Annotated in this window: 53 protein-coding genes and 1 pseudogene (1 of these 54 only partly in view); 12 read left to right on the forward strand and 42 right to left on the reverse strand. The window is 68.2% G+C overall.

The features are described from left to right. Nucleotides 1-121 precede the first annotated feature (121 nt). The 7 genes from thyX to OQ789_RS23975 form a co-directional block, all read right to left on the reverse strand. The gene (gene thyX, locus OQ789_RS23945; RefSeq protein ID WP_324688670.1) at nt 122-874 is read right to left on the reverse strand and encodes an FAD-dependent thymidylate synthase; all 753 of its coding nucleotides are present in this window, start codon (nt 872-874) and stop codon (nt 122-124) included. 10 nt (nt 875-884) lie between these two features. Then, nucleotides 885-2,132, reverse strand: coding sequence for a glycosyltransferase (locus OQ789_RS23950; RefSeq protein WP_324688671.1), 1,248 nt, complete (start codon nt 2,130-2,132; stop codon nt 885-887). A gap of 23 nt (nt 2,133-2,155) precedes the next feature. Further along, nucleotides 2,156-5,377: an ATP-binding protein gene (locus OQ789_RS23955; protein ID WP_324688672.1), complete on the reverse strand. Its 3,222-nt coding sequence runs from the start codon at nt 5,375-5,377 to the stop codon at nt 2,156-2,158. A gap of 122 nt (nt 5,378-5,499) precedes the next feature. After that, the gene (locus OQ789_RS23960; protein WP_420716193.1) at nt 5,500-6,750 is read right to left on the reverse strand and encodes a winged helix-turn-helix domain-containing protein; all 1,251 of its coding nucleotides are present in this window, start codon (nt 6,748-6,750) and stop codon (nt 5,500-5,502) included. A gap of 17 nt (nt 6,751-6,767) precedes the next feature. Further along, nucleotides 6,768-7,481, reverse strand: a complete 714-nt coding sequence (locus tag OQ789_RS23965) for a DivIVA domain-containing protein (protein ID WP_324688674.1) — start codon at nt 7,479-7,481, stop codon at nt 6,768-6,770. Nucleotides 7,482-7,549: 68 nt separating this feature from the next. Beyond that, nucleotides 7,550-8,083 (reverse strand): dihydrofolate reductase, encoded by a 534-nt coding sequence (locus OQ789_RS23970; protein ID WP_324688675.1) that lies wholly within the window; start codon nt 8,081-8,083, stop codon nt 7,550-7,552. 61 nt (nt 8,084-8,144) lie between these two features. Next, complete coding sequence (locus tag OQ789_RS23975) at nt 8,145-8,945, reverse strand: thymidylate synthase (RefSeq protein WP_324688676.1); 801 nt, start codon at nt 8,943-8,945, stop codon at nt 8,145-8,147. A 42-nt stretch (nt 8,946-8,987) separates the two neighbouring features. Between OQ789_RS23975 and OQ789_RS23980 the strand changes: the two genes are divergently transcribed. After that, nucleotides 8,988-9,737, forward strand: coding sequence for a dienelactone hydrolase family protein (locus OQ789_RS23980; protein ID WP_324688677.1), 750 nt, complete (start codon nt 8,988-8,990; stop codon nt 9,735-9,737). 124 nt (nt 9,738-9,861) lie between these two features. Here OQ789_RS23980 and OQ789_RS23985 read toward each other — a convergent pair whose 3' ends face one another. The 3 genes from OQ789_RS23985 to OQ789_RS23995 are packed head-to-tail and all read right to left on the reverse strand — an operon-like array spanning nt 9,862 to nt 12,928. Then, nucleotides 9,862-10,962: an acyl-CoA dehydrogenase family protein gene (locus OQ789_RS23985; RefSeq protein ID WP_324688678.1), complete on the reverse strand. Its 1,101-nt coding sequence runs from the start codon at nt 10,960-10,962 to the stop codon at nt 9,862-9,864. Continuing rightward, entirely contained in the window at nt 10,959-12,149 is a 1,191-nt protein-coding gene (locus OQ789_RS23990) for an acyl-CoA dehydrogenase family protein (protein WP_324688679.1), read from the reverse strand. The genes OQ789_RS23985 and OQ789_RS23990 overlap by 4 nt, the downstream gene beginning before the upstream one ends. Beyond that, nucleotides 12,146-12,928, reverse strand: coding sequence for an SDR family oxidoreductase (locus OQ789_RS23995; RefSeq protein WP_324688680.1), 783 nt, complete (start codon nt 12,926-12,928; stop codon nt 12,146-12,148). Before OQ789_RS23995 ends, OQ789_RS23990 begins: the two co-directional genes overlap by 4 nt. Before the next feature lie 133 nt (nt 12,929-13,061). Here OQ789_RS23995 and OQ789_RS24000 point away from each other — a divergent pair, with 133 nt between their 5' ends. Next, nucleotides 13,062-13,391, forward strand: coding sequence for a PE-PGRS family protein (locus OQ789_RS24000; RefSeq protein WP_324688681.1), 330 nt, complete (start codon nt 13,062-13,064; stop codon nt 13,389-13,391). A 14-nt stretch (nt 13,392-13,405) separates the two neighbouring features. Here the strand turns inward: OQ789_RS24000 and OQ789_RS24005 are convergent, their stop codons facing one another. Genes OQ789_RS24005 through OQ789_RS24015 form a run of 3 tightly spaced genes read right to left on the reverse strand, consistent with a single transcriptional unit; the run spans nt 13,406 to nt 18,630 of the window. After that, complete coding sequence (locus OQ789_RS24005; protein WP_324688682.1) at nt 13,406-16,651, reverse strand: acetyl-CoA carboxylase family protein; 3,246 nt, start codon at nt 16,649-16,651, stop codon at nt 13,406-13,408. Then, complete coding sequence (locus OQ789_RS24010; RefSeq protein ID WP_324688683.1) at nt 16,648-18,180, reverse strand: class I adenylate-forming enzyme family protein; 1,533 nt, start codon at nt 18,178-18,180, stop codon at nt 16,648-16,650. Before OQ789_RS24010 ends, OQ789_RS24005 begins: the two co-directional genes overlap by 4 nt. A 48-nt stretch (nt 18,181-18,228) precedes the next feature. Then, the gene (locus tag OQ789_RS24015) at nt 18,229-18,630 is read right to left on the reverse strand and encodes a nitroreductase (protein WP_324688684.1); all 402 of its coding nucleotides are present in this window, start codon (nt 18,628-18,630) and stop codon (nt 18,229-18,231) included. An 85-nt stretch (nt 18,631-18,715) separates the two neighbouring features. Between OQ789_RS24015 and OQ789_RS24020 the strand changes: the two genes are divergently transcribed. Then, complete coding sequence (locus OQ789_RS24020; RefSeq protein WP_324688685.1) at nt 18,716-19,549, forward strand: thioesterase family protein; 834 nt, start codon at nt 18,716-18,718, stop codon at nt 19,547-19,549. On the opposite strand, the gene OQ789_RS24025 is transcribed toward OQ789_RS24020, so the two are convergent. Further along, nucleotides 19,546-20,370 (reverse strand): class I SAM-dependent methyltransferase, encoded by an 825-nt coding sequence (locus OQ789_RS24025; protein ID WP_324688686.1) that lies wholly within the window; start codon nt 20,368-20,370, stop codon nt 19,546-19,548. The two genes, OQ789_RS24020 and OQ789_RS24025, sit on opposite strands and share 4 nt — an antisense overlap. A gap of 159 nt (nt 20,371-20,529) precedes the next feature. On the opposite strand from OQ789_RS24025, the gene OQ789_RS24030 reads away from it, so the two are divergent. After that, nucleotides 20,530-21,021, forward strand: a complete 492-nt coding sequence (locus OQ789_RS24030) for a hypothetical protein (protein ID WP_324688687.1) — start codon at nt 20,530-20,532, stop codon at nt 21,019-21,021. Here OQ789_RS24030 and OQ789_RS24035 read toward each other — a convergent pair. The 4 genes from OQ789_RS24035 to dapB form a co-directional block, all read right to left on the reverse strand. Next, nucleotides 21,018-21,470, reverse strand: coding sequence for a flavodoxin family protein (locus tag OQ789_RS24035; RefSeq protein ID WP_324688688.1), 453 nt, complete (start codon nt 21,468-21,470; stop codon nt 21,018-21,020). The genes OQ789_RS24030 and OQ789_RS24035 overlap by 4 nt on opposite strands. Nucleotides 21,471-21,510: 40 nt before the next feature. Next, nucleotides 21,511-24,684, reverse strand: a complete 3,174-nt coding sequence (locus OQ789_RS24040) for an ATP-binding protein (protein WP_324688689.1) — start codon at nt 24,682-24,684, stop codon at nt 21,511-21,513. Between the two features lie 115 nt (nt 24,685-24,799). Next, nucleotides 24,800-25,267, reverse strand: a complete 468-nt coding sequence (locus OQ789_RS24045) for a hypothetical protein (protein ID WP_324688718.1) — start codon at nt 25,265-25,267, stop codon at nt 24,800-24,802. Nucleotides 25,268-25,315: 48 nt separating this feature from the next. Then, complete coding sequence (gene dapB, locus OQ789_RS24050) at nt 25,316-26,053, reverse strand: 4-hydroxy-tetrahydrodipicolinate reductase (protein ID WP_324688690.1); 738 nt, start codon at nt 26,051-26,053, stop codon at nt 25,316-25,318. Nucleotides 26,054-26,176: 123 nt separating this feature from the next. Between dapB and OQ789_RS24055 the strand changes: the two genes are divergently transcribed. Beyond that, entirely contained in the window at nt 26,177-27,535 is a 1,359-nt protein-coding gene (locus tag OQ789_RS24055; RefSeq protein WP_324688691.1) for an HNH endonuclease signature motif containing protein, read from the forward strand. A gap of 5 nt (nt 27,536-27,540) precedes the next feature. On the opposite strand, the gene OQ789_RS24060 is transcribed toward OQ789_RS24055, so the two are convergent. Together OQ789_RS24060 and OQ789_RS24065 are read right to left on the reverse strand one after the other, a co-directional pair. Continuing rightward, nucleotides 27,541-28,623 carry a dihydrodipicolinate reductase gene (locus OQ789_RS24060; RefSeq protein WP_324688692.1) on the reverse strand — a complete coding sequence of 361 codons (1,083 nt, stop codon included), beginning with the start codon at nt 28,621-28,623 and terminating at the stop codon, nt 27,541-27,543. Beyond that, nucleotides 28,620-29,627: a Rieske 2Fe-2S domain-containing protein gene (locus tag OQ789_RS24065; protein ID WP_324688693.1), complete on the reverse strand. Its 1,008-nt coding sequence runs from the start codon at nt 29,625-29,627 to the stop codon at nt 28,620-28,622. Before OQ789_RS24065 ends, OQ789_RS24060 begins: the two co-directional genes overlap by 4 nt. A gap of 121 nt (nt 29,628-29,748) precedes the next feature. Here OQ789_RS24065 and OQ789_RS24070 point away from each other — a divergent pair, with 121 nt between their 5' ends. Then, a complete protein-coding gene (locus tag OQ789_RS24070; RefSeq protein WP_324688694.1) occupies nt 29,749-30,399 on the forward strand; it encodes a TetR/AcrR family transcriptional regulator in 651 nt (216 codons plus the stop codon). 56 nt (nt 30,400-30,455) lie between these two features. Then, nucleotides 30,456-30,905 carry a GNAT family N-acetyltransferase gene (locus tag OQ789_RS24075; RefSeq protein WP_324688719.1) on the forward strand — a complete coding sequence of 150 codons (450 nt, stop codon included), beginning with the start codon at nt 30,456-30,458 and terminating at the stop codon, nt 30,903-30,905. On the opposite strand, the gene OQ789_RS24080 is transcribed toward OQ789_RS24075, so the two are convergent. The 6 genes and pseudogenes from OQ789_RS24080 to OQ789_RS24100 all read right to left on the reverse strand — a co-directional run bounded on the left by OQ789_RS24080 (nt 30,892) and on the right by OQ789_RS24100 (nt 36,059). Further along, complete coding sequence (locus OQ789_RS24080; RefSeq protein ID WP_324688695.1) at nt 30,892-31,968, reverse strand: PDR/VanB family oxidoreductase; 1,077 nt, start codon at nt 31,966-31,968, stop codon at nt 30,892-30,894. The genes OQ789_RS24075 and OQ789_RS24080 overlap by 14 nt on opposite strands. A gap of 9 nt (nt 31,969-31,977) precedes the next feature. Continuing rightward, nucleotides 31,978-33,759 carry an SDR family oxidoreductase gene (locus tag OQ789_RS24085; RefSeq protein ID WP_324688696.1) on the reverse strand — a complete coding sequence of 594 codons (1,782 nt, stop codon included), beginning with the start codon at nt 33,757-33,759 and terminating at the stop codon, nt 31,978-31,980. After that, the gene (locus tag OQ789_RS24090) at nt 33,759-34,667 is read right to left on the reverse strand and encodes a metal-dependent hydrolase (RefSeq protein ID WP_324688697.1); all 909 of its coding nucleotides are present in this window, start codon (nt 34,665-34,667) and stop codon (nt 33,759-33,761) included. The genes OQ789_RS24085 and OQ789_RS24090 overlap by 1 nt, the downstream gene beginning before the upstream one ends. A gap of 108 nt (nt 34,668-34,775) precedes the next feature. Beyond that, nucleotides 34,776-35,225, reverse strand: coding sequence for a hypothetical protein (locus OQ789_RS26065; RefSeq protein WP_420716194.1), 450 nt, complete (start codon nt 35,223-35,225; stop codon nt 34,776-34,778). A 180-nt stretch (nt 35,226-35,405) separates the two neighbouring features. Next, a pseudogene (locus OQ789_RS26070) lies at nt 35,406-35,573 on the reverse strand (FAD-dependent oxidoreductase); the annotation flags it as partial. A gap of 24 nt (nt 35,574-35,597) precedes the next feature. Then, nucleotides 35,598-36,059 (reverse strand): SRPBCC family protein, encoded by a 462-nt coding sequence (locus OQ789_RS24100; protein ID WP_324688698.1) that lies wholly within the window; start codon nt 36,057-36,059, stop codon nt 35,598-35,600. A gap of 90 nt (nt 36,060-36,149) precedes the next feature. Between OQ789_RS24100 and ald the strand changes: the two genes are divergently transcribed. Next, a complete protein-coding gene (gene ald, locus OQ789_RS24105) occupies nt 36,150-37,265 on the forward strand; it encodes an alanine dehydrogenase (protein ID WP_324688699.1) in 1,116 nt (371 codons plus the stop codon). Nucleotides 37,266-37,271: 6 nt separating this feature from the next. Here the strand turns inward: ald and OQ789_RS24110 are convergent, their stop codons facing one another. From OQ789_RS24110 to OQ789_RS24130, 5 genes are all read right to left on the reverse strand, one after another. Beyond that, entirely contained in the window at nt 37,272-38,297 is a 1,026-nt protein-coding gene (locus tag OQ789_RS24110) for a nitronate monooxygenase (RefSeq protein WP_324688700.1), read from the reverse strand. Nucleotides 38,298-38,301: 4 nt separating this feature from the next. After that, nucleotides 38,302-39,684 (reverse strand): pitrilysin family protein, encoded by a 1,383-nt coding sequence (locus OQ789_RS24115; protein WP_324688720.1) that lies wholly within the window; start codon nt 39,682-39,684, stop codon nt 38,302-38,304. Continuing rightward, nucleotides 39,662-41,926, reverse strand: a complete 2,265-nt coding sequence (locus OQ789_RS24120) for a polyribonucleotide nucleotidyltransferase (RefSeq protein ID WP_324688701.1) — start codon at nt 41,924-41,926, stop codon at nt 39,662-39,664. Before OQ789_RS24120 ends, OQ789_RS24115 begins: the two co-directional genes overlap by 23 nt. A gap of 358 nt (nt 41,927-42,284) precedes the next feature. Continuing rightward, nucleotides 42,285-42,554 carry a 30S ribosomal protein S15 gene (rpsO, locus tag OQ789_RS24125; protein ID WP_007775081.1) on the reverse strand — a complete coding sequence of 90 codons (270 nt, stop codon included), beginning with the start codon at nt 42,552-42,554 and terminating at the stop codon, nt 42,285-42,287. A gap of 132 nt (nt 42,555-42,686) precedes the next feature. Beyond that, nucleotides 42,687-43,658, reverse strand: a complete 972-nt coding sequence (locus OQ789_RS24130) for a bifunctional riboflavin kinase/FAD synthetase (RefSeq protein WP_324688702.1) — start codon at nt 43,656-43,658, stop codon at nt 42,687-42,689. Nucleotides 43,659-43,757: 99 nt separating this feature from the next. Between OQ789_RS24130 and mntR the strand changes: the two genes are divergently transcribed. After that, nucleotides 43,758-44,462, forward strand: coding sequence for a manganese-binding transcriptional regulator MntR (gene mntR / locus OQ789_RS24135; protein ID WP_324688703.1), 705 nt, complete (start codon nt 43,758-43,760; stop codon nt 44,460-44,462). Nucleotides 44,463-44,556: 94 nt separating this feature from the next. Here mntR and OQ789_RS24140 read toward each other — a convergent pair whose 3' ends face one another. From OQ789_RS24140 to OQ789_RS24165, 6 genes are all read right to left on the reverse strand, one after another. Next, nucleotides 44,557-45,816 carry an acyl-CoA dehydrogenase family protein gene (locus tag OQ789_RS24140; RefSeq protein ID WP_324688704.1) on the reverse strand — a complete coding sequence of 420 codons (1,260 nt, stop codon included), beginning with the start codon at nt 45,814-45,816 and terminating at the stop codon, nt 44,557-44,559. A gap of 7 nt (nt 45,817-45,823) precedes the next feature. Beyond that, the gene (locus tag OQ789_RS24145; protein WP_324688705.1) at nt 45,824-47,014 is read right to left on the reverse strand and encodes a lipid-transfer protein; all 1,191 of its coding nucleotides are present in this window, start codon (nt 47,012-47,014) and stop codon (nt 45,824-45,826) included. 88 nt (nt 47,015-47,102) lie between these two features. Then, nucleotides 47,103-47,906 carry a crotonase/enoyl-CoA hydratase family protein gene (locus OQ789_RS24150; RefSeq protein ID WP_324688706.1) on the reverse strand — a complete coding sequence of 268 codons (804 nt, stop codon included), beginning with the start codon at nt 47,904-47,906 and terminating at the stop codon, nt 47,103-47,105. 113 nt (nt 47,907-48,019) lie between these two features. After that, a complete protein-coding gene (gene truB / locus OQ789_RS24155) occupies nt 48,020-48,943 on the reverse strand; it encodes a tRNA pseudouridine(55) synthase TruB (RefSeq protein WP_324688707.1) in 924 nt (307 codons plus the stop codon). Continuing rightward, complete coding sequence (locus OQ789_RS24160; RefSeq protein ID WP_324688708.1) at nt 48,940-49,620, reverse strand: 4'-phosphopantetheinyl transferase; 681 nt, start codon at nt 49,618-49,620, stop codon at nt 48,940-48,942. The genes truB and OQ789_RS24160 overlap by 4 nt, the downstream gene beginning before the upstream one ends. Beyond that, nucleotides 49,617-50,600 carry a metallophosphoesterase gene (locus OQ789_RS24165; protein WP_324688709.1) on the reverse strand — a complete coding sequence of 328 codons (984 nt, stop codon included), beginning with the start codon at nt 50,598-50,600 and terminating at the stop codon, nt 49,617-49,619. Before OQ789_RS24165 ends, OQ789_RS24160 begins: the two co-directional genes overlap by 4 nt. A 153-nt stretch (nt 50,601-50,753) precedes the next feature. On the opposite strand from OQ789_RS24165, the gene OQ789_RS24170 reads away from it, so the two are divergent. After that, a complete protein-coding gene (locus OQ789_RS24170) occupies nt 50,754-51,341 on the forward strand; it encodes a DUF3558 domain-containing protein (RefSeq protein ID WP_324688710.1) in 588 nt (195 codons plus the stop codon). Nucleotides 51,342-51,368: 27 nt separating this feature from the next. On the opposite strand, the gene OQ789_RS24175 is transcribed toward OQ789_RS24170, so the two are convergent. Beyond that, on the reverse strand, nt 51,369-51,929 hold the full coding sequence (locus OQ789_RS24175) for a DUF1802 family protein (RefSeq protein WP_324688711.1): 561 nt from the start codon (nt 51,927-51,929) through the stop codon (nt 51,369-51,371). Further along, the gene (locus OQ789_RS24180) at nt 51,926-52,195 is read right to left on the reverse strand and encodes a DUF2277 family protein (RefSeq protein ID WP_324688712.1); all 270 of its coding nucleotides are present in this window, start codon (nt 52,193-52,195) and stop codon (nt 51,926-51,928) included. Before OQ789_RS24180 ends, OQ789_RS24175 begins: the two co-directional genes overlap by 4 nt. Nucleotides 52,196-52,296: 101 nt before the next feature. Between OQ789_RS24180 and OQ789_RS24185 the strand changes: the two genes are divergently transcribed. Continuing rightward, on the forward strand, nt 52,297-53,046 hold the full coding sequence (locus tag OQ789_RS24185; protein ID WP_324688713.1) for an enoyl-CoA hydratase: 750 nt from the start codon (nt 52,297-52,299) through the stop codon (nt 53,044-53,046). Between the two features lie 58 nt (nt 53,047-53,104). Further along, nucleotides 53,105-53,698 carry a hypothetical protein gene (locus tag OQ789_RS24190; RefSeq protein ID WP_324688714.1) on the forward strand — a complete coding sequence of 198 codons (594 nt, stop codon included), beginning with the start codon at nt 53,105-53,107 and terminating at the stop codon, nt 53,696-53,698. Nucleotides 53,699-53,704: 6 nt separating this feature from the next. On the opposite strand, the gene OQ789_RS24195 is transcribed toward OQ789_RS24190, so the two are convergent. From OQ789_RS24195 to infB, 3 genes are all read right to left on the reverse strand, one after another. Then, complete coding sequence (locus OQ789_RS24195) at nt 53,705-54,712, reverse strand: bifunctional oligoribonuclease/PAP phosphatase NrnA (RefSeq protein ID WP_324688715.1); 1,008 nt, start codon at nt 54,710-54,712, stop codon at nt 53,705-53,707. Further along, complete coding sequence (gene rbfA / locus OQ789_RS24200) at nt 54,687-55,175, reverse strand: 30S ribosome-binding factor RbfA (RefSeq protein WP_324688716.1); 489 nt, start codon at nt 55,173-55,175, stop codon at nt 54,687-54,689. Before rbfA ends, OQ789_RS24195 begins: the two co-directional genes overlap by 26 nt. 67 nt (nt 55,176-55,242) lie before the next feature. Beyond that, nucleotides 55,243-56,375, reverse strand: part of the annotated coding region (infB, locus tag OQ789_RS24205) for a translation initiation factor IF-2 (protein ID WP_324688717.1) (this coding region is incomplete at its 5' end). 978 nt of the annotated region lie beyond the right edge of the window; 1,133 of its 2,111 annotated nt are in view.

Here is a 56,375-nt window from a genome sequence, read left to right on the forward strand (position 1 = left end):
CCGGCTCAGGACTCGGTGGACCTGCCCAATTCGCCACCTGCGCCTTCCCCGGCGCACGCCGGCTCAGGACTCGGTGGACCTGCCCAATTCGCCACCTGCGCCTTCCCCGGCGCACGCCGGCTCAGGACTCGGTGGCGAGCGGGCTGGTCGCCACCTCCGTGCCGTCGGCCAGGGCGGAGATCTCGAAATCGGCGAACACCGCGGGTGCCACGCCCGCCAGCTGGCGCAGGCATTCGATGGCGAGCCGCCGGATCTCCACATCGGCGTGCTCGCTGGCGCGCATGGCGATGAAGTGGCGCCACGCCCGGTAATTGCCGGTGACCACGATGCGGGTTTCGGTCGCGTTGGGCAGCACTGCGCGGGCGGCCTGGCGGGCCTGTTTGCGGCGCAGAATGGCGTTCGGCTGATCGGAGAACTTCGCTTCCAGCTTGGCAAGCAACTCGGTGTAGGCGGCGCGGCCTGCGTCGGCGCCCGCGGTCAGGATCTGCTGCAGCTCCGGATCGTCTTCCATGCCCGGCGGCACGACGACGCGTGAGTCCCTCTCGGGGACGTAGCGCTGCGACAACTGCGAATACGAGAAGTGCCGATGCCGGATCAGCTCGTGGGTGCACGATCGCGAGATGCCGGTGATGTAGAACGACACGCTCGCGTGCTCGAGGACGGAAAGGTGGCCGACGTCGATGATGTGCTTGATGTAGCCGGCGTTGGTCGCGGTCTTGGGATTGGGTTTGGACCAGCTTTGGTAGCAGGCCCGGCCCGCGAACTCGACCAGCGCGGGGCCGCCGCCGGCGTTGGTGCTCCACGGCACGTCCGGGGGCGCCACGAAGTCGGTCTTGGCGATCAGTTGCACGCGCAGCGGCGCGATCTCGGCCACGGCGCTCACCTTAGCGGGCGGGACCGGCGCCGGCATTGCGCAGCTGTTGCTCCACGAGGTCAGCGCCGCGGGCCGTCCCATCGGTCGCGGCGAACCCCTCGGCCACCCGCGCCGCACCCTCGGTCATCGTCATCGCTTCTCGCACTTTCGCCCGAAGCCGGGACGCTGACAGTTTCTTGCCGGGCAGGCGGGTACCGCACCCGGCCGACTCGACGCGCCGTGCGACTTCGAATTGATCGCGTCCGAATGGCACGACACATACCGGTATGCCTCGAGCGAGCGCTTTCTGGGTCGCGCCCATACCGCCATGCGTCACCACGCAAACCGCACGGTCCAGCACCGGACCGTGCGGGACGAACTGACATACGGTCGCATTGGGTGGTGCCGAAATTTGCTCCGGTTGCCCCTCCCGCAGTGTGGCGACCACATGAACCGCGTCATCCGCCAAAGCGGCCATCGCAGTCAGCGCCAGCTTGGCATCACCTTGTTTCTCCGACGACGTCGTGACGAGCACGATTGGCCGCTCGATCGAAGACAGCCAATCCGCGGCAGTGTCCAACACCGGATCGAGCACGCAGGGTCCGATCATCTGCACCGCGTCGCCCCAGTCGGTGCCGGGGTATTGAAAAGGCTTGCCGCTGGCGACCAATATCAGGGGCGCCCGCCTTAAGAACTCGTCCACAGACCGGACCTTCGGCACACCGACGTCTTCGCGAATCGCATTGACCCCCGGCAGCATTACGCCCTCCACCGACCTCGTCACGACTGCCCGTACGGCGGCATCGCGCACGCGGCCCAACGCACCCGGTAGCGGTCTGAGCCCAAGCCCGAACGGCGGCACCCCGGACGACCGCAAAGCCGGTGTGTACGGCGAAAAGCACACCCAGGGGATGTCGCCGGCTTCGGCCGCCGACTGCGCGCCCCAGCAATTCACATCCACCAGCAACACATCGGGACGGACCCGCGCCAAAGCGCCGGCGAGATCGGCCACTTCGGCGGGAGCGCGCCTACCGAACACTGCGACGGTGCGCTGAAGCGCGGCACGAGGGTTGGTCGCCTTCCAGTCGTCGAGCTCGATCTCCTCGATCCGTGGATCGATCGCGTGCGCGCGGAAACCGAGCGCCGCGGCTGTCGGCACACCGTCGGCGAGCGTGCGCACGTGTATTTCGTGACCCCGGGACGACAGCTCCGTCAGCAGCGCGCTGATCGGCAGCAAGTGGCCGAGTGCAGGCGAGGTGTAGGCCAGTATCTTCGCCATCTGTCACACCTTATCGAGTTTGCTCACGTCAGCGTGCCGACCATTTGGCGAGCTTCGGCGATGCGGCCGAGCGCGTTCAGTCCCTCGCACTCCGAGAGGTATTGCTTCGCCAGCTCGGTGTAACCACCGAAGTCGCCCTCCGCCTTGGTCAACAGCGCACGCGACTTCAGCCACCACAGATCCAGCGCGGGAATGCCGGGCCGGTGCGCCTGCCAATCGTCGAGGATTCGGTGTGCCTCGGCCAGATCGTCGGATGTACCACGAGCAACCAGAAGCTCGATCAGCGCCTCGGTGGCGCAACCCACGAACACCCGAGAGCCACCGGTCAACTGACGCGAAACTGATTCGTGCAGATCAGAAATCGCTTCATCGCGTCGGCCCTTGCGCGTGGCGTCGAGCGCCAGATCGGGGTCAATGGTCGTCAAGGCCAGGATCCACATCCGGTGCTTGAGGATTTTCGCTCGGGCGTCTTGAAGAACCGCGATCGCCTCATCGTGCGACGCGCTGCTCGCGCGCAGAAGCGCACTGCCGTAGGCCCACTGCGCGGCGATGATGCCGAAGATGTCGCCGAACGCCTCGGCGCGCCGCAGCGCAGTGCGCATCTCGCTCAGTAGCTCATCAGCGCGATACATCCCGACGGCGGCCAGCATGGTGACCCAGTAGGACAAGCTTGCTGCATAGCTGACGGGGGTAAGGCCACGCGCCAGATCTATTCCGACCCGCAGATGTCGGTGCCCCTGCTCGTTCTCGCCGGAGCAGAGTTCCATCACGCCACGAAGGGTGTTGGCAACCGACAGTTCGACTACCGGTTCGTCTTGTGGCAGCCCCACTATCGACGCAATCATCTGTAGCGCAGCATCGAAGTCACAGCTGACGAACCGCGCGTAGGCCAGTGAAACGAGGATGATGCGCATGGTCGTTGCGTCACATTGAACTTCGGAGACGACGTTTTCGACCTCCAATGCCAGCGCCGCGGCCTCGGGGAGGCGGCTGTCGTTGACGCTCAGCGACCAGATGCGCCCGGCCGTTCCGACCGCGAAGGACGTCAGGTCACCGCTTGCCAAGGCCAAGTCACGAAACTGGCGGTAGCGCTCATCGGTATCGACACTGTCGCCGGCGAAGAACGTTGTCGACACCAGCATCGTCCGTGGCGCGACTCGCGCGGCGACGACGCCGTCGTGGTCGTCGGGGAGGCGGTCGGCGATGCGCTGGGCACCTTCCCATTGCGCGCGTGCGGCCGCAAGGTCGCGAGACCGGAGCCATTCCGCGGCACGCATGTGCCAGCTGAAGGCCTGTGCCAGTTCGCCGGCCGCCTCTAGGTGCGTGGCAATAAGCGCGGCATTCTCGTCGGCGCAGGCGGGGTCTCGCTTCTCGATGGCCGCGGCAAGTCTTCGGTGTGCCTGTGCGCGAGCTGCGGTCAGTTGGGATTCGTACGCAACCGTCCGCACCAACGGGTGTCGGAAGCAATAACGTTCTTGCGGAAGGAATTCCGTCTGGTCGATCAGTTCGGCCGCCAGCAATTCGGCCAGCCGCGCAGACAGGCTGCCGGGTAATAAGGCATGCAGCGTGTCGGCGTCGAAATGGTTACCGATGACCGCGGCCGCATTCAGGGCCGACTTCGCTTCGAGGGGCAGTCGATCGATGCGCGCGGAGAGCACCGCTTGCACCGTGGGAGGAACGGCGAGGGTGTCGACATCGCCGATCAGGCAGTAGCCACCACGACTTCCGGCGAGCTCGTTGCGGCCTACCAGGTCCCGGACGATCTCCTCGATGAAAAACGGGTTACCCGCCGCGGCAATCGTGACCTTCTCGGCCAGACCCGTCACCGACGGGTTGTCCCCCAGCAGTTGGTTGACCACGCTTAGCGCCGTCGAATCGGTCAATGGTCGCAATGGGATCGTTCGATCCGAATGCTGTTGCAGCGCACCGTGAAACTCCGGCCGATAGGTGATGACCAACGTCGATGAGGTCCCTCTGAGTCCGTCGGCGAAGTCTGCCAACACATCGTCGCTGGGCTCATCGATCCAGTGCGCGTCCTCGAGTATGAAGACGTTCCTGCCCGGCTGGGCGCGGACGGCCCGCGCCATCGACCCGGCCAGCCGGCGGCGTCGGCCGTCGACGCTGACCATCAGTGGCGGTGCATCAGTGTCGGCGATGCCCATGGCCTCGAACAGGATCTGCTCGTCGGCTGAGTGCGGCGTCAAGACTCCCGTGCATTGGGCCGACGTGTGTCGGCGCGCCTCGGCACCACCGAGCCCCGCCACCATGAACATGGCACGCAGCAATCGCGACAACGCGCCGAACGCGAGCATGCTGGTGTGAGCCTCGCAGCGGGCGACGACGATATCGGCGCCCTGGTTCGCGGCGACAGCCGTGAACTCAGCAATCAGGCGACTCTTCCCCAGCCCCGGGGCACCGACAACCCCGACCACGCCCGCCGTCGGGGTGTCGACTGCCTCCAGCAACTGACTCAGCTCGGCATCGCGGCCCAGCATGAGGCCTTCGTTGCGGCCCAACACCATTCGCTCGGTTTCCACCGCAAGGAGCCGCTGTCCGGGGACTGGCGCTGCGGCGCCTTTGACGTGAATCTCTTCGACGGACCCAAGGCGAGTGGCGTACTCGACGAGGCGAGCCGTGGACTGTGAGCACAAGACTCCACCCGCTGGGGCGGCCGCCTCCATGCGCTGCGCCATGCCGACCGGGTGACCCACGACGGTGTATCTACCTGGGCCCGAGCCGATTTCACCGGCGATTACTTCACCAGAGTTCAGGCCAATGCGAAGGTGCAGGTCAATGCCGTCGCGGCGACGCACCTCGGTCGCAAGATCGTTAGCGACGGACTGGATTTCCAGCGCGGCGATACAGGCCCGCAGCGCATGGTCTTCCAGCGCGACCGGAGCACCGAACAACGCCATCAAGCCGTCGCCGGTGAACTTGTCGACCGTTCCCTGATAGCGCTGCACCACCGCCGCCGCGCGGTTGAACAACTCATTCATGAGCTCACGGAGCCGCTCCCCGTCCAGCGTCGCGGCGAGCTTCATCGAACCGACGACGTCGGCGAACAGGACGGTCACTTGTTTGTGTTCGGCTGACCTCGGTGTGGGTGAGACTGGGGTCCCGCACGCGTCACAGAACCGCGCCCTCGCGCGCAGATCGTTCCCGCACGACCCACACCGACCCGTGGCCTCGTTGACCGGACCGGCCATCCCGCTGACTTCGCTTGCGCCCTCGATGTCCCTCATCATGGCGGATGAGCCTGGGTGATGTGACCCGAAACTGGCGAACGAGCAAACGCGAATGCACTTGTGTCCGCCACCCCGGGGCGGGCGGGCACGGAATTCCGGCTAGTTCCCCAGTGTGGCCGGCACTATCCGGCCCGCTTGGCAGCAGCGCGCAGCGCGCCGGACAGGTCACCGCGCCCGGCCACGCTGAATCCGCCCAGGCCCAGCCACGACGCCATGGACTCCAGCTCGCCGGCCAGCGCGGCGGCGACGCGGGGCTGGGGCGCATCGGGCTCGCCGAACGCGCCGAGCACCCGCAGCGAGTTGGCGGCCCGATCGGCCTTGAGGTCGACGCGGGCCACCAGCCGCCCGTCCATCAGCAGCGGCCACACATAGTAGCCGTACTGCCGCTTGGCGGCCGGGGTGTAGATCTCGATGCGGTAATGGAATTCGAATAGTCGCTCGACGCGCGGCCGGAAGAAGATGAGCGGGTCGAACGGGCACAGCAGCGCGGTGCCGCGGTCGGCGCGGGGCACCGCGCGGCCCGCCCGCAGGTAGGCCGGCGCGGACCAGCCGTCGACGTCGACCGGCTCGATGTCACCGGCGGCCACCAACGCGGCGATCGCCGGCTTGACCTGCTGCGCCGACAGCCGGAAGTAGTCGCGGAGGTCGGCTTCGGTGCCCACGCCCAGCGCGGAGGCGGCCCGCAATGTCAGTTCGCGGATCGCCTCGTCGTCGTCGACCTCACGGGCCAGCACACCGGCCGGCAGCACCCGCTCCACCAGGTCGTAATGGCGGGCGAAGCCCACCCGGGTGGCGGTGGTGAGCACCCCGGCGGAAAACAGCGCCTCGGCCACCCACTTGGTGTCGCTGCGCGTCCACCAGGTGCCCTTTTTGCGGCGGGGTCCGGCGGCCAGGTGCGCTTCGATCTGGCCGGCGGTGCTGGGCCCGAGTTCGGCGATGGCTGCGACGATCTCGTCGGCCAGCCGCGGGTTGGCCTTGACGATGTGGGTGCCCCACCGACCGTGCCGGTACTGGCGCATCCGCCAGCGCAACAGAGGCCAGTCCTCGACGGCCATCAGCGCGGCCTCGTGCGCCCAGTACTCCGCCAGCAGCCGCGACGACCGCGGGCCCCAGGCGGCACGGTCGAGCACGTCGCGGTCGTAGGGGCCGAGCCGGCTGAACACCGGGGCGTAGTGCGCCCGCACCGCCACCGAGACCGAATCCAGTTGCAGCACTTGAATCTTGGAGATGAGCCGCTTGAGGTGAGCACGGCTGACCTCGCCCCCGGGCCGGGGGTCGCTGAATCCTTGGGCCGCAACGGCTATCCGCCGGGCTTGGGCGGCCGATAGCCTGCGGGTCGACACGGCGCCGACGATACCGCGCCGCCCCGACACCGTTGGCGGGCGCGTTCTCAGCCCGCCCGCAGCACGCCCTCGTCGGAGGAATCGTTGAGTTCCTCGTAGGCGGCCTCGAGGGCCTTGGGGACCTGGCCGAGGTCGCGGTGTACGCCCGTCAGTTGCTCGAGGATCTTGATGCGCTGCGCCGTCAACTCCTCCACCGCGCGCTGGGCCCGCTCCCGATAGTGATCGGCACCCTGTTTCGCGTCGCCCAGCAGCTGCTCACATTCGCGCTCGGCGTCTCGGCGCGCCTCGTCGATGGCCGCCTGAGTCTCCGCGCGCAGGTCGGCCAATTCGGCGTCGAGCCTTTCCCTGGTCTCGTCGTACTCGGCTTCCAGCGCCTTTTGCTGCGCGGCCATGTCGGCGAGCACCTCGTCGCGCTTTTGCTCGGCGGCTTGCGCCTCGGCCTCGGCGTCGGCGATCAGCCCATCCGCTTCGGCCCGGGCCTCGGCCTGCATCTCGGCGACCTCGTCGACCGCGCGGCTCAGCATCTTCGCCAACCGCTGCTGCACCGCGTGCGGCGACGGCGAAGTGTCCGTCAGCGCCGCCACTTCCTGGCGCAGCGCGGCGGTTTGGTCGCCGGATTCCTGCAGCCGGGCCCGTAGGCTCGCGACATCGTCGAGCAATAGCTGTTGCTTGGTGGTCAGCATCTCGATGTAGGCGTCAACCGCGGCGCCGTCGTAGCCCATGAATTTTCGAGAAAACGTCTTCGCGGGTTCGATGTTCACTGCCAATTCCCCCTTCTGTGCGATTGCCTGCTGTGCGATGCCTGGTTGACCCGTACGAGTATGTCAGGTCAGGCCCGAACGCGAACATCCGCGAACGGGTGCGCAAGCGATCGACGATAGCTGTGAAAGCGATACCGCAGTCCCGAGCGGCTGGCCTGCCACTCCCCCGTTTCACCCACCCACGTGTCGTCCAGCGCCGGCGCCAGCGCGTCGTCGTCATCGCGTCGCAAATCGATGTCGATCTCGGTTACCTCGCAGCGGGTGGCGTACTTCAGCGCCAGCAAATAAATCTGCGCACCGCCGATGACCCACGTCTGCGGGCCGCCCCCGCCGAGGGCGAGGGCATCGTCCAGGGTCGCTGCCACCTGCGCCCCGTCGGCGACGAAGCCGGCGTCGCGAGACAGCACGACATTGCGCCTGCCCGGCAGGGGGCGCACCTTCGCCGGCAGCGAATCCCACGTTCGACGGCCCATCACCACCGGGTGCCCCAGGGTCACCTCTTTGAACCGGGTCAGGTCTTCCGGCACGTTCCAGGGGATGCCGCCACCGCGCCCGATGACGCCGGAGGTCGACTGCGCCCACACCAGTCCGACCTCGTTCATACCGGCAACTCCTTGATCCCGGCTTGCCAACCGCGCGCGACGGCCGCGTCGCCGGCGCGCCTCATACAGCGACTGGGGCTTTGATCGCCGGATGTGGGTCGTAGTTTTCTACGACGACGTCGTCATAGATGTAGTCGAAGATCGAATCCCTTTTGGCCAGAACGAGTTTCGGGTATGGCCTGGGATCACGGCTGAGCTGCAGCCGCACCTGTTCGAGATGGTTGTCGTAGATGTGGCAGTCCCCGCCGGTCCACACGAACTCGCCGACGGCCAGGCCGGACTGGGCCGCCATCATGTGCGTGAGCAGCGCATAGCTGGCGATGTTGAACGGCACCCCCAGGAACAGGTCGGCGCTGCGCTGGTAGAGCTGGCAGCTCAGCCGCCCGTCGGCCACGTAGAACTGGAAGAACGCGTGACACGGAGGCAGCGCCATCGCGGGGATTTCGCCGACGTTCCAGGCGGACACGATGATGCGCCGCGAGTTCGGGTCGCTGCGCAGCAGGTCCAGGGCCGCGCTGATCTGGTCGACGTGCTCGCCCGTCGGGGTCGGCCAGGACCGCCACTGCACGCCGTAGATGGGACCGAGATCGCCTGTGTCGCTTGCCCATTCGTCCCAAATGGTGACTCCGTGCTCGTGCAGCCAGGCGACGTTGGAGTCGCCGCGCAAGAACCACAGCAACTCGTAGACCACGGACTTGAGGTGCACCTTCTTGGTGGTGAGCAGCGGGAAGCCGGCCGACAGGTCGTAGCGCAGCTGCTGCCCGAACAGGCTGCGGGTCCCGGTACCGGTGCGGTCGGACTTGGCCGTTCCCTCTTCGAGCACCAGGCGAAGCAAGTCCTCGTAGGGGGTGGGGATCGGCACGCGGGGAGAATACCTCTAGGCACGCGGAGTAGAACGGGTGCCATGCCGAACATCATCGACGTCGTCACTACACCCGACGGCAGCTGCACGGTCCATCTGTTCACCCCCGACGGCCCCGAATCGCAAGTCCCGTGGCCGGGGGTCGTCATGTATCCCGACGCCGGCGGCGTGCGCGACACGTTCGAGCAGATGGCCGCCAAGCTGGCCGGGTTCGGTTACGCCGTGCTGCTTCCGGATGTCTACTACCGCAGCGGGGACTGGGCGCCTTTCGACATGGCGAGCGTCTTCAGCGACAAGAAGGAGCGCGACCGCCTGTTCTCGATGATCGGCAGCGTCACCCCGGAGCGGACGACCGCCGACGCGGCCGCCTTCTTCGACTATCTGGCCGCCCGCCCCGAGGTCGCCGGCGACCGATTCGGGGTGTGCGGCTACTGCATGGGCGGTCGGTCCTCGCTCATCGTGGCCGGGCGGCTGCCACACCGCGTCGCCGCCGCGGCGTCCTTCCACGGCGGCGGCCTGGTCACCGACACCGACGACAGCCCGCATCTGCTTGCCGACCGGATGAGCGCCACGGTGTACGTCGGCGGCGCCGAGAACGACGCGTCGTTCACCGCCGACCACGCCGAACAGCTCGGCAAAGCGCTGACGGCGGCCGGGGTCGAGCACACCATCGAGTGGTATTCGGCCGGCCACGGATTCGCGGTCCCGGACAACGCCCCCTACGACGCCGCCGCCGCCGGACGGCACTGGGAGGCCATGACGGAGGTGTTCGCGTCGGCGTTACCGCGTTAACGCGGTCATCAGCAGCGTCGCGGCCACCACGGTGCCGTCGTCCTGGTCAGCCAGCCACGGATCGCACCTGCCGCGTGTGGTCGGCAGACTCTACCGTCGGCGGCCATCACTCCGCGGGCGAGCGTCAGAACGCCGGCAGGTCCACCAGTTCGGCCAGCCGGGCGCGTTGACGATAGCCGGTGCCGAACGCCAACTGGTCGCTCTTGGCCCGCTTGAGGTACAGGTGGGCCGGATATTCCCAGGTCATACCGATGCCGCCGTGCAACTGCACGCACTCCTCGGCGGCGTGCACCGCGACATCGCTGCAGTACGCCTGGGCGATGGCCGCCGCGGCGTCCGCGTCGTCGCCCCTGGCACAGGCGTCGGCCGCATGGCGGGCCGCAGCCGTCGCCGCGCCGACCTCGAACCACAGATCCGCCAACCGGTGCTTGATCGCCTGGTAGGAGCCGATGGTGCGACCGAATTGCCTGCGCTGCCTGACGTACTCGAGAGTGGTCTCGAAGCACCATTGGGCGATGCCGAGTTGCTCGGACGCCAGCAGGGCGGCTCCGGTCCGGATGGCTTCGGCGACCGGCTCGTCGGCCGCCCCGATCCGAGACGACGGAGCCCCCGAAAATGATACGGCGGCAAGGGGTCTGGTCATATCCAGCGCGAGCAGCGGGGAAATCTGCACGCCCGCCGCGTCGCCGGCAACGGTGTGCAGCTCGAGCCCGTCGCGCCCCGCGACGGGGACCACCAGCACATCGGCGGCGTCGACGCCCGCCACGCCGGTGACCGAGCCGCTCAGTCCGTCGGCGCCCGCGCTGACGCCGGTCACCGGGTCGCCTGGCGCGCCCGCCAGCGGGACCACCAGCGCCGCCGTCAGTTCGCCCTGGGCCAGCGCGGACACCGTGTCGGTGTCACCGGCTCGCAGCAGCGCGATCGTGGCCAGCACCGCGCTGGGCAGAAACGGCACGGGCGCGACGGCCCTGCCGATCTCCTCCATCACCACCGCAGCCTCGCGGACGCTCGCGCCGGCACCGCCCAGCGACTCCGGAACCAGCAGGCCGGCCACGCCCAGCTCCGCGGCCAGCTTGTGCCACACATCCGAAAAATCTTGTGGCTCAGCGTCATAGGCGCGCGCCACCGATTCGGCCGGGCACCGCTCGGCGAAGAGCTGCCGGACCCCGGCCCGCAACGCCTCTTCGGTGTCGGAATACAGCAGGTCGCCGGCGTGAGCGCTCATCGGGGCAGGTCCTTCCAGGCGGCGTCTTTGTCGACACGATGTTCACCCGGCAGGCCGAGGATCCGTTCGGAAATGGTGTTGCGCAGGATTTCCGACGTGCCGCCCTCGATCGAATTGCCGCGCGCCCGCAGATAGCGGTAGCCGGGCCCTCGACCGATCAGGTCTACCGTCTCGGGCCTGCGCATGGTCCAGTCGTCGTAGTGCAGCCCGGCTTCGCCGTGCAGCTCTATCTCGAAACCCGAAATCGCTTGTGCCAGCTTGGCGAACGCCACCTTCATGCCGGCGCCCTCCGGCCCGGGCTGACCGGTGGCCGCCTGTTGCCGCAGTCGCTCGCCGGCCAGGCGGAGCACCTCCGCTTCGACCCAGAGCCGCATCAGTTGGTCGTGCATCGAGGGGTTGCGCAGCTCGGGGTCGGCGCGCCAGGCCTCCGTGACCTTGCCGATGTGGCCGCCTTCCCGCGGGGCCCCGGCGCGCAAGCCGATCGCGACCCGCTCGTTGTTGAGCGTGGTGGTGGCGACGCGCCAGCCGCCGCCCTCAGGGCCGAGCCGGTTGGCGTCGGGTATCCGGACATCGGTGAGGAACACCTCGTTGAATTCGGCCTCGCCGGTGATCTGGCGCAGCGGCCGGATCTCGACACCGGGTTGCGTCATGTCGCACAGGAAGTAGGTCAGGCCATGATGTTTGGGCACGGCCGGATCGGTCCGCGCGACGAGGATGGCCATCTGCGCATGCTGCGCCTGCGACGTCCACACCTTCTGCCCGTTGACAATCCAGTCGTCACCGTCGCGGACCGCCCGCGTGGCAACCCCGGCGAGGTCCGATCCGGCGCCGGGCTCGCTGAACAGCTGGCAGTAGATCTGCTCACCGGTGAACAACGGGCGCAGGAACTTTCGCTTCTGCTCGTCGGTGCCGAACGCCGCGATCGTCGGCGCCGCCATGCCCATGCCGATGTAATTCTTCGGGGTTCCACCCACCGGCGCGCCGGCGGCGGCCAGTCGGGCATCGACTCGTTCCTGGGCGGTGCGCGGCAGGTCCAGGCCGCCGAAACCGTGCGGCAGATGCACCCACGCCAGGCCGGCATCGTATTGCGCGCCAAGAAAATCCCGTGGTTCGTCGGTCGCCGGGTCGCGCTCGTCGAGCAGTGCCTGCACCCGCGCGTCCAGGTCGGCGGTGTCGACGGCGGTCATCGTCCGCCGCCCGGTGCGGACTGAAATCCCTGAGCGGCGCCCAGCAGCAGGCCACCGTCGATCACCATGGTCTCACCGGTGATCCAGCTCGCCGCGTCGGAAACCAGGAAGGCGACTGCCGCGGCCACGTCGATCGGCTCCCCGATGCGTCCGAGCGCGATCGACGACGCCAGCGGGTCCTCGTGGTCCTTCCAGAGCGCCTCGGCGAGCCGCGTGCGCACCACCCCCGGGCAGATGGCATTGACCCTGATGCGCGGCGAGAGTTCCAGCGCAAGTTGCTTGGTGACGTGGATCAGCGCCGCCTTGGTGGCGTTGTACATGCCCATCGCCGGCGATTGATGCATGCCGCCGATCGAGGCGGTGTTGACGATCGCCCCGCCGTGCTCACCCATCCACGACTTGACGACGAGTGAGGTCCACAGCAGCGGCGCCCACAGGTTGACGTCGAAGATCTTGGTGAAGCGGGCGTGATCCTGGTCGATCAGCGGGCCGTATGCCGGGTTGGTTCCGGCGTTGTTGATCAGGATGTCGACGCCGCCGAAGCGCTCCAGGGTGAGCTCGACGCAGCGCCGCGCGGCATCCTCGTCGACCGCGTGGGCCCCCACCCCCAGGGCGTGGGCACCCACCTGGGCGGCGGCCTCGTCCGCGGCCTCCTGTTTCCTCGCGGTGAGCACCACATTGGCCCCCGCTGCCGCCAGCTCTTGGGCGATCGAAAGGCCGATTCCGCGCGACGCACCGGTGATGATCGCGGTGCGGCCGGTCAGATCTTGTGAGGACATGTGTCGGGCCTTCCGTGGCGGTGAGAGCCGCCGTGCGGCGGCGCAGAGGTCGTTTGCTGACGAATTTTATTCGCGATGTTTTGGGCAGCTGTTGAGGTGGTATGCCTCACGAATGTTATCGAAATTGACACTTGTGAAACCTCTGGTTGTCGTCGGGGCTGTCGCCGCGGCCATCGCCGCAGCGCCCGTGGCAGCGGCTGACGTGTACGCCGCCGGACCAGCCGCCAACGCGCCGGCGCCCATGCACGTGACCTTCAAGGATGACCCGGGCGGCGGCGGCTGCGACGCCAACGGAAACTGCGGTTCCGGCGGCCAGTTCAACGGTCCCGGCGGCGGACCCGGCGGGCAGGGCTGCGTCCCGGGTGTGGGCTGTGGCTCCGGCGGGCAGTTCGCCGGCCCCGGCGGCGTGCCGGGCGGCAACGGATGTCTGCCCGGTGTCGGCTGCGGTTCCGGACACGGATAACCTCCCCAGACCCCTCAGCCTCCCGAGAGCCTGGTGATCCAGGCCCGGGAGGCTGCTGGGTCTATGACGTCGTCCAGCTCGAACGTGGTGGCCGCCCGCAGCGCCTTGCCGTGCTCGTAGGCGGCGGCGACCAGCCGATCGAACAGGCTCTGCCGTTCGGCCGGACCCCCTGAATCGCCCGCGGCGGCCAGTTCCTTGCTGTAGCCCAGGCGCACCGCGCCCTCCAGGCCCATCCCGCCGATCTCTCCGGTCGGCCAGGCCACGGTGAACTGCGGCGCGCGGAATGAACCGCCGGCCATCGCCATCGCACCGAGCCCATATCCCTTGCGCAGGATGATCATTCCCAGTGGCACCGTCAGCCGCGCACCCAGCACGAACATCCGGCCGAAGCGGCGCACCGCCGCCTGAACCTCCGCGTCGGGCCCGACCATGAAGCCCGGGGTGTCGCACAGCGAGATCACCGCCAGCCCGAACGATTCGCACAGGGCCAGGAAGTCGCCGGCCTTGTCGGCGGCCTCCGCGTCGATCGCCCCACCCAGGTGATGGGTGCTGTTGGCGATCAATCCGTACGGCACACCCTCGACGCGCACCAGCGCGGTGACCATTCCCACGCCGTAGTCCGCCCGGAGCTCCAGCACCGATCCGACGTCGACGATCGCCTCGATCGCCCGGTGCACGTCGTAGGAGCGTAACCGGTTCTGCGGCACCACATGCCGGGCCAACCGCGGATCGGGGGCGGTCCAGTCGCCCACCGGGCCCTGAAAATACGACAGGTAGCGCTTGGCCAGCGCGACGGCGTGCGCCTCGTCACGGGCGACCAGGCCGACCACGCCGTTGCGCCGCTGTACACCGATCGGACCGATCGCCTCGGGCGGATAAACGCCCAGCCCGCCGCCCTCGATCATCGCCGGACCGCCCATCCCGATGTTGGCGTCCGGCGTCGCGATGATCACGTCGCACACCCCGGCCAGCGCCGCGTTGCCGGCGAAACACCGGCCCGAGACGATCGACACCAGCGGCACGTCCCCGCTCAGTCCCGCCAGCATCCGGAAGGTCGGGACGTCCAGACCGGCGACGCCGCCGACGTCAGTGTCCCCCGGCCTCCCCCCGCCGCCCTCGGCAAACAGCACCACCGGCAACCGTTTTCGCGCGGCGAGGTCGAACACGCGGTCGGTCTTGGCGTGATTGCGCATGCCCTGTGTGCCGGCCAGCACGGTGTAGTCGTAGGACACCACGACGGCCCGCGCCGCGGACCCGAAACGGTCCGCGCCGATGGTGGCCAGGCCGGCGATCAGTCCGTCGGCCGGGGTGTTGGCGATCAGGTCCTCTTCCGAGCGGCGGCTGCGCTGCGCCGCGATGGCCAGCGCGCCGTATTCGACGAAGCTGCCGGGATCGACGAGATCGGCGATGTTCTCCCGCGCGGTGCGACGGCCTCGGCTGTGCCGCTTGTCCACCGCGGCCCGCCGGCCCTCGTCGAGGGTCAGGAAACGCCGGTGCACCACCTCGTCGAGATCGTCCCGCTGCCGATCGAGATCAGTTGCGGCCGTGACGGACTCGCTGTCACCGGCCGCCGCCGTGCGAGTGAACACCAGCAGTGGGTCTCCGGTCCCCACCACCTGCCCGGGCGTCACCAGGATCCGCACGGTCCGCAGCGCGTCCGGCGCGACCAGTACGTGCTGCATCTTCATCGCTTCCAGGACGACCAGCTGGCTGCCCGCGGCGTAGTCGGCGCCCTCCGGCGCCACCTCGACCACGGTGCCGGCCAGCTGCGCGCGCAGCGCGTCCTCTCCCGGATAGAGTTCGACCGCCGCCAGCCGCGGCTCCTGCCGGTGAGACAGCGCCGCTCGGGCCAATTCGGGAAGCTTCTCGTCGAGGAAACCCGTGCCCACCCAACCTGATTCGATCCGGTCGGCGGCCAGCAGCTCACGCAGGAATCCGATGTTGGTGGCGACGCCCTCGATGCTGAACTCGGCCAAAGCGGTGCGCGCCTTGCCCACCGCCGCCCGCCAGGATGATCCGTGCACGGAGGATGAGTCATGCACGGAGACGATGAGCTTGGCCAGCAGCGAATCGTACTGCGGACTCATCATCAGTCCCGACCGGCCGTACGTGTCGACGCGCACGCCGGGGCCGCTGGGCGCGGCGAACACGGTGAGCGTTCCCGCCGAGGGCACGACGGCGAAGTCGGGCCCGAAGGTTTCCATGTTGACCCTGAGCTGAATCGCGATGCCGCGGCGCGCGGCCGGCTCGCCGATGACTTCCATTCCGTCGGAGGCGATTCCGGACGCCAGACGGAGCTGGTAGATTGATGCGCCACCGGCGATGGCCAGCTGGACGGCCACCAGGTCAAGGCCAGTGGTTTCCTCGGTGACGGTGTGTTCGACCTGGATGCGCGGGTTGACCTCGAGGAAGACGAATTCCTCGCCGGTGACCAGGAATTCGACGGTCGCCAGCCCGCGCAGCCCCACCCGGGCGCACAACCGCACCGCTGCGCGGTGCATGGCTCGGCGCAGATCATTCGAAAGGCCTTGCGCGGGAGCGATTTCGACCAGTTTCTGGTGTCGACGCTGAATGCTGCAGTCGCGATCGCCGACCGCGTGGGCGTGCGTCTGGTGTCCGGCCGGCGCGGCGACAACCTGCACCTCGATGTGGCGGGCGTCGGTCAGCAGCGCCTCGGCGAACAGCGCGGGGTCGCCGAAGCCCGACTCGGCTTCGGCGGCACAGCGCCGGTAGGCGTCGTCGATCTGATCGGCGCTGTGCACCGCGCGCATTCCGCGCCCTCCACCGCCGGCGAGGGCCTTGATCATGATGCCGCGGTCGTGGCCGGCGAAGAATGCCTTGACGTCCTCGACGCTGCTGGGCCCCTCGGTCGCGGGCAGTACCGGCACCCCGGCGGCGATCGCGGCGTTGCGGGCGGCCGTCTTGTTGCCGAGCAGTTCGAGAACCGTGGCGTCGGGGCCCACAAACGTGTAGCCGCCGGCCGCGCAGGCGCCGGCAAAACCGGCGTTCTCGCTGAGGAACCCGTAGCCGGGGTGGATGAGGGTCGCCCCGGAGCTTTTCGCCGCCACCAGCATGGCGGCCTGGTCCAAATAGGCTTTCGGGCCGCTGCCCGGCAGGCCGATCGCCTCGTCGGCCGCGTGCACATGCGGGCTGTCCGCATCGTCCTCGGCGTAGACCGCAATCGTTCGCATACCCAATTCGGTTGCGGTGCGGATGATTCGAAGCGCGATCTCGCCGCGATTGGCGACCAGCAGGCTCATCGCAGCGGCTCGCCCCAATGGACCTGCTCGCGGAGTGTGGCCTTGAGCAGCTTGCCACCGGCGTTGCGCGGCAGCGCGCTGTCGACCACCGTGACATATTGCGGCACCTTGAAGTCGGCCAGCCGGCCGCGGCAGTGTTCGAGCACCGCGGCCACGTCGATCTCGTCGTCACCGCCGTACAGCACCGCGCCCACCTTCTCCCCCATGACGTCGTCGGAAACTCCGAGCACGCAGGCGTCCGCCACGCGCGGCGCGGCCAGCAGCACGGCCTCCACCTCGACGCTGGAGATGTTCTCGCCCCCACGGTTGATGATGTCCTTGAGCCGGTCGACGATGTGTACCCGGCCCGCGTCGTCGACGCGCACCACATCGCCGGTGTGCACCCAGCCGTCTGCGAAGGTCGCGGCGGTGGCCTCCGGCCGATTCCAGTAGCCCGCGGTCACGTTGGCGCCGCGCGCCACCAACTCCCCCACGCCGGGGTCGTCCCCGAACGGGATCACCGCGAGGTCCACCGACGGGACCGCGTAACCGACGGAGTCGGCGTGTTCGACGGCCTCGCCGTCCGGCAGCACCGTCATCAGCGATGCCGTCTCTGTCATCCCGTAACCGTTGAACACGGTGGCGTGGCCGAACGCGTCCTTCACCGCCCGCACCAGCGACGGGGCGATCGGCGCCCCGCCGTATCCCACCCACCGCACGTTGGACACATCCAATGAGGCGAAACCGCTGTGGCGCAACAACAACGAGTAGATGGCCGGGACAGTGACCATGACCGAGACGCGCTCGGCGGTGAGCGCGGACAGCAGCGCGTCCAGGTTGAGCGCGGGCATGATGACCGAGGCTCCCCCGAGCCGGGTGGCCACCAAAAGCTGTGTGTTGCAGCCGGTCACGTGAAACAGTGGAACGGAGATGAGCGTGCGCATCGCTTCCCCCAGATCCCTGGGCTGTTGCAGGCAGCGGATCGCGTTCTCGGTGTTGGTCAGGAACGCCTCGTGGGTGGTCGGCACGCCCTTGGGGTGGCCGGTGGTGCCGGAGGTGTAGAACAGCGCTGCCGCGTCGGTGGGGGTGAGTTGTTCGGTCACGTACGGCGCGCCGTCGGGCAGCGGGGTGTCGGCGGCCAGGTCCACTGCCGCGCCGGAGTCGGCCAGCGCGAAGTCGACCTCGGGCTGTGCCGATCGCGTATTGACCGCTACCGCAACGCCGCCGGCCATCACGGTGCCCCAGAACGCCAGCGCCCAGTCGATTCCGGCGGGGTAACGCACCGCGACGCAGCCGCCCGGCTGCAGGCCGCCGGCCCGCAGCCCACCGGCCACCCGCGCCGCCCGGTCCCAGAGCTGGCGGTACGTCAGCCGACCGGCGCCCAATTCGACCAGGGCTTCGGCGTCCGGACGTGCGTCGCGCTGTTCGGCGAGCATGTGCAGCAGGGTGGCGGGCAGCGCGTCATAGTGCGGGATCCCGTCGGAGTCGCGGGTCACCCCGGTCGCTGGGAACGGGTTGTGGTGACGCGGGATGGCGGTTACCTGGGTCATGTCCCGTCCTTCGCGTCGGTCCGGCGGCTGGTAACCACAAACCGTAGTTCACACCGGCGCGAACTTGACGTAGCTGTCCACGTTCGATGCGTGCAAGACCCGGCGCCGCAACGCCGAGAGCTGTGGTTCGGCGGTGGGGGCATCGATGACTTCCGGCCGCACGACGCGGTAGGTGCACCCGTAGTCGACGATCGTCGCGGACCCGGCGGCAGGCACGTTGCGCAGCCAGTCGACGCCGACGCCGTACGGCAACGGTACGACCATGCCGTCGGGAACCTTGACCGCGACGACCGGGGTCCGGCACTGCCTGCCCGACTTGCGGCCGGTGTGCTCGATCATTGCCGCATACCAATAACGATGGCCCGCGAGGCCGCTCATCGCCGGGTTGGTCACGTGCTTGTTGAAGGTGCGGACGAAATCTCGTACGCGCGCATTTTTATAGGTGGGCATATGTAGCGAGCCTGCTCCGCCGTCGTCGATAACGCCAGGGTCGTTGGTCCTGTGCGCGCAAGATCCGCTGTCCTATCGTGTAGCGGTGACGTTCGAGGGTTCCGCCATCATGCCGGAGGCGTTTTTCACCGTGGCCGGTGACTCCTACATTCCGGGCCAGATGACGCAGGGACCGTGGGGCGCGACGATGGGCGGCCAGATCGTCGGGGGCCTGTTGGGTTGGCGCATAGAGCAATCCGGCGTCGACCCGGGTTTGCAGCCCGCCCGTTTCACGGTTGACTTGTTGCGCCCGGCCCTGCTGCGGCCGGTGCGGATCCAGACCCGCGTGCAGCGCGAGGGCCGTCGCATCAAGCTGGTCGACGGCAGCCTGATCCAGGACGGGACGGTCGTCGCCCGGGCCAGCGCGTTGTTTCTGCGGCGCGGCGACCATCCCGACGGGCAGGTGTGGTCGTCTCCGGCGCAGATGCCGCCGCTACCGACGTCGTCGGACGGCTTCCCGGCGGAGATGCCGTTTCTCATCTGGGGGTACGGGGCCACGATCGACGGCAGTCCCGGTATCTCCGCCGGTGAGTGGGAGCAGTCCCATTCCCAGAAGTTCGCCTGGGCCCGGCTGTTTCGCCCGATGGTGGACGGCTACCCGCTGACCCCGTTCACCCGCTTGGCCTTCGTCGGCGACATCACGAGTTCACTCACCCATTGGGGCACAGGCGGATTGCGCTACATCAATGCCGACTACACCGTCACCGCGAGCCGGTTGCCCGACGGCGAATTCCTCGGGCTCGCGGCCCAGAGTCACTACGGCACAGCGGGAGTCGCCACCGGCGCGGCGACCCTGTTCGACCGGCACGGGCCGATCGGCACCAGCTCGGCGCTGGCGCTGGCCCAGCCGGCGGACGCGTTCCGGCCGACCCACGCCTAGCCGGACCGGGGGGCGAGAGTGAACAGGTTGAACTTGTAGCTGTTGACCACCGGGAGCAGCCGCGCCAGCAGCGGCAGGCCGTAGCGATAGCGGGCGGGCCAGGACCGGGCGACGTCGGCTTGAGGGCTGGCCAGTGTGCGGGTCTCCAGCAGCCGCGTTCCCCACGCTTCGAGCCGGCGCGGATCCTCACACGCCCATTGCATCCGGGCGGTGACGGCGTGCATCGAGCCGTTGCGCTGCTGGGTTCGCAGCATGACCGCGCCGACGGTGTCGAAGGCGAGCAACGAACCCGCGAACCGCTGAGCGAGCTGCGACAACACCGTGCGGACCTGCGCTTCAGTCAGGTACACCAAGACGGCTTCACTGAGGAACAGGTACGGGCCGGGGGCGGCGGCAACGGTGTCGAACCAGTCGGTGTCGAGCACCGAACCCTCCACCATGGCGCAGCGCGGCCGGTCGGCAAAGAAGCGCCGCCGCAGCGCAATCGTGTCGGGAAGATCCAGATCGAACCAGCGGACGGAGCCGTTGTCGAGGCGGTCGAAGCGCGTGTTGAGGCCGGTGCCGAGTTCTACCACCGTTGCGGCCGGGTGCTGGTTGAGGAACCGGCGCACCCACCCGTCGAGGACTGCCGATCGCAGCACCGTGCCCGGTAGCGACGGCCCGCCGAACCGAGTGAAGTCGTAGTCCAGGGCATCGACGAGCTCACGGGCGCGCTGGTCGCCCAGCACGGGATGGCGCAGGGCGGCGTCGCGGGCCCTGGCATAGAGCGGGATGAGCAGGGTCTCTTGCACCTGGCCCAGCACGGGCGCGGCCTTGGACATCGGCTACCTCCGTTCTCGTCCACGTCAAGCGTGCGCCCGACGGGGCCGTGCCCGCTTGTACCGATCCGCCGCGTTCAGACGTCGACGGATCCGTTCAAGCGGTGTGCGAACCGGTGCATGACTCTGGACTCGAGCGCAATTTCAAAGGAGCCTTGTGTGGTGAGCCAGCGCAGACCGGACAAGCGTCTCTCGACTGCTGCCGTTTCCTTCCTCGGCTACACGACGGTAATGCTCATGCTGGAACGGCGCATGCAACGCAGCGGCGGGCCCGGGATCATCCCATTTGAGCTGGCCGGCAGCGTAACTCGGGCCGAGGACATCATGACTCGATGGGGCAGCGACGGTCGGCGGGCCGCGCGCTTGTCCCTGTGGCTCGACTTCGGCTACATGGCCACCTACGGCGGGCTGACGGCACTGCTCGTGGATCGCGCACGCCGACGGCGTGGCCATCCGGCGATCGTGCCCCTGTTAGTGATAGTTGCCGTCGCCGCCGATGCGACCGAAGGAGTTTCGCTGCTGAAGGTACTTGGCGGCACACGTATCGCCGTGCATGCGCGGCGCGCGCAGATCGCGGCTCTGGTCAAGTTCGTGGTTCTGGCGGGCGCACTGGGATACGTCGGTACCGGATTCTCCGTGGGCCGTCGGACCTAATCCATCAGTTGGGCGGCGACAGTCGCCCCGAGCTCCCAGCACGCTTGCAGCTCTTCCTTGCTGGGCTTGCCCGAAACGATCACGGACGCTGCGACTTTGGACCATCCCAGCCCAGTGGTGATGGTGTCGACGGCGCGCTCGGCACCCTCGGTGCCCTCGTTGCCGTGCAAGTACAGACCGAACGGTCGCCCCCGGGTGGAGTCGAGCAGTTGGTAGTAAGCGCAGTCGAAGGCGTGCTTGAGGGCGCCCGAGATGTAGCCGAGGTTCGCCGGTGTGCCAAGCAAGTAGCCGTCGGCGGCCAGCATCTCGGCGGGCGAGACGGTCAGCGCCGGTCGTCGAAGCACCTCGACGTCCTCGATGTCGGGGTCGGTGGCGCCGGAGACCACCGCCTCGAACATCTCGTGGGTGTGCGGCGACGGCGTGTGGTGCACGATCAGCAGACGCGGCACGAGCGACCTCCATCCAGGAATCCGACAAACGCGGCAGCTGTCATGGCATTGTCTCCGCCCACGCGGTGTGCCCGTCAAACCCAAGCGATGTCGCCATGTCACGGTAGCGATCCCGAAGATCCGCGTAAGCCACCATGTCGCCGCGTGCGCGCGCCAGCAGAGTCCGTGATCGCAGCAGCCAGATCTCACGTGCCACCAAACCCTCGTCGGCCGGCGCGGCCGCCAACCGCTCGATCGCGGCCTCGGCTTCAACCAGGTCGTCGTCGAACCCGCGATCAAGCAGGGTCTCCACCAGAACACCCGTCGTCGGAATGCCCCATCCCAGCAGCCGCTGCTCCCGAAACAGATGGTCGACGTTGGCACGCATCAGACCTATGGCGTGATCGCGATCGCCCCGCCGAGCCGTCTCACGCGCCAAATACACGTTGACGAGCGGTAACTCGGACAACAGGTATCGCTGGCGCTGCAGCACATCGCTAATTTGCGCCAGGAGCTGTTGTCCGCGCTCTCGATCGGCGGCCGTGTGGCGCTGGACGAGCGCAACGGCCAATGTCGCCCGCACGAAGGTCACCGCCACATCATCACTGGATCGCTCGGCAATCCGCAGGGCGTCCTCTAGCTTGTGCACTGCGGAATCGGCGGGCCGCAGCACGCCATTCGACACCGTCGGGAAGTAGGCCCACGCGACGGCGAAGGCGTAGGACATGGCGTCGGCGCTGCGAGCCATGGCCAGGCCGTGCCGCTGATCGTCGCGCCATCCGGCACGGCCCAGGCAATAACGCGCAGTTGCCCGCGTCATGAAAGCGAGCGCCAACGGGGAACCGGTAATGAAATTGCCTTTCGACGGATCACCGTCGGCCAGGTCGATGACGGTCTGCGACCACCGCAGCACGTCAGGCCACTCGGCACAATCACTCTTGGCATAAATCAGCGGATTGGCAAGGCCCACAGTCAAGTACGGATCACCGATCGACTCGATGAACGGCCAGGCTTCCGAGGCCAGCCGCGATGCCTCACCCATCCGGTCCTGCCACAACTGATCCATCACCAGCCCGGCCATCGCGATGGCCAGCGACGCCTTGTCGCCGGTGACGGCGCACAGCTCGCGCAATTCATCGAAGCGGGCACCTTCCACGTGTTCGTGGACTCGCCAGGCGGTCCCGCACAACATGGTCCGCGGAGCGATCCGCAGGACCGCCTGGTCCGGATCATCCGCGGGCAGTGCGTCGGCGATTTTCACCGACCGCTCCCAACTCAGCCGTGCCGCCGCGATGTCGCGGTTGGTCGCCCACGCGGCGGCCCGCATGTGCCAGCCGAATGCGGCGTGCCGATCATCGGCGGCCTCCAGATGTTCGGCGATCAGCGCGGCATTTTCATCGGCCGAGGCCGGGCTACGGGCCTCAATCGCGGTGGCCACGCGCCGATGCAACTCGGTGCGATCCGATTTGAGTTGAGATTCGTAGGCCACGGTGCGGGTCAGTGGATGGTGGAAGACATAGGCGGGGTCGGCGGTGAAGGTGATCTGATCGACGAACTCCGCCCTCAACAGGTCGTCGATCACCGGATCGATTCCGAGGATTTCCAACAGGCTGCGGCTGAACATCGACCCGATCACCGCGGCGGCGCTCAGGGTGCGTTTAGCCGCCGGGTCGAGGCGGTCGATGCGGGCGCCGATGGTGGCTTGCACGGTGGCAGGCATGCTGATCTCGCCCACATCGGCAGTCGAAACATAGCTGCTGCCAGTTCCTTTCAGCACCCCTTGCTCGGCCAGATCCCGCACGATCTCCTCGGCGAAAAGCGGGTTCCCGGCCGCCCTCTCCACAATCAGGGTGGACAGCCCGGTAAGTGAGGGGTCCGGGCCCAGCAGGGCGGCGACCAATGCGATGGTTTCGGCATCGCTCAGCGGCGCAAGCGCGATGCTCTGGGCGCCGCTCACCCGGTTCAGTGCGCCGGAGTATTCGGGGCGGTAGGTGACTAGTACAAGCGAGGGCGTCTGCGGGATGACGGTGGCGAAGTCGGCCAGCATCGATTCGCTGACCTCATCAATCCAGTGGGCGTCCTCGATGACGTAGACCGCCGAGGATTTACGGGCCAGCAAAGAGGCATTCACCAAAGCCGTCAACCGCCGCCGACGGGCATCCGGATCGATTTTGGGGAGCTCTACATCGCAATCGGCGATCCCCAGCAAGTCGTCAAACAGCAGCAAATCTTCGGGGTCGGCGTCGGGCGCTTGAGCCCGTGCCTGCAAGCGAGCCGCCGGGCCTTCCAACCCACCCACACCGGTGGTTTCCCGCAGCAACCGCGAGACCACATGAAAAGACACATCGGTGGCGTGCGATTCGCAGTAAGTGCCGAACACCTCAACACCTTGGGCGGTGGCAATCGCGGCAACCTCGCGCACCAGCCGGCTCTTGCCGATCCCCGGGGCCCCCACCACCGTGACCACCGAGCCATGACCCTCGGTAGCGCGTTGCAGTAGTGCGTCTACGGCGGCCATCTCCCATCGCCGACCCACCAGATTCGACTCAGTACGGTCGACAACCCGATGCTGTTCCGCTATGCCCAAGAGCCGATAGGCGATCACCGGCTCGTCGGCACCCTTGATCCGAACCAGCTCGGGTTCGCCGAGAGTCGCAAAGCCGTCAACAAGTCGCGCCGTCGACGTACTGAGCGTTACCCCGCCCGGCGAAGCCACCGACTCCATCCGCTGCGCCATACCGACTTGCGCACCGACCGCAGTGTAACCCAAAGTGCCCGAACCGATTTCACCGGCGATCACCTCACCGGAGTTGAGACCCACGCGCAACCGCAGATCCACACCATCGCGGTTCTTGACCTCAGCGGCCAACCGGGTGGCCTCCTCCTGAACGCCCAACGCCGCCAGGCAGGCACGGACGGCGTGGTCCTCCAACGCCACCGGCGCACCGAACACCGCCATGATCCCGTCGCCGGTGAACTTGTCCACCGTGCCGCCGAAGTGCTGCACCGCTGAGGCGCTCCGGTCGGCGACATCGGCCATGATCTCGCGCAACCGCTCCGCACCGACGGCAGCGCCGATGTCCATCGAATGCACCACGTCGGCGAATAGGACGGTGACCTGCTTGTACTCAGCCCGGCTATTGCCGTCTTCGACTGGTGAGCCACAGCCGTGACAGAATCGGGCGTTTTCCAAGGGCTCGGTGCCACACGTCCGGCACACTGCAATGAGCGTCATCCGACCCTCCGCCGATCCGGGCCCCCGCTAAGCGTCCTCTAAAGGTAACCGGTTGAACACGTCCGCGAGGTCCATCGGCGTTCGTGGTGATTGCGGCACGAGATCAGTGTCTCGCTTATCGCCGCCCCTGCAGGGCTTGGTGTAAGTCCCAGGCCGTCTTCATTGCCTCGCGGGCGCGGCGACGGTCGCCCGCGTAGTCATAGGCGCGGGCCAGCCGGTACCAGCGCCGCCAATCGTCGGGGTCGTTTTCCACTTCGGTGCGCACGGTGGCGAACAGTTCGTCGGCCGCGTCGCGCTCGATGCGGCCCGACGGCCGGCGCGGCAGCGCGCGGGTATCGAGTTCCATTCCGTCGGCGGCGATCAGCCGCGCCAGCCTCTGATGCGCGAATCCGGCGCGCAGGGTGGCGATCATCGCCCACAGGCCGATCACCGGCAGGATCAACACCGCGAGCCCGAGGCCGACGGCGGCGGCCCGGCCGGAGCCGATCATCGCGACGGCCACGCGCCCCAACAGCACGCAGTACACCAACAGTGCGACGCACATGAAGGCGACGAGCAGTTGGGTGCGTAACGCTTTGGTCATTGCAGAGTCGAGGTTCATTGCAGATCGAGGTTCATTGCAGATCGAGGTTCATTGCAGATCGAGCAGGGCCTCGAGACCCACCGTGAGGCCTCGGTGTTCCCTGACCCGCCGCACGGCCAGCAGCACGCCGGGCACGAACGAGGTCCGGTCGATGCTGTCGTGCCGGATGGTCAGCGTCTCCCCCTCGGTGCCGAACAGGATCTCCTGATGAGCGACCAGGCCGGCCAGCCGCACCGAGTGCACGGGGATGCCGTCGACGTCGGCGCCGCGCGCGCCCGGCAGGCTGGTGCTGGTGGCATCGGGGTTGGGCGGCAAGCCTTTTCGTGACTCGGCGATGAGCTTCGCGGTGCGGGTCGCGGTGCCCGACGGGGCGTCGGCCTTGTGCGGGTGATGCAGCTCGATCACCTCGACGGAATCGAAGAATGGGGCGGCCTGCTTGGCGAAGTGCATCGACAGCACCGCCCCGATCGCGAAGTTCGGCGCGATAAGCACCGACGTGCCGGGGCTGTTGGCGAGCCAGTCCCGCACCTGCCGCAGCCGCTCGGCGGTGAAGCCCGTGGTTCCGACGACGGCGTGAATTCCGTTGTCGATGAGGAACTTCAGGTTGTCCATCACCACGTCGGGGTGAGTGAAGTCGATGACGACCTCGGTGTCGCCCTCGGTCAGCAGGCTCATCGGGTCGCCGGCGTCCACTTCGGCCGACAGGCTCAGATCCTCGGCGGCCCGCACGCCCGCCACCATCGCCGCACCGACCTTGCCCTTGGCTCCCAGCACTCCTACCCGCATGGTGTTCACCCTAGACGGGGGCGACGGACGGGCTTCCGATCGGCTTTATCCACAGTTGGGTTTTCATGCACAGGTGCCGCTTCGCCTGTGGCGTTTGCGCCAGTGCCCCCATACGATTCGAACATGCATTCGATCGAGCTCCCGGACGACGTGTCCGCCGCCCTGGACGCGCAGGACGCGGCCGACGCGGCGATCCGCGGCCTGAACTTCGATGCGCTGAGCCCCGCCGTCCGGCTGCGCGTGCTCGAACGAATGGAGGCCTCGCGCCGGCGACAGATCGCGGCGAGCCATGACGTCCTCGCCGGACTGGCGGCAGAGGATCCCGCCGACATCGGGGGCCCAGCGCACAAGGTGGTCGCCGACTGGCTGCGGATCAGCTACGCCGAGGCGTGCCGTCGGATTCGCGACGCCAAAGAGCTGTCCCCACGCCTGACCCTTACCGGCCAGCAATTGGCGCCGCAGTTGCCGACCACCGCCGTGGCGTGGCGCGACGGCGCGCTCGACGGCCAGCACCTGCGGGTGATCCAGACGTTCGTCCGGGATCTCCCCGACGCCGTACCCCCCGCCACGGTGGAAAGCGCCGAGCGATTCCTGGCCGAGCAGGCGCGGACGCTGCGCCCGGACCAGCTGCAGAAGCTCGCGCACCAGTGCGCGCTGCGGATCAACCCCGACGGAAAATTCTCGGACACCGACCGCGCGCGCCAGCGCGGCTTCGCCTGGTGCGGCCAGCGGCCCGACGGCATGAGCGTCGCGAAGCTGGTGGCCTCACCCGAGCTGCGGGCCAACGTCGACGCGTGGCTGTCCCGGTTCGCGGCCCCCGGCATGTGCAATCCCGACGACGAAACACCCTGCATCACAGATGAACCCGGCGATGATCGTGTCCGCGGCGATGTGCGCAGTCCCGCGCAGCGCCAGCACGACGCGCTCAACGCCCTGGTCCGCGGTCAGCTGGGCGACCCGAAGCTCGGCCGGCACAACGGATTACCGGTCACCGTGATCGTGTCGACGACGCTGCAGGAACTTACGTCGGGCGCGGGGCGCGCGGTGACCGGTGGGGGCACGCTGCTGCCGATGCGCGACGTGATCCGGATGGCCCGCCACGCCTACCACTATCTCGCCGTCTTCGACGAACACAGCGGCCGCCCACTGTATCTGGGGCGTTCGCGCCGCGTCGCCACGCCGGATCAGCGCATCGTGTTGTATGCGCACGACCGTGGCTGCACCCACCCCGGCTGCGACGCGCCCGGCTATTGGTGCGAGGTGCATCACCTCGACGGGTGGGGCGCCGGCGGCGCGACCGGCGCCGACAACCTCACCTTCACCTGCGTGCCACACCACAAGCTGGCCGAAAAAGGTTGGCGAACAAGGAAAACACCCGATGGCCGCACCGAGTGGATACCACCCCCGCAACTAGACCGCGGCGCGCGCACCAACGATTTTCACCATCCGGAACGCCTCTTGGACGACGACGAGGCGCCGTGACCGGCTTATGTCTTGAAGCGCCCGGCGAACCCGCGCAGCGGCAGGTCGGCGCTGGTGATGAGTCCCGGCGGCGCCGCGACCACCGATTTGATCGAGGCCAGCGCGGGCATGCCGGTGACCGTCATGCCGATGGACGCGAAGTTGTCCGGGTTGGACAGGTCGACGCCGGGTTTGGGGAAGATCATGTGTTTGTTGTAGATGCAGGGGTCGCCCTGAATCTGAGTGATGTAGCAGCCCTTGATGTTCCAGCTGGGATCGGTGTGCGGAGTCATCTGCCATTCCAGATGCGTCTCCACGCGCGGCACGCCGTCGACCATTCCCTGGTACTTGATGTAGTTGCCGCCGAGCGAGCCCTTGGGCAGCGTGTACCACCCCAGGTCGACGTCCTTGGTGCAGGCGCCCAGCTCGTAGCTGAAGGTGACCTCGTCGAGGCGCAGGTCGAAGCAGTCGGCCATCATGTACACGCTGTCGGCGAACACGCGGGTGTACTTCTCGAGCTTCAACGGGATTTCGGGGTCGTCGACCGGCTGGCCGTAGCCCACCTCGATCCAGGTGTCCTTGGAGTGGTGGCACGACACGTCGACCGATTCGATGGTGGTGACGTTCTCGATGTCGGCGACGTCGGCCGAGCACACCACGCCCAGGATCTGGTTGAGTCCCGGGTTCATCCCGGTGCCGTAGAACGTCGCGCCTCCCTTTTCGCACGCCTCGGCCAACAGCCGGCTGACCGGCTTGCCCGACGGGTGGGGGTGGTTCTTGTCGCGGTGCCACCCGGTGATCCAGTCGGCGGTGGTGACGATGTTGATGCCCGCCTCGAGCACCTTGACGTAGAGGTCCTCGTCGGGAAACACCCCGTGGAACGTCAGCACGTCCGGCTTGGCGGCGATAATCTCCTCGACCGTCCCGGTGAACGCCAACCCGTTGGGCGCCAGCCCGGCGAACACCCCGGTGTCCTTGCCGATCTTCTCCGGCGAATAGCAGTGCACGCCAACGAGTTCAATGTCGGGCTGGGTCGCGATCCGTTTGATCATCTCCGTGCCGACGTTGCCGCTTCCGACCTGGAAGACGCGAACGGGGGCTGCACTCATTGCCGTGATCCTTCCTGCGATGCGAACACATCGGGATAGAACTGCTTGGCCCACTGACGAATTGCCGTGAAGCCTTCGTACTCGTCGGCGGCCAGGGCCGGTGGATCCGAATAGCGTTGGTGTCGCCAGATCTCGATGTCCTGCTCGAACTGGCGGATGACTTCGCGCCCGAACTCGTCCGCCTTGGCGGCGGCGCGGGCGGTGTCCTTGTGCGGCGTCCGGCCGATGTAGACCATGAAGCGCACGTCGGAGGTGAACTCGTCGACCGGCGTGATCGCCGAGATGGTGCGGTTGTCGATCATGCCCCAGCTCTTGGTCACCGCGATGCCCAGACCGCCGTTGATGGCCTGCACGCCGCTCTTGACGTCTTCGATCGACTGGTTGTCAGCGCCTTCGAAGGTGATGGTGAAGTCGACGTAGGACACCGGCTCGGCGAAGTCGTGGCGGGTGAACACCGGCACGATCGGGGTGTTGTGCACGTATTTGAAGTGCGCGAAGTCAACCCCGTTCTCCAGCACGTATTGCGGGTGCATTTCCAGGGTTTCGCGATAGAGGCGCTGCTGCGGGTAGTAGTCGTCCGCGCTGCTGCCGTCCGTGAAGGCGGCGAACACGTCCGGGGCGTCGAAGTAGGGTTCGCGACAGTCCAGGTCGTGCCAGATGTACACCGACGCGTTGCGCTCGACCACCGGGTAGGTGCGAATGCGGCGGCCGCGATTAGGCCGATCCTGGTACGGGATGCAGACGTTGCGGCCTTCCCGGCTCCACTGCCATCCGTGGAAGGGGCACTGCAGCACCTCGCCGACGACCTTGCCGCCGTAGCCCAGGTGCGCGCCCAAATGCTCGCAGTAGGCGTTCATCACCGTGAGCTCGCCGGATTCCGCGCGCCAGGCGACCATCTCCTGGCCGAAATACTTCATCGTGCGCACGTCGCCAACGCCGATTTCGTCGGACCAGGCGACCTGGAACCAGCCGGTCGGTTTCATCGACAACGGTGGCTTAGCCATCGAGTCCTGCCATGTGAGCCACCCTCCTTCGGGTACGAATGATAGGCCGCGCCACGACAAAATCAAAGCACCCTCTATGAAACTCTGCGACCGACCCGGCGCGGGTGGCTAAGATCGGCCAATGACCCGTCACAACAGCGCGGCAGGCGTCGCGGGCCGGCGCCCGAATCGGCGGGGTCATGCGACTCGCGAAAGCATGCTCGAGGCGGCCCTGCGCTCGCTGGCCTCCGGCGAGCCGGGCTCGGTCTCGGCCAACCGCATCGCCAAGGACATCGGCGCCACCTGGGGAGCGGTGCAGTACCAGTTCGGCGACACCGACGGCTTCTGGGCCGCGGTGCTGCACCGCACCGCCGAACGGCGCGCCGCGACGTTCTCCACCCTGTCGGCCCCGGTCTCGCCGGATGCGCCGCTGCGTGAGCGGGTCGGCGCCATCATCGAAACCCTCTACCATGGCCTGGCATCCGCGGATTCGCGCGCGATCGAAAACCTGCGGGCCGCGCTGCCGCGGGATCCCGGCGAGCTCGAGCGGCTCTACCCGCGCACGGCCGCGGAGCTGTTCTCCTGGGGCAAAAGCTGGCTGGAGACCTGCCAGCACTCGTTCGCGGGTCTGGCGGTGGACCCGGATCGGGTCCGCGAGGTCGCGGCGCTGATCCCCGGCGCGATGCGCGGCCTGGTGTCGGAGCGTCAGCTGGGTTCCTACGCAGACCTGGACATGGCGCGCCGCGGTCTGACCAACGCGTTGGCCGCCTATCTCGAGCAACCCCGGCCGTGACGGCAGGCGTCACCATTCGCGAGGCCACGCCGAGCGATTTCGATGCCGTGGCCGCGATGCACTATTCGGTGTGGCGGCAATCCTGGTCCGGCGTGCTGCCGACGGAGGTCCTCGACACGCTCACGTCACCGCAGCGCTGGGCCATGCTGCTCTACCCCCGGAACCTGCGCCGCCCGGGATGGCGGATGTGGATCGCCGAGGCCGGCGGGCAGCCGTGCGGCATGACGATCTTCGGGCCGGACCCCGACGACCCGGAGCGAATCCAACTCGATGCGCTCTACATCGTTCAGGCCAGCCAGCGACATGGCATCGGCCGTCTGCTGCTCGCACACGTTCTGGACTCCGACCCGCGCGGTGACGTCGCCCTGTGGTGCGCGCAGGCCAACGGCGTCGCCCGGCGCTTCTACGAGAAGAACGACTTTCACCTCGACGGGCGCACCCTGGAGTGGGAGCCGGTACCCGGCCTCAAGGTACCCCACCTGGGCTACCGCCTCAGGCGTCGATGACCACCCGCCCGCCATCGGCACGCGAGACACACACCAGCATCCCATCGTCTCCCGGCGCGGTGCGGCCGCGGTGATCCACTTGTCCGCCAAGCACTTTGACCCGGCACGTCCCGCAGAATCCCTGCCGGCACGAGTACGGGGTGGTTAGGTCGCGATCCAGCATGACCTCGAGCGCGGTCCGATTCGCCGGAACCGCGAGCACCTGCCCCGATCGTGCGAGCTCCAACTCGAACGGCACCCCATCGACGACGGGCGCCGGACTGAATCGCTCGTAATGCAGTGGCGCACTGGCGTGTTCGTTGCGGGCGATGCGCACAGCCTCCAGCATCGCGCTCGGGCCGCAGACGTAGACGGCGGTCGCCGGCCCCGCGCCGTCGAGCAGCTCCGCCACGGTCGCGAACCGGTCGTGTTCGTCGTCGGCCCACACCGTCACCCGGTCCGGCCCCAGCGACACGACCTCGTCGAGCAGCGGCATGTATTCGCGGCTGCGACCGGCATAGATTGCACGCCAATCGATTCCGCGCTGCGCGGCGACCCGGATCATCGGCAGGATGGGCGTCACCCCGATACCGCCGATCACGAACAGCACCTGCCGCTCGGAGGTGCCGAGGTAGAACGCATTGCGCGGGCCTTCGAATGACAGCGTGTCGCCCACGTCGAATGCTTCGTGCATCTCGATGGATCCGCCTCCGCCGTCGGCGATCCGGCGGATGGCGATGCGGTAGTCGGTGCGCCGCCCGGGCGCGCCGCACAGCGAATACTGGCGGCGCCGGCCCGACGGCAACACGATGTCGATGTGGCCGCCGGGCGTCCAGGACGGAAGCAGGCCGCCGTCGGGGTCCGCCAGGGTCAACGCGACCACGTCCGGCGCGACGAGCTCGCGCTTGGTCACCACCGCGGTCAGCTGGCGCTGCACCGGCCGCACCCTGGACGGCGACCAGCGCGAGATGGAGGCGAAGCCCTCGAATACCCCCCGCACGCCCCACAGCACGGACCCGAAGCGGTCGTGGTCGCGCCGCCCGTAGAGGTCGGGAGGCCTGCTGGCCCAAACGCTCTCCGGCATCCCAGTCCCCTACTTCTGCCGAATGTCCATGCGCGCGAACCGCCGAACCATTCTCGGGCTGATGCGCCGCAACGCATAGCCGATCCGCGACTCCGCGGCGATCGGCAACACGGCCGGAGCTGTCTTGACGGACTTGACGATCGCCTTGGCGGTCGCTTCGGGGGTGAAGTTGCGGCGCCGGTAGGCGGCATCGGCCTTGGCCCGCGCCCGCTCCTGCTGATCCGCGCTCATCCCGGCGTAGATCGTGCTCTTCGCGATGTTGGTGTTGACGAATCCAGGGCACACCGCCGTGACGCTGATTCCCTCGTCGGCGAAGTCGGCCCGCAATGACTCGCTGAGCGCCAGCACCGCTGCCTTGGTGGTGCTGTAGGCGACCATGGATTTCGACGGCAGGTAGGCCGCCGCCGACGCCACGTTAATGATCGTTCCGCCCTCGCCGCGCTCGACCATCTGCGCCCCGAACGCTCTGCTGCCCGAGATGACACCGCGGACGTTGACGCCCAGGATGTCTTCCCAGTTTGCCGAGCTGGTCTCCAGGAATCGGCCCGCCATCCCGATGCCGGCGTTGTTGACCAGGATGTCAACCACGCCGTGCTCGCTAAGCACCTGCGCCGCAAGATCGTTGACGGCGGCCTCGTCCCTGACATCGACCTGGTATACCGCGGCCTCGGCACACGCGGCGCGCACGGCGTCCGCGGTTTCCTTGGCGCCGGCCACATCTCGATCGACGAGCACGACCTTGCGGGCGCCGTGGCGGGCCAGCTCCGCCGCCGTGGCCCGGCCGATTCCGGCGCCGGCGCCGGTGACCAGCGCGAGTTTGCCGCGCACCTCGCGCCGCTCGCCGCGCACCTCGGCCGACCCGGCCGCTGGCGCGCCGTCGACATTGCGATCGACCCATTCGGTGGTCAGCCGCCCGACCACGTCCGGACGCGACGTCACCACCCAGTGCCCGCCCTCGATCTCGATCACCCTGCCGCCGGCAGGAATCGCACCGGTGAACCGCTGCAGCGCGGGCGTGACGAAGATGTCGCGGCGCGGCACCACGGTTTGGACCGGCACCGTGGTCTCGGGCAGCCGGCCTCCCGGCGCCAGCATGGGCGCCGGCATGTTCTGCCGATACAGGTTGAGCCCGTGCACATAGTCGGTGACCGAGCGGGCGGTGTCGTGGCGCTGGCTGCGCGTGCTGGAGCGACCGATACGCTCAAGAGTCTCAACGACTTTCACGCCGATCCTGGAGCGAAACGACACTTCCGGCACGCCCGGGCACAAGAAGAAGCCGATGTAGCCCGACGAGATCAGTTGCCGGATCACCTGGGCCGCGGCCCGCGGCGTGCGTGCCGACCGCAGGAATGCGCCCGCATAGTTCAGGTGCGGGCCCGAGATCGAGGTGAAGGACGCGACCTTGCCCATCACCGAGTCGTCGGTGACGGCCGCCCAGGCCTGAATCGACCCCCAGTCATGGGCCAGCAGGTGCACCCGCCCCACGCCCAGGCTGTCGATCACCACACCGATGTCGGCGACCAGCTGCGCGAACTGATACCCGGATCTGTTTGTAGGACAAGAGGATTCACCGGCTCCGCGCACGTCATAGGCCACCAGGTTGTAGGGCTTGCCCGACAGCTCGCCGGCCACACCGTCCCAGACATGGTGGTTGTCCGGAAAGCCGTGAATTGCCAGGATGGTTGGCCGCGCCGGGTCGATGTCGGTGTAGCGGTGCACGGCCAGCGTGACGCCGTCGCTCGCGCTCAGGGTCGCAGTGACGGTCGAAGCGGGGGTCGAAGTGACGGTCATCAGTGCGAGGCGCGCGCGGCGGGTGAGATGGCCAGGTAGTCGACGGCTTGTTCCAGCCCGCCGAGCTGCGAGGGGTGAAAGCCCGGGCGGTAGTAGTTGCCGATCGCCCGGACGAAGCGCAGCGGCCCGGGCACCAAACCGCGGCGCGCCGCGGCGAAGTAATAGCGCCACCGCGGCCTGGTGCGCGGCGGGAGCTGGGGATCCAGCGAGTACATGAACCGCACGCCGCGGATCCACAGCAGCAGCATGACCGGCGACACGACGAGCTGGGCGCGCACCCGCCGCCAGTAACCGGCCTGCAGGTGCTTCATGGTGTCGAACGCGACCGCCTTGTGCTCGACCTCCTCGGCGCCGTGCCAGCGCAGCATGTCCAGCATCACGGGATCGGTGCCGATCTTGTCGTGGGCCGGCGAGTCGAGAATCCACTCCCCCAGGATGGCGGTGTAGTGCTCGATGGCGGCGACGAGCGAGACCTGCTCGAGCAGCCAGTTCTGCCGGCGGCGCCGGCTCCAGTCGGGCCGGGGCCCCAGCAGCTTGTCGAACAGCCACCTGACCTGGTCGGTGTAGGGGGTCAGGTCGATATCGCGCGCGGCGAAGTGGGCGAGCACGCCCGCGTGCGCCTGCGAATGCACCGCCTCCTGGCCGATGAAGCCCTGGACGTCGAGGCGCAGCTGGTCGTCTTTGATCAACGGCAGCGTCTGCTTGAACACCTCGACGAAGAACTCTTCCCCCGCCGGAAGCAGCAGGTGCAGCACGTTGAGGACATGGGTGGCAAACGGCTCGCCCGGCACGTAATGGAACGGCAGCTGCGTCCAGTCGAAGTCCACGTCGCGGGCCTCGAGCACCAGTCGCTCATGGTCGAGCGAGGCGTCATGTGGACCCACTGCCTGATTGTCGACGGTCAGCATTCATGCCCCCTGCCTCGGCGTTGAGCGCCCTGAGGGACGCGCGTCCCAAGTATAGGTAGCCGAGCGGATATGCGAAACCGCCGGTACCGGGTTCTTTTCCGCCGGCGCTCAGCCGGCCGCGACGCTGGGTCGCAGGTCGTCTTGGGCGGGATCGGGGTGCGCCGGCATGCGGCGGTGTTCGCCGGGCGTGAGAGGCCACACCTCGGGCACGCCGTCCTTGTTGAGGTACCAGCTGTTGCAGCCGGTGGTCCACGCGGTGTCCGGCATCGCGGCGCGCAGCTTGGCGTTGAAGCGCTCGGCCGCGGCGGCCGTGGGTTCGACCGTGCCGAATTCGCGCCGGCGCCAGCGCTCGATCCACCCGACGATGTGGCCGGCCTGCGATTCGGCCACTGTCGTCAGAGCCAGGTTTCCCACCGGGCTGTGCGGGCCCAGCATCATGAAAAAGTTCGGAAAGCCGGACAGCGCAACGGTTTGGTAGGCCCGCGACGTGACGCGCCCGCACGTCGACGCCGTGGTCCAGCGTGCCGAGTGAAAAACGTTGCCGCCGAAGGCATCCAAGCCCGGGATGGAAGGGAGTCGCGGGTGGCGCAGCACGCCGGTGGCCGAAGCGGATCCGGTCGCGCAACGCGTAGGGGTCGGCGCCGTCGCGGAAATAGGCCTGGACCTCGCCGCCGGGTGAGAACAGGTGCGACCAGTCGGGATTCCTGGCGATGCTGTACTGGTAGATGCGCGAGGGGATGTCGCAGACCAGACCCGGCTAGGTGTTGTCGCGCTGGTTCCGCCCACCTCGTCGGCCTTCTCGTAGATGGTCACACCGGTTATACCGCTGCGCAGCAGAGCAATTGCGAGGCACAGCCCGGACATTCCGGCTCCGATGACTGCTACCGCGGGATCGCGTCGCGTCATGGGGACACTCCGGTGGTTCGCCGGCTACTCGGTCTCGGCGCGCTGCTTGAGCCGCTGCAGGGTGAGGCGGATGTGCTCGGCGTTGGCGGCCGCCCGATCGCTCACGCCGGTGGCCTTGCCCGCGACCTTGCGGAACCACCCGGGCCGGCGGTCCCAGGTGCTCTCGGTGACCTCACATCCGCCGCCGGCCGCGACGATGTCGTATTGCCAGCGGGCGACCGGCAAGCCGGTGTAGCGCACGTCGAACGCGAAACGATGGCCCGGTTCCGCGTCGGTGACCGTGCACTTGGTGCTCCAGCGCCGGCTGCCGTTCTGGTTGTGGCCGGCGAACACCGCGCCGGGGCGCGCCGCGTCGCCCTTGCGCCACTGCATCGCCACCGCCTCCTCGGCCAGCCCGGCCAGCGTGGGCAGGTCGGTGATGAGCCGGTAAACCAGGTCGGGCCGGGCATCGATCTGCACGCTGGCCTGCACGCACGGGTCGGTCATTCGGCGATCATAGCCAGCAAACACCCAGCTTTTGCGCCCCTGACGAACTTTCTTCACACTTGAATGTGAACCGGCAACCGAGGGGCGATCATGCGAGTCGGCATACCGACCGAGACCAAGACCAACGAGTTTCGGGTGGCCATAACCCCGGCCGGCGTCGCCGAACTGACCCGCCGCGGCCACGACGTGCTCGTGCAGACCGGCGCCGGGGAAGGGTCGGCGATCAGCGACGCCGAGTTCAAGGCGGCGGGTGCCCAACTGGCCGACACGGCCGAACAGATCTGGGCGGTGGCGGACCTGCTGCTCAAGGTCAAAGAACCGGTGCCGGCCGAATATGATCTGTTGCGGCGCAACCAGATCCTGTTCACCTATCTGCACCTTGCCGCCTCGCGTTCGTGCACCGAGGCGCTGCTGGCATCCCGAACGACGTCGATCGCCTACGAGACCGTGCAGAGCGCCGACGGCGCCCTGCCGTTGCTCGCGCCCATGAGCGAGGTCGCCGGCCGGCTGTCCGCTCAGGTGGGGGCCTACCACCTGATGCGCACCCACGGCGGGCGCGGGGTGCTGATGGGCGGCGTGCCCGGCGTCAAGCCCGCCGACGTCGTGGTGGTGGGTGCGGGGACCGCGGGCTACAACGCGGCGCGGGTCGCCGACGGCATGGGGGCGTCGGTCACGGTGCTCGACGTCAACATCAACAAGCTCCGGCTGCTCGACGCGGAGTTCGGCGGCCAGGTACGCACCCGCTACTCGTCGGCCTACGACCTGGAGGGCACCGTCAAGCGCGCCGACCTGGTGATCGGCGCCGTGCTGCTGCCCGGCGCGAAGGCCCCGAACCTGATCTCGAATTCCCTTGTCTCACAGATGAAACCGGGTGCGGTGCTGGTGGACATCTCGATCGACCAGGGCGGCTGCTTCGAGGACTCCAGGCCGACCACGCACGACGACCCCACCTTCACGGTGCACGAGACGGTGTTCTACTGCGTGGCGAACATGCCCAGCGCGGTGCCCAAGACGTCCACGGTCGCGCTGACCAACGCGACCATGCCCTACGCGCTCGTGCTGGCCGACCGCGGCTGGCAGGCAGCGTGCCGCTCGGATCATGCTCTGGCCAAAGGTCTTTCGACGCATGACGGCGCACTGCTGTCCGAACAGGTGGCCACCGACCTCGGCCTGCCGTTCACCGACCCCGTCGCCGTGCTGTGCTGAGGCGCGCTAACCGGTGGCCGCGAGACCGGCGATGATGTCGGCCGCCGGGCCTGCGCACGCGTGCTTGAACGACGTCCCGGCCCACAGGGCCATCCCGTTGGGATCCTCGACGGCCGCGGCCGCCTCCCGGATCGGCGAGGTCATCTGATTGACCTCGGGGTAGCCCAGCGGCGCAACGTGATCGAGCATGCGGGTGAAGTCGTTTTCCAGTCCGCGGGCGTAGCGGCCCGAGAACGCCCGCGTCACAACGGTGGTGGCGAACAGCGGGTTCTTCAGGGCGACGCGGTGCGCGGCGTTGGTGCCGGCCTCGTCGGCGAGCAGCAGCGCGGTGCCGACCTGGGCCGCCACCGCTCCCCTGCGCAGCGCGGCGCCGACCTCGTCGGCGGTGCCCAGCCCGCCCGCCGCGATGATCGGGACGTCATGGGCGTGGCGGATGCGGTCGATGAGCTGGTGCAGCGACTCGTTGGCCGGTTCCATGTCCGGTGCGAACGTGCCGCAGTGCCCGCCGGCGGCGGGCCCCTGCGCCACCAGACTGTCCGCGCCGGCGGCGATGGCCACTCCCGCCTCGTAGGCGGAGGTCACGGTGACCATCACCAGCAGGCCCAGCGCGCCCAGCCGCCGGATCACGTCGGGCGGCGGCACGCCGAAGGTGAAGGACACCAGCTCGGGCCGCATGTCGGCCACCACCTCGAGCTTCTGCTCCCACTCGTCGTCGTCGCCGTACTGCGGGTGACCGACCTCGACCTGGTAATGCTCGGCGATTTCCTCGAGCTCGGCCGCGTAGTAGTGCAGGGCCACCCAGTCGGCGACGCTGGGCTGGGGCACGAACAGATTCACCCCGAGCGGGCCGGTGGTGGCCTTGCGCGCGGTGGCGATGTCGTCGGCGAACCGCTCGGCGCTGCGGTGGCCGCCGGGGACGAAACCGAGCCCACCCGCGTTGGACACCGCCGCGGCCAGCGCGGGAGTCCCGGGCCCGCCGGCCATGGGTGCGCCCACGATGGGCACCGCGATGTCCCAAAAGCCCAGTACCATCAGGCTAACTTACCATCGCCCGAAGTCGTTGGGGCAGTGACCGTTTGGTGGCATAGGGGCCCAAAACCGCAGCGCCGTAGCGCTGCCCCAGCAGCCGGTGGGCCACCGCGTTGACCTCGTCGACGGTCACCTGATCGATCTGTCGCAGGGTGTGTTCGATGCTGTGGTGTTTGCCGTAATTCAACTCGCTGCGACCCAGCCGGCTCATCCGCGAGCCGGAGTCCTCCAGCCCGAGCACCAGACCGCCGCGCAACGATCCCTTGGCGATGCGGCATTCCGACTCGCTGATGCCGTCGCGCGCCACCGCGTCGAGCACGTCGCTGGTCACCGCCATCACCTCGGTGAAACGTTCGGGCTGGCAGGCGGCATACACCGACAGCGCGCCGCTGTCGGCGAAGACGTCCACCGTCGAGTACACCGAGTAGGCCAGCCCGCGCAGCTCCCGAACCTGTTGGAACAACCGCGAACTCAGGCCGCCGCCCAGCGCGGTGTTGAGCACCGACAGCGCCCAGCGGTGCTGCCAGCCGCGACCGGGCGTGCGGACGCCCAGCGACACATGGGCCTGCTCGGCATCCCGGTTGCCCAGCAGCAGAGCGGGGCGGCCGGTGACCCGTCCGGCACCCTTGCGCGGCGCGATGGGTTCGCGCCCGCGGACCAGGTGCGGCCCGAAGTGCTCACGCACCAACGCGACCACGCGGTCGTGGTCGACGTTGCCGGCCACCGCCACCACCATGCGTTCCGGCGTGTAGCGCCGAACGTGGAACGAGTGCAGCTGGTGACGTGTCATCGACGCCACCGACCGCGCCGTCCCGATGACGGGGCGACCCACCGGATGATCACCGAAGAGCGCGCTCAGGAACATGTCGCCCAGCGCGTCCTCGGGGTCGTCGTCGCGCATCGCGATCTCTTCGAGGACCACGTCGCGCTCCAGCTCGACGTCGTTGGCCGCGCAGCATCCGTTGAGCACCACGTCTGCGACCAGGTCGACGGCCAGCGCCAGATCGCTGTCGAGCACGTGCGCGTAGTAGCAGGTGTGTTCCTTGGCGGTGAACGCGTTCAGCTCTCCCCCGACGGCGTCCATCGACTGCGCGATGTCCACCGCGGTGCGGCCGGGGGTCGACTTGAACAGCAGATGCTCGAGGAAGTGCGCGGCGCCGGCCACGGTGGCACCCTCGTCGCGCGAGCCGACCCCGACCCAGACCCCGACCGAGGCGGACCGCACCGACGGCAGGTATTCGGTGACCACCCGCAGGCCGCCCGGCAGCGTGGTGCGCCGCAGCGCGGCCTCGGGTGCCGAGTCCGCTTCGGCGGCCTTGCCCCGGCGCAGGGCGCCGGTCCGGCCGGGACGCGTCCCGGCCGGCGGGTCAGCTGCTCGCCGTTGCGGCATCGGCAGGGGCGGCGGCCGGAGCATCGACCGGAGCCGAGTTGTCTTCCTCCACCAAAACCAACGAAATCTTGCCGCGCTTGTCGATGTCGGCGATCTCGACGCGCAGCTTGTCGCCGACGTTCACCACGTCCTCGACCTTGGCGATCCGCTTGCCCTTACCGAGCTTGGAGATGTGCACCAGGCCGTCACGGCCGGGCAGCAGCGACACGAACGCGCCGAAATCCGTTGTCTTGACCACGGTTCCGAGGAACCGCTCGCCGACCGTCGGCAGCTGCGGGTTCGCGATCGCGTTGATCCGGTCGATCGCGGCCTGCGCGGACGGACCGTCGGTGGCGCCGACGAACACGGTGCCGTCGTCCTCGATGGAGATCTGCGCGCCGGTCTCCTCGGTGATCCCGTTGATCACCTTGCCCTTGGGCCCGATGACCTCGCCGATCTTGTCCACCGGAACCTTGATGGTGGTGACCCGCGGCGCGTACGGGCTCATCTCGTCGGGCGCGTCGATCGCCTCGGCCATGACCTCCAGGATGGTCAGCCGCGCATCCTTGGCCTGCCCCAGCGCCGCCGCCAGCACCTGCGACGGAATGCCGTCGAGCTTGGTGTCCAGCTGTAGCGCGGTGACGAAGTCCTTGGTGCCTGCGCACTTGAAGTCCATGTCGCCGAACGCGTCCTCGGCGCCCAGGATGTCGGTCAGCGTGACGTAACGAGTCTCGCCGTCGACCTCATCGGACACCAGACCCATTGCGATGCCGGCGACCGGAGCTTTCAGCGGCACACCGGCATTCAGCAGCGACAGGGTGGAGGCACAGACGGAGCCCATCGATGTCGAGCCGTTGGAGCCCAGCGCCTCGGACACCTGACGGATGGCGTACGGGAAATCCTCGATGCCGGGCAGCACCGGAATCAGGGCGCGCTCGGCCAGCGCGCCGTGCCCGATCTCACGCCGCTTGGGCGAGCCCACCCGGCCGGTCTCGCCGGTGGAGAACGGCGGGAAGTTGTAGTGGTGCATATAGCGTTTCGTGGTCTCCGGTCCCAGCGAGTCGATCTGCTGGGACATCTTGACCATGTCGAGCGTCGTCACACCCAGGATCTGGGTCTCGCCGCGCTGGAACAGCGCGCTGCCGTGCGCCCGCGGCACCACGGCGACCTCGGCCGACAACGCGCGGATGTCGGTGATGCCGCGTCCGTCGATACGGAAGTGGTCGGTCAAAATGCGTTGCCGCACCAGCTTTTTGGTCAGTGACCGGTACGCGGCGCTGACCTCTTTCTCGCGGCCCTCGTAGGTCCCGGAGTCTCCGGTGAGCCGCGCCAGCACTTCCGCTTTCAGCTCGTCGGTGCGGGCGTCGCGCTCGGCCTTGCCGCCGATGGTCAGCGCCTTCGCCAGCTCGTCGGTGGCCACCGAGGCCACCGAGTAGTAGACGTCGTCGCCGTAGTCGGGGAACGTCGGGAATTCACCGGTCGGCTTCGCGGCCTTGTCGGCGAGTTCCTGCTGCGCGGTGCACAGCGCCGAGATGAACGGCTTGGCGGCCTCGAGTCCCTCGGCCACAACGGTTTCCGTCGGCGCCTGGGCGCCGCCCTCGACGAGCTCGATGACCTTGTCGGTGGCCTCGGCCTCGACCATCATGATCGCGACATCGGAACCGTTGGGGCTATCCACCTTGCGGCCGGCCACCACCATGTCGAACACGGCCCGCTCGAGCTGTTCGACGGTCGGGAACGCCACCCAGGTGCCGTCGATCAGCGCTACCCGCACGCCCCCGATGGGGCCGGAGAACGGCAGACCGCTCAGCTGGGTGGAGGCCGACGCGGCGTTGATCGCGAGCACGTCGTACAGGTCGTTGGGGTCCAGGCTCAGGATGGTCACCACGACCTGGATTTCGTTGCGTAGCCCGGAGACGAACGACGGCCGCAGCGGCCGGTCGATGAGCCGGCAGGTCAGGATCGCGTCGGTGGAGGGGCGACCCTCGCGACGGAAGAACGAACCGGGGATGCGACCGGCGGCATACATCCGCTCCTCGACATCGACGGTCAGCGGGAAGAAGTCGAAGTGCTCCTTGGGGCTCTTGCTGGCGGTGGTCGCCGACAACAGCATGTTCTCGTCGTCGAGGTACGCGACGACGGCGCCGGCGGCCTGCTGGGCCAGGCGGCCGGTCTCGAAACGAATGGTGCGGGTGCCCAAGCTCCCGTTGTCGATGGTGGCGGTCGCCTCGAACACGCCCTCTTCAATTTCAGCGACAGACATAGACGTCCGTACGGCCTCTCTTGTATTCAGCTGTTTCGCGTGGCCACGCGCGAACCGCAGGCCTGACGGCCGCGGGTCACCCGCGGGAGGCGCTGAGTCTGAATACGGCTACGGCCATCGATCGAAGCGGCCGACCTGCCCCAGATCCGGAGAGCCCGGCAGCCACTACCGAAGACCGTCCGATGCAGACTGGCTGCTCCCTCGAACGTGCGTAGTGACACGCTGGAACGGCACACGCGGATCTGCGTGACCGCACCATTTGCTCGGGCCGAACCGGCCCAGAACGTCCTCACTCTACACGGGCCGGCTCGGCCCGCCATATTGCCCGAAAAATCTGCACGGGCCCCGGGGCGGAGCGTCAGCGACGCAGGCCCAACCGCTCGACCAGCGAACGGTACCGCTCGACGTCGATCTGAGCGACGTACTTAAGCAGCCGGCGCCGCCGTCCCACCAGCAGCAGCAGCCCGCGCCGCGAGTGGTGGTCGTGCTTGTGCACCTTCAGGTGCTCGGTCAGGTCGGCGATCCGCTTGGTCAGCAGGGCGACCTGCGCCTCCGGGGAACCGGTGTCGGTGCCATGCAGGCCGTAGTTGCCCAGGATTTCTTTTTTCTGCTCGGCTGTCAGCGCCACGAACTATCTCCATCAATCGGTCCGCGAATGGTGAATGTGCGACGGCGCGGCCACCGCGAACCGCAGCACGCGCCGATGTCGTCCGGCAGTTTAGCAGCGACGGGGCGGCGAACTCGAATCGTCGCCGGGCCACTACTCGGTCAGCAGGGTGCGCGCCTTGTCGGTGTCCTTGCCCATCGCGACGACGAGTTCCTTGGCCGAGTCGAACTTGCGCTGACCGCGGATGCGGGCGACGAAATCCAGGGCGACATGCTGGCCATAGAGATCGGCGGTGGTGTCCAGCACGAACGCCTCGACGGTGCGGGTGCGCCCGGAGAAGGTCGGGTTGGTCCCGACGGACACCGCCGCCTGGTAGCGCTCACCGGGCACGACGGTGCCGGTCACCGGTCCGTGGCCCAGGACCGTGAACCAGGCGGCGTACACGCCGTCGGCGGGGATCGCCGAGTACATCGGGGGCGCCACGTTCGCGGTGGGATAGCCGAGTTCGGCGCCGCGCCCGTGCCCGCGCACGACGACACCCTCGACGCGGTGCGGGCGGCCCAGCGCCTCGGTGGCCGCCACCACGTCGCCGGCGTCCACGCAGGACCGGATGTAGGTGGACGAGAACGTCACCGTCTCGTTGCTGTGATGCTCGGACAGCAGCGACATCGACTCGACCGAGAACCCGAACCGCTCACCCGCCTTGCGCAGGGTGTCGACGGTGCCTGCCGCCTTCTTGCCGAAGGTGAAGTTCTCCCCCACCACGACCTCGACGACGTGCAGGTTCTCCACCAGCAACTCGTGGACGTAGCGCTCCGGTGTGAGCTTCATGAAGTCGGTGGTGAACGGCATCACCAGGAAGACGTCGATGCCGAGCTCTTCGGCCAGTTCGGCGCGCCGGGTCAACGTGGTCAACTGCGCGGGATGGCTGCCCGGGTAGACCACCTCCATCGGGTGCGGGTCGAACGTCATCAACACCGTCGGGACGTTGCGGGCCCGCGCCGCCTTCACCGCATGCGCGATCAGCTCCGCGTGGCCGCGGTGCACCCCATCGAACACGCCGATGGTGAGCACACACCTGCCCCAGTCCGTGGGAATCTCGTCTTGGCCGCGCCACCGCTGCACGCCCGCAAGCCTACGGCGCCGAGTGGTCCGCCGGGAGATACACCGGCGCGGCGTCGGGGAACGCACCGGATCAGGCGTGGGTTGCCTAAACTTCTCGATGTGAAGGCTGACGAAGAGCGTGGCGGTATCACCGCCGTCGGCCAGGATTACCTCAAGGTCATCTGGAACGCCCAGGAGTGGTCACCCAAAGACGCACCGCACAAGGTCAGCACCAAGATGCTCGCCGAGAAGATCGGGGTGTCGGCCAGCACCGCCTCCGAATCGATCCGCAAGCTTGCCGAGCAGGGCCTCGTCGACCACGAGAAGTACGGCGCGGTGACGCTGACCGAGGCGGGCCGCCGGGCGGCGCTGGAGATGGTGCGCCGCCACCGGCTGTTGGAGACCTTCCTGGTCAACGAGCTCGGCTACGCCTGGGACGAGGTGCACGACGAGGCCGAGGTGCTCGAGCACGCGGTGTCCGACCGGCTGGTGGCCCGCATCGACGCCAAGCTGGGGTTCCCGCAGCGCGACCCGCACGGTGACCCGATTCCCGCTTCGGACGGGCAGGTGCCCACCCCGCCGGCCCGCCAGCTGTGGGCGTGCGACGACGGGGACACCGGGACGGTGGCGCGCATCTCCGACGCCGACCCCGAGATGCTGCGCTACTTCACCGACGTCGGCATCAATCTCGACTCCCGGCTGCGGGTCCTGACCCGGCGCGAATTCGCCGGCATGATCTCGGTCGCGATCGCCTCCGGCGACGGCGCCGAGACGACGGTCGACCTGGGCAGTCCCGCCGCCCGCGCCATTTGGGTGATCGCCTGACCGCTCAGGTCTTTCGCCGAGCGTGCATTCACGGCGAGATTTTCGGGGGCAGATTTTTTCGCCCTGAGTGCACGCTCGGCGCAACAGCAGGGCGTTACCCCGACAGCAGACCCTTGGCGATGTGGGTGACCTGGACCTCGTTGCTGCCCGCGTAGATCATCAGCGACTTGGCGTCGCGGGCCAGCTGCTCCACCCGGTACTCGGCCATATATCCGTTGCCGCCGAACAGTTGGACGGCCTCCATCGCCACGTCGGTGGCCGCCTCCGACGAGTACAGCTTGATCGCCGAGGCCTCGGCCAGTGTCAGCGGCTTGCCGGCCTGCTGGCGCTCGATGGTGTGAAAGACCATGTTCTGCACATTCATTCGGGCGATCTCCATCTTGGCCAGCTTGAGCTGGATCAGCTGGAACTGCCCGATGTTCTTGCCCCACAATGTGCGGGTCTTGGCGTAATCCACGCACAGCCGGTGGCATTCGTTGATGATGCCCAGCGCCATCATCGCGATGCCGATCCGTTCGGCCGAGAAATTGGCGCGCGCGCTGTCGCGGCCGTCGCCGTCGGTGTGCTGTTCGCTCTCGCCGAGCAGCCGGTCCGGGCTCAGCCGCACGTTGTCGAAGAACAGCTCACCCGTCGGCGAGGACATCATGCCCATCTTCTTGAACGGCTTGCCCTGCGTGAGGCCCGGCATGCCGGCGTCGAGCACGAAGACCAGAACCGGCCGGCTGCGCTTGTCCTGACCCGCGTCACCCTCATCGAGTTTGGCGTACACGACCAGCACGTCGGCGCACGGCCCGTTGGTGATGAACGTCTTCTGCCCGTTGAGGATGTAATCCTCGCCGTCGCGCCTGACGAAAGTTTTCATGCCGCCGAACGCATCCGAGCCCGAGTCCGGCTCCGTGATGGCCCACGCCGCAATCTTTTCCAGCGTCATCAGCTCGGGCAGCCAGCGTTCCTTCTGCGCCAGCGTCCCGCGGCTCATGATGGTCGCCGCGCCCAGGCCCAGGCTCACCGACGCGGTGCTGAGCAACCCGATGCTGACCCGGGCGATTTCGGAGACCAGCACCGCGATCATCGACCCCTGCGCTGCGCCGCCGAAACCGCCTGAGGCATCGTGATTTTCGTCGGTGTCCTCGGCGGGGGCGCCGTCGAGTCCGGCCCGCTCGCGGTCCAGCATCTTCTTGACCGCCTCGGCGGCCATGGTGTCGAGGCCGAACTGGCTGAACAGCTTGCGCGCGATCGGATACGGCGACATCTCGCCGGTCTCCAGTGCGTCCACATGCGGGCGGATCTCTTTGTCCACGAACTGCCGAACGGCGTCCGCGACCATCAGGTCGGTGTCGGACCACTCGATCATGGCGCCCTTAACGCTCGGCGCGCCGATAGGCGGTAACCACGGCCGCCCCGCCCAGTCCGATGTTGTGTTGCAGCGCGGCGCTGACGTTTTCGACCTGACGCTGATCGGCCGTCCCGCGCAGCTGCCAGGTCAGCTCCGCGCACTGCGCCAGCCCGGTCGCGCCCAGCGGGTGCCCCTTGGAGATCAGGCCGCCGGACGGGTTGACCACCCAGCGCCCACCATAGGTGGTGTCGTTGTTGTCGATCAGCTTCGGCGCCTCACCCGGACCGCACAGACCGAGGGCTTCGTAGAGCAACAGCTCGTTGGCCGAGAAGCAGTCGTGCAGCTCGATCACCTGGAAGTCCTGCGGACCGAGCCCCGATTGGCCGTAGACCTGTTGTGCGGCTTGAACATTCATGTCGTAGCCGATGAGGTTCTTCGCGCTTCCGTCGAACGTCGACGCGAAGTCGGTGGTCATGGCCTGCCCGACGATCTCCACCGCCTGGCCGGCGAGGTCGTGGCTGTCGACGAAGCCTTCCGAGGCCAAGATGGCCGCACCCGATCCGTCCGAGGTGGGCGAACACTGCAGCTTGGTCAGCGGGTCGGAAATCATCCGTGCCGCCAGGATGTCGTCGAGCGTGTAGGACTCCTGGAACTGGGCGAACGGGTTGTTGACCGAGTGCTTGTGGTTCTTGTAGCCGACCTTGGCGAAATGCTCTGCGGTGCTGCCGTATTGCCTCATGTGCTCACGCCCGGCGGCGCCGAACATCCACGGCGCGACGGGCATCGCGAACTCGTCGATGTCGGCCATCGCCTTGACGTGCCTGCCCATCGGCGATTCGCGGTCCTGCGCACCACCGCCGAGCGAGCCGGGCTGCATCTTCTCGAAGCCGAGCGCGATCGCGCAGTCGACGATGCCGCCGCGGATGGCCTGGGCCGCCAGGAACAGGGCCGTCGAGCCCGTCGAGCAGTTGTTGTTGACGTTGACCACCGGGATGCCGGTCATGCCCAGCTCGTAGAGGGCCCGCTGGCCCGACGTCGAATCGCCGGCGACGTAGCCGACGTAGCCCTGCTGGACCTCGCGGTAGTCGATGCCGGCGTCCGCGAGCGCGTTGGTTCCCGATTCCCTGGCCATATCGGGATAGTCCCAGCCCTCACGGCGCCCGGGCTTCTCGAACTTGGTCATGCCAACGCCGACGACGTAAACCTTATTGGACATACTCGGGCCTTCCGGAGATGTGGGCGAGTTGACACCTGTCTAGTCGGGAGCTTAGCCGTGCGGGCTCGGTCGCTGGAAACCCTGCCGGTCAAGCCGGGTCGACGAAGACCGGCTTCTCCCCCGACATTCCGGCCACCACGGCGGCGAGCTGGTTGGGCTTGCCAATCAGCCCGGCTTGCAGCTCGGATTCGCGCTCGAGCGCGGCAGCGGCGTCATTGCTGACCCAGGTTTCGTCGTAGAGACGCTTGGCGGCACGGACGGCATCGGGAGATCTCCGCGCGATCTCGCCCGCGAGTGCCAGCGCCGAGGCCAGCGGATCATCACTGGTTCGAGTGACCAGTCCGAGCGCCAAAGCCTCGCTGCCAGGCACAATGCGGCCGCTGAAGGTCAACTCCTTCGCAACGTCGACGCGTACCAGTCGCGGGAGTGACTGCGTGATGCCCATGTCGGGAACCAGTCCCCACTTGACCTCCATGATGGACAGCTTCGCGTCCGGTGCGGCGATCCGGATGTCGGCGCCCAGCGCGATCTGCAGCCCGCCGCCGAAGCAATTTCCGTGAATCGCGGCGATGACCGGCGCCGGAACCAGGGACCAGTCGTAGGCCACCCGCTGCGCGAAGTTGGCCGGTCGGTCGGCGTCGCGTTCCAACAGGACGCCCGTGCCGCCCTGTCCGGACATGAAGCTCGCAATGTCCAGGCCCGAGCAGAAGCTCTTCCCCTCGCCGTGCAGCACGACTGCACGAACCGAATTGTTCTCTGCCAGTTGCGCTGCGGCATTCATCAGGCCCTCGAACATGGCTTGGTCAAGCGCATTGTGCTTGTCGCTGCGCACCATCGTCACCGTAGCTATGCCACCGGCCGCGACAGCCAACCGAACTCTGTCTTCGCTCACGCGTGGGAACTTACCGCGCCAGCGTCGCCGGGCGGGATCGGATGGCCCGCCTCCTCCTCACGACGTCCCGTCCTGCATCGTCGCCGGGCGGGATCGGATGGCCCGCCTCCTCCTCACGACGTCCCGTCCTGCATCGTCGCCGGGCGGATCACCACGACCGACTTGGTCCGCGCGTCCTCGTCGCGCAGCAGCGCCATCACCCGGCCGTCGGGGTCGCAGGCGGCGTAGACGCCGTCGATACCCGCCGGTGGTAGCGGCCGGCCGTGGCCGGTCGCCTCGGCTTCCCCGGCGGACAGGTCGCGGCGCGGGAAGGTCAACAGGCAGGCCTCGTCCAGGCTGTAGCTGAGCCCCGGGCGCTGCGCCAGTTCGTCGAGCGGGTACGCCTGATCGAGCCCGAAGCGCCCGACGCGGACTCGCCGCAACGCCGTCAGGTGCCCGCCCACCCCCAGCGCGGCGCCGACATCGCGGGCCAGGGCGCGGATGTAGGTTCCCGACGAGCAGTCGACCTCGACATCGAGATCCACCACATCGAGATCCACAACATCGGGTCCGCGCCGGACGTCGCACACCTCGAAGCGGTCGATGCGCACCGGCCGGGCCTTGAGCTCGACGGTCTGGCCCTCGCGGACCAGCCGGTAGGCGCGCTTGCCGTCGATCTTGATGGCGCTGACCGTCGACGGCACCTGATCGATGTCGCCCCGCAGCCCGCCCACGGCGGACTCGATCGCCTCGCCCGTCAGGTGCCGCGCCGAGACGCGTTGCACCAGTTCGCCTTCGGCATCGTCGGTGGACGTGCTCTGGCCCAGCCGGATGGTGGCGGTGTAGGACTTGGCGGTCGCGGTCAACAGGCCCAGGATCTTGGTGGCGCGTTCGACGCCGATCACCAGCACGCCCGTGGCCATCGGGTCCAGCGTTCCCGCGTGGCCCACCCGGCGGGTGGCAAAGATCCGGCGACAGCGGCCGACCACGTCGTGACTGGTCATCCCGGACGGCTTGTCGACGACGACAATCCCCGGCCCACAAGGGCTTTCGCTCATAACACGATGGCGGTGAGCACCAGTCCGCGCTGCACCGACCACCGGCCGCGCAGCTCGGTCAGGGGCGGGCCGGACAGCGCCTGCGGATCGATCAGGATCCGCGACACGAAGCCGCCGGTCGCCGCCCCGGGACCGTCGGCCTCGAACGCGATGTGGGCGTCCTCGAAGCCCAGCCACCGTTTGGTCAGCGGGAACCAGGCCTTGTACGTTGCCTCCTTGGCGCAGAACAAGATTCGGTCCCAGTGCAGATCGCCCGACAGGTTGGCGGGGATTTCGTTGCGTTCGGCCGGCAGACTGATCGCGTTCAGCACGCCCTCGGGCAGCACGTCGTGTGGTTCGGCGTCGATGCCCACCGAGCGCACCGCCTCGGTGCGGCCCACCACCGCACCCCGATAGCCCGTGCAGTGGGTGAGGCTGCCCACCACGCCGTCGGGCCAGCAGGGTTCACCCTTCTCGCCCTTGAGGATCGGCACCGGCGGCAGGCCGAGCTCGCCCAGCGCGATGCGCGCGCAGTGCCGGACGGTGATGAACTCGTTGCGCCGCTTGGCCACCGACCTGGCGATCAGCGGCTCCTCTTCGGGCAGCGGCGCGAGGTCGGGCGGGTCGGAATACAACTCGGAGTAGGCTAGGCCGTCGGCCACCGGCAAGACCGAAGAAACCAGGATGCCTGAAGTCATCGTGATTGCCGCTGCCGCAACCGTTCCCGGAACTGCGTGGCCTGCCGCCGCATCTCGGGGGTGATCTCGAAGTGGCCACCGAAGTCGTTGAGGTCGCCCGGGGCATACTTCGGATCCGGCAGCACCTGGCGCAGCCAGCTTGGCGGCCTGCGGCGGCGCCACTCGCGCGGATAGCCCACCGACACTTCCTCGAAGCGCACGTCGTCGTACCAGGTGGTGCGCGGGATATGCAGGTGGCCGTAGACCGAGCAGACGGCGTTGTAGCGGGTGTGCCAGTCGGCGGTCTTGGTGGTCCCGCACCACAGCGAGAACTCCGGATAGAACAGCGCGTCGCAGGGGTCGCGGACCAAGGGGAAGTGGTTCACCAGGACGGTCGGCGTCATCCAGTCCAGCTCTTCGAGGCGGGCACGGGTGACCTGGAGACGCTCGCGGCACCACGCCTCGCGGGTGGGATACGGCTCCGGGGAGAGCAGGAACTCGTCGGTGGCCACCACGTTGCGTTCGCGCGCGATCGCCAGGCCCTCGGCTTTGCTCAAGGCCCCCTCGGGCAAGAAGCTGTAGTCGTAGAGCAGGAACATCGGCACGATCGTGGCCGGGCCGCCGCGCTCGGTCCACACCGGGAACGGGTGCTCGGGCGTGACGACGCCCATCTCGTCGCACATGTTGACCAGGTAGTCATAGCGTTTCTTGCCGAAAACCTGCACCGGGTCGCGGGTGGTGGTCCACAGCTCGTGGTTTCCCGGCACCCAGATCACCTTGGCGAAGCGCCGTCGCAGCAGGTCAAGCGCCCAACGAATCTCGTCGGTGCGTTCGGCGACATCGCCGGCGACGATCAGCCAGTCATCCGGCGACGAGGGATGCAGCGACTCGGTGACCGGCTTGTTGCCGAGGTGACCGGTATGCAGGTCGGACACCGCCCACAGTGTCGGTTGCCCACCGCCGGTCGATTCCTGCCCTGATGTATGCCCAGCCACGATCATCCACCCTAACGACCCGGCCCCGGCGGGGCCGTGCGATGGGCGGCAGTTGGCGCCGCGGGCGGGCAAGTTAGAACAAGTTCAGGTTTGGCTGTGGCGTCGCAGACCGGACTTGTACACTCCCCCCAAAGGACCGCTGGGGCGTCAGGGGGTGTCGTGTTCGCCAATGTTCGTCTGATGGGGGCGCTGGGCGCGCTGCTCACAGCGGCCATCGGCGGCACGGTGGGCGTGGTGACCGCCCCGGCCGGGACGAGTGGCGCCGACCGGTCCGTCGAGCTGAGGTCGACCGCCCAGCCGCTGGAAACCACCATGAAGAGCCCGATCGTCGCGACCACCGATCCGCGCCCGTTCGACGCGTGCGAGGACATCCCGTTCGATGTCATCCAGCGGCTCGGCCTGGGCTTCACACCGCCCGAACACGAAGACGGGCTGCGCTGCCACTTCGACGCCGGGAACTACCAGGTGGCCGTCGAGCCGATCATCTGGCGCACCTACGAGCAGTCGCTGCCCGCCGATGCGGTGGAGACGACGATCGCGGGCCATCGCGCCGCGCAATACTGGGTGCTCAAGCCGACCTACCACAACAGCTACTGGTTCTACTCCTGCATGGTCGTGTTCAAGACCAGCTACGGGGTGCTGCAGCAGGCGCTGTACTACTCGACCGTCTACTCCAACCCCGAGGTCGACTGCATGCAGACCAACCTGCAGCGCGCCAACGACCTCGTGCCCTATTACAAGTTCTGATTCCGCTCGACGGCCCCGGCCGCTGTCTCAGCCGACGGCGGCGCGGACCCGGGCGGCGACGGCGGCCAGGTTCGCTTGGTCGTGAACGGGTTCGCGCAGCAGCGCCTGCATCGGCAGCTCAACCCAGCTCTTGCAGCCGCCGTAGTCCGCGGTCCGGGTCAGCCGGACCGGCTCGGCCAGCGGGATCACCGACACCACCAGCACGGCCAGCTTGTGCCTGGGACGAAAATCGAGCCGGTCGGCGCGCACCGAGTCGGCGGTCCAGATGTGCAGGTCCTCGATGGCCGCAAGGCCGTCCGGGCGCTCAACCGGTACCGCCGCAACCACTTTCGCGGCGGCCCGGATCACCAGCTCCTCGTCGGTGCAGTCGGCGGCCGCCGGTGCAAGCAGGTCCCGATACTCGGCGCGCACCCGCTCGGCGTGGCTGTGCGCGACCGTCGGGAACAACAGGAATTCGCGCGCGGCCAGTTCGAATCGCTTCTCCCCGATGCCGCCCTTGCGCAGCAACACCCGCTGGCGGCCGTCCAGCAGCGCATGCACCGCGGCGCTCCATTCCTTGAGCGCGGGAACCGTTGTAACGGCGGTCATTTCGAGCCAGCCGTGCGCGCCAGCACCTCGGGCCGTCGCAACGGCGGGACCGACTTGGGCGGCTGGCGCCGCGGTGGCAGCTGCCCCAGCAGCCGCGCCGTCGTCTCGGTGACCTCGGCAACCGCCGCCTCGAATGCGGCGACATTGGCCGCCGAGGGGTGGGTGATGCCGCTGACCTTGCGCACGTATTGCCGGGCCGCCGCCGCGATTTCCTCGGCGGTGGCCGCTGGCTGCAGACCGCGCAGTTCGGTGATATTCCGGCACATCTTTTCCACGATAAGCGCTGCCCGCCGCCGCCGCTTCCCGACGGTTCCGCCGCCGCCAAGGCGGCCGAGAGGGGCCTCGGGCGACTGGCTACGGTGACCTGATGGCTGACGAGATCCTGCTGATCGACACCGACGAACGAGTGCGCACCCTGACGCTCAACCGGCCCCAGTCCCGCAACGCGCTGTCGTCAGCGTTGCGGGACCGCTTCTTCGGCGCACTGGCCGATGCCGAAACCGATGATGGTGTCGACGTCGTCATCGTCACCGGCGCCGATCCGGTGTTCTGCGCGGGGCTGGACCTCAAGGAACTGGGCGGCTCCTCGGCGCTGCCCGACATCTCGCCGCGCTGGCCGGCCCTGACCAAGCCGGTGATCGGCGCGATCAACGGCGCCGCGGTGACCGGCGGCCTCGAGCTGGCGTTGTACTGCGACATCCTGATCGCCTCGGAGAACGCCCGGTTCGCCGACACGCACGCCCGGGTGGGTTTGCTGCCCACCTGGGGTCTGAGCGTGCGGTTGCCGCAGAAGGTCGGGGTCGGGCTGGCCCGGCGGATGAGCATGACCGGGGATTATCTGTCCGCCGCCGACGCGCTGCGCGCCGGGCTGGTGACGGAGGTGGTGCCGCACGACCAGTTGCTAAGCGCGGCCCGGGCCGTCGCGGCGTCGATCGTCGGGAACAACCAGGACGCGGTGCGGGCGCTGCTGGCGTCGTATCACCGCATCGACGACGCGCAGACCGGCGCGGGGCTGTGGCAGGAGGCGGCGGCGGCCCGCCAGTTCCGGACCAGCGGCGACGACATCGCCGCCAACCGGGAGGCCGTGCTGCAGCGCGGACGCTCGCAGGTGCGTTGACGCCCGGATCTGCGCCGGTCCGCTCCCGGCGATCCGGCCCACGCCATACGATCAGCTGATGCATACGGTCGTTGGAATCGCCCTGCGGATGCTGGGCGGGCCGGCGCTGGCCCTCGCGTCGGGCATGGCGTCGGCGATCGCGGGGTCCGTGCCGCACGCAAGCGCGCTGCCGCCACCCGGATTTCCCAACCTCGACTCCTTCACCGCCGTCCCGGCCGAGGGATACCTGGGCTCCGGCGCGCCGGGCGGCGCACCGCGGGTCAGTTTCTCCGCCGGGTCCGCCCTGGTCTGCGACTTCTACGGTGGGCCGCCGCCCGTGCCGCAACCGTCGCAGGACATCAAGTGCAAGGGCGACATGTTCGGGATGGACGACGTCCCCTTCCCCGGCGGGCGCCCACGGCCCGGCGACTGCGTGGTGGGTTCGGTGGACTTCAAGGGGCCGGGCTATCAGCTGACCCGCATGTCGTACGCCGGGTGCGACGGCAACCCGCCGTCGCTGCCGGCGGGCGGCAAGGCGCTGGGATCGGGCCAGAAGCTGACCTACCTCAACGTCACCTGCGCGGTGGGCCCCGACGCCCTCGTCGCCTGCCTGGACACCACGAGCGGTGACCACGGATTCGTCGTACAGCGCTCGGGAAGCTGGGCGTTCTAGGACGTTCTAACTCAGGGCGGTGTGCAGCGACGCCACCACGTCGTCGATCGACCCGCTGGTCGAGTAGCCGGCCGCCAGCCGGTGTCCACCGCCGCCGAAGGCAGACGCCACCGACGTCAGGTCCACGTCGGCCTTGGCCCGCATGGACACCGACCACTGCTGCGGCGCCACCTCCTTGAACACCGCGGCCACCTCGGCCTGCTGGGTGGTCCGCACGATGTCGACGATGCTCTCGACTTCCTCGGGGCGCGAACTGGTCCAGTCCTGATTGCCGACCACCGCGTAGACCAGCCCGCGGCCGCCGGCCGCGTCCGACAGCAGCCGGGCCGAGGCCAGCACCCGCGACAGCAGGGGCAGCCAGCCGAACGGGTGGCTGTCCATCAGGGTCCGGCTGATCGCGGCGTTGTCGACGCCGACGTCCACCAGCCGGGCGGCCAGGCGCAGGGCGCGCCCACTGGCCCAGCGGAACGAACCGGTATCGGTGGTCAGGCCGGCGTAGATGCAGTGCGCGACATCGGCGTCGATGGGCTTACCCCAGGCGTCGAGAATGTCGGCGATCATCATCGTGGTCGAATCAGCCGACACGTCAACGAAATTGGCGGTGCCGAAGACGTCGTTGGAGGCGTGGTGGTCGATCACCAGCATCTCGCCGGCGGCGACGGCGAAGTCGCTCAACGCGCCCAGCCGCTTGACGCTCGGAACGTCAACGGTGACAACCAGATCGACGTCGCGGCGCAGCGCCTCCGGACGGACCAGCAGCCGGCAGCCGGGCAGCGACGCCAGCGACTCGGGCAGCCCCGCGGGTTCGGCGAAGCTGACCTCGACCCGCTTGCCGCACTTGTCCAGCACCAGGCCCAGCGCCAGCCCGGCGCCGATGGTGTCGGCGTCGGGATGCACGTGTGCGATCACCGCGACGGACTCGGCGCCCGCCAGCAATGCGACCGCGCCCGCGGCGTCGACGCGGGCCCCGAACCCGGAGCCGCCCAATTCAGTGTTCGTGTTGGTCGTCGTCACCGATGCTCCCGTCGAAGGCGGGCTCCACGCCCGATCCGCTCTCCCGGTATGGATCGGCCTCCCCAGCCGGCTTGGCGCCCGAACGAACCCGCGCCAGATCTGCGTCCGCGGCGCGCGCCCGCGCCAGCAACTCGTCCATCCGCTGCACGTTGTCCGACGTGGTGTCGCGGGTGAACGTCAACGTGGGGGTGAAGCGCACACCGGTGCCGGCCCCGACCATGGTGCGCAGCGCGCCCTTGGCCCGTTCCAGGGCGTCCGCCGCGGCGGCGTAGTCCGGCTCGTCCTCGAGCGTGCGTCCCATCACGGTGTAGAACACCGTCGCATCGTGCAGATCGGCGGTGACTTTGGCGTCGACGATGGTGACGCCCTCCAGCCCTGGATCCTTGATCTCGAACTCGATCGCCGAGGCGACGATCGTGTTGATCCGTTTGGCCAACCGGCGCGCCCTGGCCGGGTCAGGCATGTCTACTCACCGCCTCCTCCTCATCACTTCGTTCTGCATCCTCGGCGTTCTGCACCGGCGGAGGTGGTCAGGTGCGTTCCTTCTGGACCAACTCGTAGGACTCGATGATGTCGCCCTCTTTGAGGTCGGAGTAACCCAGCGTCATACCGCACTCGAAGCCCTCGCGGACCTCGGTCACGTCGTCCTTCTCCCGTCGCAACGAGGTGATCGAGAGGTTGTCGGTCACCACGATGTTGTCCCGCAGCAACCGGGCCTTGGCATTGCGGCGCACGATGCCGCTGCTGATCATGCAACCCGCGATGATGCCGACCTTGGAGGACCGGAAGATCGCGCGGATCTCGGCGCGGCCCAGCTGGTTCTCCTCGTAGATCGGCTTGAGCATGCCGCGCAGGGCCTTCTCGATCTCGTCGATCGCCTGGTAGATCACCGAGTAGTAGCGGATCTCCACGCCCTCGCGGTTGGCCAGCTCGGTGGCCTTGCCCTCGGCTCGCACGTTGAAGCCGATGATGATCGCGTCCGACGCCGAGGCCAGGTTGACGTTGGTCTCGGTGATGCCACCGACCCCGCGGTCGATGACGCGCAGCGCCACCTCGTCGTCCACCTGGATACCCATCAGGGCCTCCTCCAGCGCCTCGACCGTACCGGCGTTGTCGCCCTTCAGAATCAGATTCAGCTGGCTGGTTTCCTTCAGCGCCGAGTCCAGGTCCTCCAGGCTGATCCGCTTGCGGGAACGCGCCGCCAGCGCGTTGCGCTTGCGGGCACTGCGCTTGTCGGCGATCTGGCGTGCGATGCGGTCCTCGTCGACGACCAACAGGTTGTCGCCCGCGCCTGGCACCGAGGTGAACCCGATGACCTGCACGGGCCGCGACGGCAGCGCCTCTTCGACGTCGTCGCCGTGCTCGTCGACCATGCGGCGCACCCGGCCGTAGGCGTCGCCGGCGACCACCGAGTCGCCGACTCGCAGCGTGCCGCGCTGCACCAGCACCGTGGCGACCGGCCCGCGACCGCGGTCCAGGTGCGCCTCGATCGCCACACCCTGGGCCTCCATGTCGGGGTTGGCCCGCAGGTCCAGGGCCGCATCCGCGGTCAGCAGCACCGCCTCGAGCAGTTGCTCGATGTTGGTGCCCTGCTTGGCCGAGATGTCGACGAACATGGTGTCGCCACCGAAGTCCTCGGCCACCAAGCCGTATTCGGTGAGCT

Source organism: Mycobacterium sp. 94-17, from assembly GCF_035617725.1.
Taxonomy (GTDB): Bacteria; Actinomycetota; Actinomycetes; order Mycobacteriales; family Mycobacteriaceae; genus Mycobacterium.

What these genes read in the sequence shown, in the direction of transcription:
- OQ789_RS23950 (WP_324688671.1), bottom strand. Translation starts at nt 2,132, where the DNA reads ATGGCGAAGATACTGGCCTACACCTCGCCTGCACTCGGCCACTTGCTG.
- OQ789_RS23955 (WP_324688672.1), bottom strand. Translation starts at nt 5,377, where the DNA reads ATGATGAGGGACATCGAGGGCGCAAGCGAAGTCAGCGGGATGGCCGGT.
- OQ789_RS23970 (WP_324688675.1), bottom strand. Translation starts at nt 8,083, where the DNA reads ATGAACGAGGTCGGACTGGTGTGGGCGCAGTCGACCTCCGGCGTCATC.
- OQ789_RS23980 (WP_324688677.1), top strand. Translation starts at nt 8,988, where the DNA reads ATGCCGAACATCATCGACGTCGTCACTACACCCGACGGCAGCTGCACG.
- OQ789_RS23985 (WP_324688678.1), bottom strand. Translation starts at nt 10,962, where the DNA reads ATGAGCGCTCACGCCGGCGACCTGCTGTATTCCGACACCGAAGAGGCG.
- OQ789_RS23990 (WP_324688679.1), bottom strand. Translation starts at nt 12,149, where the DNA reads ATGACCGCCGTCGACACCGCCGACCTGGACGCGCGGGTGCAGGCACTG.
- OQ789_RS23995 (WP_324688680.1), bottom strand. Translation starts at nt 12,928, where the DNA reads ATGTCCTCACAAGATCTGACCGGCCGCACCGCGATCATCACCGGTGCG.
- OQ789_RS24005 (WP_324688682.1), bottom strand. Translation starts at nt 16,651, where the DNA reads ATGAGCCTGCTGGTCGCCAATCGCGGCGAGATCGCGCTTCGAATCATC.
- OQ789_RS24010 (WP_324688683.1), bottom strand. Translation starts at nt 18,180, where the DNA reads ATGACCCAGGTAACCGCCATCCCGCGTCACCACAACCCGTTCCCAGCG.
- OQ789_RS24015 (WP_324688684.1), bottom strand. Translation starts at nt 18,630, where the DNA reads ATGCCCACCTATAAAAATGCGCGCGTACGAGATTTCGTCCGCACCTTC.
- OQ789_RS24025 (WP_324688686.1), bottom strand. Translation starts at nt 20,370, where the DNA reads ATGTCCAAGGCCGCGCCCGTGCTGGGCCAGGTGCAAGAGACCCTGCTC.
- OQ789_RS24040 (WP_324688689.1), bottom strand. Translation starts at nt 24,684, where the DNA reads ATGACGCTCATTGCAGTGTGCCGGACGTGTGGCACCGAGCCCTTGGAA.
- OQ789_RS24045 (WP_324688718.1), bottom strand. Translation starts at nt 25,267, where the DNA reads ATGACCAAAGCGTTACGCACCCAACTGCTCGTCGCCTTCATGTGCGTC.
- dapB (WP_324688690.1), bottom strand. Translation starts at nt 26,053, where the DNA reads ATGCGGGTAGGAGTGCTGGGAGCCAAGGGCAAGGTCGGTGCGGCGATG.
- OQ789_RS24055 (WP_324688691.1), top strand. Translation starts at nt 26,177, where the DNA reads ATGCATTCGATCGAGCTCCCGGACGACGTGTCCGCCGCCCTGGACGCG.
- OQ789_RS24060 (WP_324688692.1), bottom strand. Translation starts at nt 28,623, where the DNA reads ATGAGTGCAGCCCCCGTTCGCGTCTTCCAGGTCGGAAGCGGCAACGTC.
- OQ789_RS24065 (WP_324688693.1), bottom strand. Translation starts at nt 29,627, where the DNA reads ATGGCTAAGCCACCGTTGTCGATGAAACCGACCGGCTGGTTCCAGGTC.
- OQ789_RS24070 (WP_324688694.1), top strand. Translation starts at nt 29,749, where the DNA reads ATGACCCGTCACAACAGCGCGGCAGGCGTCGCGGGCCGGCGCCCGAAT.
- OQ789_RS24075 (WP_324688719.1), top strand. Translation starts at nt 30,456, where the DNA reads ATGCACTATTCGGTGTGGCGGCAATCCTGGTCCGGCGTGCTGCCGACG.
- OQ789_RS24080 (WP_324688695.1), bottom strand. Translation starts at nt 31,968, where the DNA reads ATGCCGGAGAGCGTTTGGGCCAGCAGGCCTCCCGACCTCTACGGGCGG.
- OQ789_RS24085 (WP_324688696.1), bottom strand. Translation starts at nt 33,759, where the DNA reads ATGACCGTCACTTCGACCCCCGCTTCGACCGTCACTGCGACCCTGAGC.
- OQ789_RS24090 (WP_324688697.1), bottom strand. Translation starts at nt 34,667, where the DNA reads ATGCTGACCGTCGACAATCAGGCAGTGGGTCCACATGACGCCTCGCTC.
- OQ789_RS24100 (WP_324688698.1), bottom strand. Translation starts at nt 36,059, where the DNA reads ATGACCGACCCGTGCGTGCAGGCCAGCGTGCAGATCGATGCCCGGCCC.
- ald (WP_324688699.1), top strand. Translation starts at nt 36,150, where the DNA reads ATGCGAGTCGGCATACCGACCGAGACCAAGACCAACGAGTTTCGGGTG.
- OQ789_RS24110 (WP_324688700.1), bottom strand. Translation starts at nt 38,297, where the DNA reads ATGGTACTGGGCTTTTGGGACATCGCGGTGCCCATCGTGGGCGCACCC.
- OQ789_RS24115 (WP_324688720.1), bottom strand. Translation starts at nt 39,684, where the DNA reads ATGCCGCAACGGCGAGCAGCTGACCCGCCGGCCGGGACGCGTCCCGGC.
- OQ789_RS24120 (WP_324688701.1), bottom strand. Translation starts at nt 41,926, where the DNA reads ATGTCTGTCGCTGAAATTGAAGAGGGCGTGTTCGAGGCGACCGCCACC.
- OQ789_RS24140 (WP_324688704.1), bottom strand. Translation starts at nt 45,816, where the DNA reads ATGATCGAGTGGTCCGACACCGACCTGATGGTCGCGGACGCCGTTCGG.
- OQ789_RS24145 (WP_324688705.1), bottom strand. Translation starts at nt 47,014, where the DNA reads ATGTCCAATAAGGTTTACGTCGTCGGCGTTGGCATGACCAAGTTCGAG.
- truB (WP_324688707.1), bottom strand. Translation starts at nt 48,943, where the DNA reads ATGAGCGAAAGCCCTTGTGGGCCGGGGATTGTCGTCGTCGACAAGCCG.
- OQ789_RS24160 (WP_324688708.1), bottom strand. Translation starts at nt 49,620, where the DNA reads ATGACTTCAGGCATCCTGGTTTCTTCGGTCTTGCCGGTGGCCGACGGC.
- OQ789_RS24165 (WP_324688709.1), bottom strand. Translation starts at nt 50,600, where the DNA reads ATGATCGTGGCTGGGCATACATCAGGGCAGGAATCGACCGGCGGTGGG.
- OQ789_RS24175 (WP_324688711.1), bottom strand. Translation starts at nt 51,929, where the DNA reads ATGACCGCCGTTACAACGGTTCCCGCGCTCAAGGAATGGAGCGCCGCG.
- OQ789_RS24180 (WP_324688712.1), bottom strand. Translation starts at nt 52,195, where the DNA reads ATGTGCCGGAATATCACCGAACTGCGCGGTCTGCAGCCAGCGGCCACC.
- OQ789_RS24185 (WP_324688713.1), top strand. Translation starts at nt 52,297, where the DNA reads ATGGCTGACGAGATCCTGCTGATCGACACCGACGAACGAGTGCGCACC.
- OQ789_RS24190 (WP_324688714.1), top strand. Translation starts at nt 53,105, where the DNA reads ATGCATACGGTCGTTGGAATCGCCCTGCGGATGCTGGGCGGGCCGGCG.
- rbfA (WP_324688716.1), bottom strand. Translation starts at nt 55,175, where the DNA reads ATGCCTGACCCGGCCAGGGCGCGCCGGTTGGCCAAACGGATCAACACG.